The sequence below is a fragment of the Paramesorhizobium leguminum genome (genome assembly GCF_003217235.1).
Classification (GTDB): Bacteria; Pseudomonadota; Alphaproteobacteria; order Rhizobiales; family Rhizobiaceae; genus Paramesorhizobium; species Paramesorhizobium leguminum.
The window spans coordinates 1-57671 of record NZ_QJTF01000010.1 but is presented as its reverse complement, the minus strand read 5'-3'; the positions used below and the strand labels follow the sequence as shown (position 1 = coordinate 57671).

The following is a 57671-nucleotide window of genomic DNA, read 5'->3' as shown; positions in this document are numbered from 1 at the left end:
GCAGCCGCATCCGGCTGATGTCATGACTTCTTTCCGCAATGCCCTCACGGGCAACGCTTTTCGTCGCGTGTTCAGATTTTTAGGCGCCCACTGGCGGCGTCAACCCGCAAGGCTTGCCCTCATCATCGGCTCCATACTCATGGCAACCGTGGCTGATGTGCTGACCCCGCTTTACTCCGGCCATCTGGTCAATGCCGTGGCGCGTGGCGCGGCGACCGACGAAGTCGCCTGGAACGCGGCAATCACGGCGTTTCTGGTGCTGCTCGGTCTTTCGGGCGGAGCTACGATCCTGCGGCATGTCACCTTCACCGGCATCATCGACCTGACGCTCAAGATGATGTCGGAGATCGCCGCCGACTCATTTCATCGCGTGCAACGCTTCTCGACCGATTGGCACGCCAACAGCTTCGCTGGCTCGACCGTGCGCAAGATAACGCGTGGCATATGGGCGCTCGACCTTTTGAACGATACCGTCCTGGTGGCGCTCCTGCCCTCCGCCGTCATGCTGATCGGCACCACGCTGTTGCTTGGCTGGTACTGGCCGATGATGGGCCTTATCATCGGAATCGGCTCGGTCGCCTACATCGCGCTGACGGTCACGCTCTCGCTCAAATTCGTCGCTCCGGCGGCGAGCCTTGCCAATGCCTGGGATACGCGGCTGGGCGGCGCATTGGCCGATGCCATTTCGTGCAATGCCGTGGTGAAAGCCTTCGGCGCGGAAGCGCGTGAAGATACACGCCTTGCCAAGGTCGTGGAGAAATGGCGCAACCGCACCCGCCGCACCTGGATCCGCGGCACATTCAACGGGACGACGCAGGGCGTGACCTTGCTCGTCTTGCGCGCTGCAATCGTCGGCTTCGCGATTCTCCTATGGACCGCCGGCCGGGCGAACGCCGGCGATATCGCGTTCGTGCTGACTGCCTTCTTCGTGCTGCAGGGCTATCTGCGCGATGTCGGGATGCATGTGCGCAATCTGCAGCGTTCAGTCAACGAGATGGAGGAGCTGGTGGATATCCACGCCGAGCCCCTCGGCATCGAAGACCGCCCGGACGCGCTTCCTATCGCCATCGAGGAAGGGCGGATCGAGTTCGAAAACGTCACCTTCCTTTACGGTGGGCATTCAGTTCCGCTCTACCGGAATTTCTCGCTGTCGATCCCGGCGGGCCAGCGCGTCGGCCTGGTCGGGCATTCGGGATCGGGCAAGACGACCTTCGTCAAGCTGATCCAACGGCTGCATGATTTGACGGAGGGCCGTATCCTGATCGACGGGCAGGATATCAGCAAAGTCACACAGGCATCGCTACGGGCGCAGCTCGCCATCGTGCAGCAGGAGCCGATCCTGTTCCATCGTTCGCTGGCGGAGAACATCGCCTATGCGAGGCCGGGCGCGTCTACGCGCGATATCGAACGCGCCGCGACGCTTGCCAGCGCGCATGATTTCATCATGAGCCTGCCCAAGGGCTATGCGACGCTGGTGGGTGAGCGCGGCGTGAAGCTTTCCGGCGGCGAGCGCCAGCGCATCGCCATTGCCCGCGCCTTCCTGGCCGACGCGCCGATCCTCATCTTCGACGAGGCAACATCGAGCCTCGACTCGGAATCGGAGGTGCTGATCCAGCAGGCGATGGAGCGGCTGATGGTCGGGCGCACGACGCTGGTCATCGCGCACAGGCTCTCCACCGTGCGCTCACTCGACCGGCTGCTCGTTTTTGACTGCGGCCGGGTAATCGAAGAGGGCGACCATGCCGCGCTTATCCGGCGCGAAAACGGTGTCTACCGCCGCCTCTTCGAACGCCAGGCTCTGGAACTGACCAAGGGCTTCGTATAATAATCCGGGAAGGGCTCGCTGGCCCTTCCCCTCTTCACCTATATGGAGAGTGAGCGCACGGAGTTGATCAGCGGCGGCAGCGGATATCGCTGACAATAATCACCGGGTGTTCCGCCTCGGCCTGGACGATGCGGACCGCGCCCGTGCAGCGCCTGCGGGCGGGCGACGGGACCGGGGCGGAGAGCATGACCAGCGGATTTTTCACGGACAGCACCATTGGCTTGTCCATCCATGGCGGCCGGGCAGCCGCTATCGTCAGCGGCAACAGGAAGCCAAGCAAAAACAGACGGAAAGTCACGGCAACGCCTCAATCTTGGAATTATTTTCAGTATCGATAGTATAATTCGTATCTGTATCTCGCCTTAAAAACGATACTTAACAAAATCAATAGTACTTCGTCGTATATTCTTTATGAATACCCTTAGCGTATTCCGATGTAAATCTTAAGCATCCCCAAGTTGCAGCCCCTGCATCATAAACTGCACGGAGGCGTCGATGGCCTGTGTCGCGGCGGGCAGTTCGCGGGCCATCTGGATGAAGCCATGAATGACGCCCGGATGGAAATCGAGCCTATGCGCGACGCCGGTTTCGGCAAGCCTGCGGCTCAGGGTAAGCGTATCGTCGAGAAGCGGATCGAGACCACCGGCACCGAGATAAAGCGGCGGCAGGCCATCGAGATCGGCCTGAAGCGGCGCCGCGAGCGGACCGACGCTGGCCTTATCAAGATATTGCGCCCAGAACCAGCGCATGGATGGCAGGGAAAGGCCAAAGGAGCCGTCGCCAAAATGGGTGTAACTGTAGCTCCCGAAATCCAGGCCATAACAGCCGAAGAACAGCGCTGCGGTTCGAACTGGGCGCTGGCCTTTATCGCGCTGATCGAGCAGCGCACCGAGCACCAGATTGGCGCCGGCCGATTCCCCGGCAAGCGCGATGCGTCCGGCATCAAACCCCGCACCAAGCCCGCCTCCTGCGACAAAGCGAACGGCTGCGAGAACATCTTCCAGCGGCGCGGGAAACGGATGCTCCGGCGCAAGCCGGTAATCGATGCCCAGCACCGCGCAACCGTTCGCCGCCTTAGCCAGCCGGCGTAAGAGATCGTCATGCGTGTCGATCGAGCCGAGAACCCAGCCGCCGCCATGCACATAGATGATGACCGGCATCGCCTGGGTCCCGTCGCCGTCGCAATAAATCCGCGCGCGCAAAGGCCCAGCCGCTCCCGGCACTGAAAGATCACGAACGGTCCTGACCGCGATGGTGACAGGCGTGTTCCATTGTTCGTTCATCGCAGCAAAGCCGGCGCGGGCCTCGCGAAGGGAAATGGCCTCCAGACTGATTTCGGGCTTGGCCCTCATGCGGTGCAGAATTGGCGCCATGAAGGGATCGGGCTTCGGAAGAGGTTCGGTCATGGGCATGTTCCCGATGAATAATTAAATGTAAAACCATGCAACCGTCCGTTATGCGGCGAAAATAAGGCGCTCCCCAAGGATGTTACTTGGTGCGACCAAATATAAATAGCAGAAACCAGAGCTATAATATTTGTATTTCCACAATAAGATTTGCCACAATATGATTTGAATGATCGCCTGCTTCTTCCGCAACGCTCTGTCCCGCGACGGCATGGAGGATTTCCTTGAACGACGCCATCCACGCATTCTTCCTGACCTATGCGGCGCTTTTCCCTATCGTCAATCCACTCGGCACAGCACTGGTCTTTCTCGACATGACGGCCAAATGCTCGTCCCAGGTGCGCCACCAGATCGCCTGGCGCGTTGCCGTCAGTGGTTTCGTGCTGCTTGGTGTGTCGGTTCTCGCCGGGTCGCATATCCTGGGCTTCTTCGGCCTCAGCCTCCCGGCGGTGCGCATTGCGGGCGGCATCGTGATCTCCATCATGGGCTGGCGGCTTCTCGACAGCGGCGACAGTTCGCTGGAAGGCGATATCGAGAGCAGCAAGACCGACCAGGGCGCGCTCGCCAAGGCGTTCTATCCGATCACCATGCCGATGACATTCGGACCCGGCTCAATCGCCGTGGCGATTGCACTGGGTACCGAGCGGCCAAACATTTTGAACGATTTCAACCATGCCGCCATTCAGGACCTTGCCACATGCGTCGGGCTGCTTGCCATATGCGGCACAGTCTATCTGGCGTATAGCTACGCCGAGGTTCTGAAACGTGTGCTTGGGGAGAACGGAACCAAGGTCCTGATGCGTCTCGCGGCTTTCATCATCCTGTGCATCGGAATCCAGATGATCTGGATTGGCGTCGCCGATCTGCTCAATACCCGCTGATTGGAGAAGTTATCGTAGAAGCTTGCACTGGTCGCTGTAGCGGCGCGCCAGATCCCAGCGGGATTCATAGAGCTTGTGCCGCAGCAGGATCTGGTAAAAGACGTCGCACACCTCTTTCACCGGCCGCGGCGGCTCTCCAGCGATGGATGGCCAATGAAGCAGATCCCGGATGGCGATCGCTTCCTCCTGCAGCTCATGTTCAATGCGCGCGGCAATATCGGCTCCCGAAGACGGCGTTGCGGAAACAGCGATACGAAACCGAGGACCGAGAATGGAACGGAACAGGAAGAGCGTCCGTGGCGCATGAAAGCCGGACGTGACGATCAGGACGTTGCCGTCATGCATCCTGTTTTTCATCATGGCAAGACCGCTGAAAACCGCATTGCCGACCGTGTCGAGCGAATCCGGTTCCATGATCAGCCGATCCTCGGCGACGCCGTGCTGAACGAGATAATCGCGCATGGTCTGCGCCTCCAGCACAATGGTCCTTCCCCCGCCCGACAGGATGACAGAGGCATTGTTGAACCGCTGTATAATAGGCAAGGCATGGGCGAGCCTCTGGTCAAGCGCCGGCTGATTGGCGCCCAGGATCACGATAATATCGGGCGACCGGTAGGCGCTCTCATTGCCAAACCAGGGCTTGCGGATATGGTCCGCATAGAATGCGCGGATGGCGGAGAGGTTCTTGGTTGTATTATCCAGAGCCTCCTTTACGGCACGCTTTTCGCTGACCAACGTCTGGAGAGTCTGCAAGGAGCGCCGCTCCGCCGCCAATTGCACGTAGAGCGTTGACAGCGTGCCGTCGGATATTCGCCGCCGAAGCTCGTCCACGCCATAATCGCGCTTGGCCAAGGCATCCAGCCACTCGGACATGCTCAAGCGTTCCGCCGCGATGGCAGGCGCCTCCGTGGGCGGCCTCACCTCCTCCACTTCGGCGGCCCCGCCAGCAACAGCCAAGGAACCAAGCAATAAAATTCGCTGAATGCCACGCAGCAAAATGAGACTCCACGATTGTTGACGAGAAAAACTACAGTCCATCAATATTGCTCTCAAGTGGACATCTTGGCGCTATTTTCAAAGATGCGGCAATGCATATTACGTTGTTTAAGTTAAAGCGTACAAAATATCTAAAATGAATACTATGTATTAGTCGATAGCAAAATAGACAATACTCTTAATTGAGCCAATCCGTGGAACAATACCCACCTCACAAAGGCGAAAGTTTTAATCACAAAAAGGAGATTCTGAGGAAGACTTCTTGCACTCGACCGCCAAGTCGGCAATTTAGGTTGCGAAGTCAGAAGGCTCGACTTGAGGTAGCTTCACCAAAAGTAACAAAAACTTGAATTGTTTGGAACACTCATGGAAAAAACCCGGCATATGAAACGTGAAATCGGGCTGATCGGCCTGACATTCGTGGCGGTGAGCGGCGTCCTGGGGTCGGGCTGGCTGTTTGCCCCCCTTCTTGCAAGCCAACAGGCGGGACCTGCCTCCATCGTTGCATGGGCCATCGGCGGCGTGGCCATCCTCCTGATCGCGCTCACTTTTGCCGAAATTTCCGCCATGCTGCCGGTGCCAGGGGGAATTGCCCGGCTTCCGCAATTCAGCCATGGCAATGTGGTGGCGATGGCGATGGGGTGGAGCGCCTGGATCGGCTACAACACCACGGTTTCCGTCGAAGTGGCGGCGATGCTGCGCTATCTGGCGCCCCATATCAGCTGGATGAGCGGCAATCTCGACGATTGGCGAACGCTTAGCCTGGCAATCGCCCTTCTCGCCCTTTTCACGCTTATCAATGCCCTCGGCGTTCAGTTCTTCGCCAAGATCAATTCAACCATGACTTGGGCCAAGATCGCCATTCCGCTGATCATTACCGGCACGCTCCTATGGGCCCGCTTCGATCCAGCGAATTTCACCCAAGCCGGAGGCTTCTCGCCCTTTGGGCTGCACGGCATTTTCGCCGCCGTATCGACGGGCGGCATCATCTTTTCCTATATCGGCTTCCGCCATGCCATCGACATGGCCGGCGAGGTCCGCAATCCCGGACGCATGGTTCCTCTGGCGCTCGTCCTGTCGGTCATCATCTGCTTCATCGTCTATGCCGGCCTGCAGCTTGCCTTTATCGGCGCGATGCCGTCCTCCATGCTGACGTCCGGCTGGAATGGCATCATGATCAACGCCCGGCTCGGGCCGATCGACGCCATCGCAACCTCGGTGGGTATATTATGGCTTGTCGCGCTGCTCAATGTCGGCGCGGTCATCGGCCCCTTCGGAGGCGGCCTTGTGGCGGCGGGTTCCAATGGCCGCCTCGCCTATGCGCTGGCCAGAAACGGCTTTTTCCCGAAATTCCTTGCCGGCCTGTCCAAGCTCGATATTCCGCTGCCGGCGCTTCTCCTGAATTTCGTCATCAGCGCCCTGGTTCTCATGGTCTTTTCATTCAATGAGATCGTGCGTCTCAACGGCGCATCGATTGTCCTTTCCTTCATCGTAGGACCGATAGCCGTCGTGGCGTTGCGCGATCTTTTGCCCAATCAGCCGCGCCCCTTGCGCCTGCCGGCCGTGAAGCTGCTCGCCGCGGTGGCGTTCGTGGTATCGACGCTGATCATCTACTGGAGCGGATGGGATACGATCTGGCAACTGGGCGTGGTGCTGCTTCTGGGCCTTGTCCTTTTCATCATCCATGGACGCTGGCTCTCTCCCGGACCGCTCGACTTCCGCGAAGCGAGCTGGCTCATGCCTTACCTGGTGGGGATCGGGCTGTTCTCCTATTTCGGCACATTCGGCGGAACGGGCGTTCTACCCTTCGGCTGGGATATCGTTGTGATAACCGTTTTCTCGCTCGCCATCTTCGCATGGGCGATTGCCTGCCGCCTGCCGGCGGAACGATGTGTCGCGCAAATCCGCAATCTCAAGGCGGTCATCCCAGATCTCGAACCGGACGACAGCTCATTGGTGTGAGATTGGGGTATGAGATTGGCGGCACAAGATCGGAGGGATGGGATTTTGCAATGCACCAGATACATTGCTGCCATGCACTATTGTGCATTCTCATTTCCGGCGATTGGTTTATTTTGATTTTCAACGATAGAGCTTCGCAAGGGTTTACCTCCTCCCAAACCCAAGCGATTTAAGGCTGGCGCCTCCTCCTCCCAAGCTGGCCTTAACCTAACACACCCGCCGCACCTCCTCCCGCGGCGGGTGTTGTTGTTTTCAGCTCTCGCTAAAAATTCCTCACCTGCACCAAAAATCCCTGCTGTTCGGCCAATAAAAAGGCCCGCTGCGGGAGGAGGATGCAGCGGGCCATATTTTTGAACACGGCAGGGAGGAGGCGCCATGCTCAGTATTGAGTTCAGGGAGGAGCCAAATTTGAACCCAACGACTCGCGTATAGCATAGATGACGCCGACCATCGAAGAGATTATGTACATTATGGTTATTCGACTGTTTATGTTACATAAAAGTCGCAAATTACTTAAAGTAAAACCAAACTATATTTTGATTTCTCATTTCCGCCTTTGCAAATAATCTCCGAACGAAATCACATGACCTGGCATGGACTGCAGAGATGCCCCGCCCCTCCTGAAAACATCAGGCGAGGCGCCGCAGATGCCCTTGGGAAATCAAGGTCTCGACCAGCCGCCGTTCGGCGGTGAAAGGGTGCAATTCCCAGCCAACATGATCGAAGCCAGTCAGCATCACGTCATCTTCCCGTTTCGCGAAACCTGAGAGAACGGCGGCGATCACCACCATGCCGCTCGACGGCACAACATAGGGTGCCGGCGAAAAGCGAGCCAGATCGCGGTCGAGTTGCTCATGCACATGCGCCGGAAGAACGCGGTGAAGCCGGCCAGTCATTTCCGCATAAGCCGCGAAATCACGCGTATAATCGTCGCAGAAGTCACCCAGATCAGGATAGGCTTCGATCAACCCGGCGCGCATTTTGCTGAATTTTTCAGCTGACCGCACGCTCCATATCTCTTTGGCCCGGCACACCGCCGCGTTGGTCTTCCAGCCGCCTTCAAGCATCGAGCGCGCCGGACGGCCTGTATTGCAGACGGCGACGATATCGGTCTTGCTGCCGCTTGGGCCAACCGAACGGCAATCGTTAAAGCGGATCACGGTATCGGCCGCATCGATTTTCGCCGCGGCGCCTTCCGGCACGCTGCCATTGCCGACGATCATGATGGTACGGCGAGACATGAATTATTTCCCGGATGGCGGGAGGAGCTTTTCAAGTTCCGCGGTGCGGTCGGTCGTCCTTTGCGTCATGCAGGAAATTATCAGCAAGGGCTGCATGGTCCCCCCATCCGCCGCCATCCCGCTGACGGCGCATTCCCGGTCACGGCTGCGGACCCAGGCGCGTTGCGCCTGAAGGAGCGCTTGCCTGTCCTTTGCCTGCATTGTCGCCCTGACCTGCTTGTAGACCGTGTTGAGCTGGGCATCGGCCAACCAATATTGGCGGGACGCGCATTTATCCATCGCAGCCTGCGTTATCGCATTGCTGCAATCGATGCTTGCGTCCTGCGCCGGCACCGGCAGAGCGGAAAGAACAAGGAGAATGGCGGCAAGCGACATTCGGATCATTGCACTTAGGCCTCTTTCTTCCACACGCCCACATAAAATTGCGGCATCAGCCGTAAAGGAAGCGATAATCGCGATATTTAAACCCTGCCGCCATTGGAAACGAGGCGCATGGTCGCCTCTCCCCGGCCCGGCACTACGATCATCTGCTTCACTTTGCCTTGCTTGAATGCATTGAGGAAGCGGTCATAATCCTCGAAAGCGACGCAGCCATGCGATTCCTCACGCCCGCCGCGCAAAAGATAGCTGTGGGTGAGAAACCCATCACGGCCATATTTGTTCTTCCCATCGACGGGCAACATGCGGATCGCCTCGACGCCGTGGAAGCGGCTTTCCCGCATCCTGAGATTATAGGTATGCGGCGGGGTCGGGCCGTTCATCTTGACATGCGCGTATCGCGGATTGTCCGCCATCTTGCCAATGCCTGAATGCGCTTCGAGTACGCTGCCGTCGGGCATATAGACCTTGGCCGCGCTGATATCATAAACCGCGATGCCGTTTCCCGCCTTGGGCCGGTTGCCGAACAGATCACGGAACGTCTGGCCAAGGCCACCACTCCCCTTCTGCGGAGCGTTCGGGCGCGCATAGGCGATGAGCTGCGGCTTCGCGGTTTCGCGATCCTCGTCACCGGATGCCGGCGGTACGGCGGCCCTGGCAAGCGCCTTGGCGCCTTCGAGAGCGGGTTTGCGGATCTCGCCAAGCGGGCGAAGCTGCGGTAGCGGAATATTGTCCGGAAGTTCCGCCTCCGCCTGCTCCAAATCATCAGTGGCCTCCGTCGCGGATGGACTGTCTTTCCCTGATGGCGCCAACAAGGCCGACAATGCCGCTCGCGCCGCGCTGTTTGAAGGGCGTCCGGCATAGGCGAGCAATATCTGAGGTTTATCCGGGTGAGCCATGGACCGCGACCCGAACCGGTCCAACGCCGGCGCGCCGGCCATCCGCATGGAATCGGCCTGCTTTATCGGGCGCCCGGTCTTTTCGTCATCGACGACCGGGTTCATCATGGCAATGGCGGTTTCAGCCTCGGCGAGCAGCTTTTTCGCCATACTGCCCCGTGCCTGCTGATCCAATGGCTGTGTGCGCATTTTCTTCACCGAAGAAAGCTGTGGCTTGGGGAGATAATGGCTCGAACCGGTAATCGGGTTGCTCACCGCCATCATGCCAATGACCGACCAAAGCGTCGCGCCAGCAAAAGCGGCGCTGCCGGAAGCGATCAAGAGCGGGCGCACCACGCGGCCCAAGGAGTGAGGCAGGGACTGACAACGAACGACTTTACGCACCAAACGCACACACAAGCCCGATCCATCCCGCAAGGGTGATTAGCCGCATGATCAATTCCGAAAAGTCTGCAACTCTGCGGGACCATGCTCTAAACCGGCGAACAATCGCCGTTGCGGGATATCCGGGCTCCTCCATCTTGACCGAAGTTATGAGAAAAGATGGGCAAATATGGTTAATTTTTGCTTTGCGGGCGCAGAAAATATCCTTGGCCAAGGGTACGTGCGGGAAATGGCCTATTTTGGGCTCCGCGGTGGAGAGCCGTCCTTGTAAAAAAGTGCAAAATGGTCGCGGCGCTTCTGGAAAGGAAAATGCTCACAAACCGCCGCGCCTGTCGGTATAAAATTATGGAACGGTGGTGAGGGTTTGGCGAAGCTTCGTCACCTCGGCTGCCTCGACCGGTGCTGCCGCATTGCCCCAGCTGTTGCGCACATAGGTCAGGAGCGAGGCAATTTCTTCATCGCTGAGCCGCCATGCGAAGGAGGGCATGGCCGGCGCCGTCGGAGCGGCGGCCGTGGCCACTCCTTGCGATCCGGCGAGCACGACGCGAATGAGCGTCGTCGGGTTCGCCGATTGAACAACGGCGTTCCCTGCCAGCGCCGGGAAGAGATGTTGCGCCCCCTCCCCCGTTTCCTGATGGCAAGCGCTGCATGTATCCTGGTAGATCGCCTTGCCCGCCACCATGCGCTTGTCGTCCGCCGCGACGGGCACAAGAGCCGTGGCGCTATCAGACGGCAAATCCTTCAAATAGGTAGCAATCGCCATCAGATCCTGATCTTGAAGCTTTGACGTGGAATTGGTGATGGCTTCCGCCATCGGGCCCGAAGCCACCGTATGCCTGTTCACGCCGGTCTTGAGATATTGAACGATATCCGCCAGCGACCAGCCGCCAAGCCCTTTGCGCATGGAGCTGGTGAGATCAGGGGCGAACCAGCTCTGAAGCGTCGCCCCTTGCAGGAAATCATTGTTCCTGTCTCCGCCCAGCGGCGTTTTCGGCGTATGGCAGGTGCCGCAATGGCCAAGCCCCTCGACCAGATAGGCGCCACGGTTCCACTGGGCCGATTTATCTGGATCCGGCTTGAATTCGCCCGGCGTGAAATGGAGCGCGTTCCACGCCCTCATATTCTCACGAATATTGTATGGGAAACGAAGCTGGTTCAGATCAAGATGGTTGGTCACCGGCTGTAGCGTATTGAGAAAGGCGCGGATGGCGATGATATCGTCGCGGCTCACCTTTGTGTAGGCGGGATAAGGCATCGCCGGATAGAGATGACCACGCGGCGAAATTCCTTGCTGCAAGGCCTGCACGAACTGGTCGTCCGTCCAGGCGCCGATGCCGGTTGCCCGGTCCGGCGTGATGTTCGGCGAGACCAGCTTGCCGAACGGGGTATCGATCGGAAGGCCGCCGGCATAGGGTTTGCCGCCCGGCGCCGTATGGCAGGCGACGCAATCGCCAATCGTCGCGAGATAGCGCCCGCGCTCGATCTGCTCGAAGGACTGGCTATCCGTCGCCACCTGCCCCCTCGCGTTAAGGCTTGCACCGAGAATGGCCGCCATCACAAGCGGCAAAAGCGCGAATATTGGTTTCATGCCGGCACCAGCGGACCTTCGTTCTTCAAATAGAGGGTGCGGATGGCATCCGCGGCTTTATATGCCAGCGCGCCGACCGTGCCGGTCGGATTGTAGCCGGAATTCTGCGGAAAGGCGGACGCACCGACGACGAAGACATTCGGCACATCCCAGCTCTGCAGATATTTGTTGACGACGCTCGTCGAGGGGTCACTACCCATGATCGCGCCGCCGATATTGTGCGTGGTCTGATAGGGAACGATGCTGTACGGCTTTGCCGGATAATGCGGCACGATCTGGCGCGGGTTCATGATCTTTCCGATCTCTACCGCTTTGTCGACCGCATAATGGATCATGCGGATGTCGTTATCGGGAAAATCGAACGTCATGCGCAGGAGCGGACGGCCCAGGCGATCCTTGTAGGTCGGGTCTAGGTCCAGGTAATTGCCGCGCACGGCATAGCTTCCGCCCTGCGCGCTGATATAGAGACTGCTCAGATAATTGTCGGTTGTGGCCTTCTTCCATGTCGCGCCCCAGCGCGGGGTGCCGGGCGGGGTCGGGCGCGTCAGGATGGGGCGCGCATTGGTCCCATTGGCCATGACGACGGCGCCGCCGGCGAAACCGAGACCGGAATGATCGAAGTTATCGCCGTTGAAATTGTCGATGCATTGCCCCATGGCGCCGGTTGAGATGAAAGGGTTGAAGTTCTTGTTATCAAAGAACAATTCTACTCCTCCCATGGTCTGGTAGGCGTAATTGCGCCCGACCGTGCCGCTCGCCGTTTTCGGGTCGTAGGGCTTGCCGATCTTGGACACGAGCAGCAGATGCACATTGAAGAGAATGAAGGCGCAAACGAGCACGAGGTCGCCCGGCTGCTCCCATTCCTGCCCCTGCGCGTCGACATAGGTGACGCCCGTGGCGCGTTTGCCGGACCTGTCCAGATTGATCCTGACCACTTCGGATTCCGTGCGGCACTCGAAATTGGATTTGCGCATCAGCACCGGTAGAATGGTCGTCTGCGGGCTTGCCTTGCTGTAATTGGCGCAGCCGAAGCGTTCGCAAAACCCGCAATAGCTGCACGCACCCATCTGCACGCCGAGCGGATTTGTATAGCTGCGCGACGCATTGGACGCCGGTTGCGGGAAGGGATGAAAACCGGCCTCGCGGGCGGCTTCGGCAAACAAGGTTGGCCCATAGGCCATATCGAGCGGGGGCAGCGGATAATCGCGAGAGCGCGGCCCCTCGAAAGGATTGCCGCCTTGCTGAATCTTGCCGGCGATGTTGCCCGCCTTGCCGGAAGCGGCGGTGAGATATTCGAATTTGTCGTAATAGGGCTCCACCTCCTCATAGGTGACGCCCCAATCCTGGATCGTCAGTTCTTGAGGGATGAATTTTGCCCCATAGCGTTCCGTGAGATGGCTGCGGCAGCGAAAATCGCTGGGCAGGAAGCGCCAGTTCTGCCCGTTCCAGTGTACCCCCGCGCCGCCGACGCCATTGCCGGGCAGGAAGGAGCCGAACTCGCGAACCGGCAGCGCTTCCTGACCGGCATTGTTGCGAAATGTCAGCGTGCTCTGCGCGGGTCTCAGAAAAAGCTCTTTTCTGATCGCATAGCGCAATTCATCCTGCATATAGCCGGCATTGAAATCGGTCGCGGTATTGCGCCAGGGGCCGCGCTCGATGGCGACGACATCCAGCCCCTCGTCCGTCAACTCATTGGCGAGAATCGATCCGGTCCAGCCGAGCCCGATGATGACGGCATCCTTGCGGGGAAGTTTCGTGGCCATTCCCGCTCACCCCTTCCCGCCCCAATCAGCACGGCCCATGATGCTGACGGGGGGAAGCGGATAGCGCTCATTGTGCCGGGTGACGAAGTCGCGATAATCATAGCGCGCGCCGGGAAAGCCGATCATCTTCCAGCTCGCCATATCCTTGTTGCCGCCATAAATCGGATCGGCGAAGAACCCTTCCATCGCGTTCTGCAGGACAAGCTCGAAAAAAGCCTTGCCATCGGAGCCACCCAGATTGACGCTCCCCTGCTCCAGCCCTTGCAGAGCCTCGTCCTGCTCTTGCGCGCCAAGTTCCACGAAGCTCTTCCCTGCATGTGTATTGCGGCAATATTCGTTGAGAAGCGCAAGACCGGCGCGGTAGCGCTCCGTCGGCAGAACCGGCGATTGCAGCCCCTGCTGCGGCGTTCCCTTGGTGAAAGGTCCCTTCATATAAAGCCGCTCCGCGCTGCCGAAAAAGCCGGCAAGCTGGCGATCGATGAAAACGGCGCAACCGGCATCCTTGCCGCCGACGCTCAAGTCGTCGGCAGGTATGAGCCGGTCGACGATGGCTTCAACCGTTACCGCCTCGTCATGCGTGAAGAACAGCCACGGCCCCGGACGGACCGCCGTCGGCGGATTGGCCGCGAAAGGACTCCATGGCAGACGCCCGGAAATGGAGCGTGCCAGAGCATCCGGCGTCGAAGCGAAAAGAACGGTCACGGCGGTGGACCCAAGGAATTGCCGCCGGCTCAGGCTGGAATCAAAAGTCTTCATCATCGGCTTCCCCCGATTGGAGTGGCTGACGGAAACTACAAGACGAATCAAGCAAAACTCAATATATTAAATAAATATTTATGTGTATTTCTCCGTTGATGACTATAGTATTGCGGTGATACACTCATTACTAGGCGTAGATTATTAAAGGACACAGCCCATTTATAGAGGCTTATTGCAATTGTTATTGGTTCAGTGTCAGTCCAATTCGGGACGGAAAAACGGCAGGGGTAGAATTGTCACGTTCATATCCTCGGGCGCCGGAGCATCTCTCGCAGTCCGCAAACCCGTAAAATTCATTACAAATCTTTAATAACGCCATTCATTCAGGGTTCACCTGGCTCAGCCAAATATTGCCCATGCGCCGGTTGGATGGCGTTTGAGCATGGCCCCAAAGGCCACGCATCTGAAATAGGTAAAAGGAGTTCAATAGATGAAAGCGCTTTCAGTATATATCGTGCTTGCCACCTCCGTTGTGTTTGCAGCGCCGGCTCTCGCGCAGGATAACAATGAGCCGGACGCCGGCGACGCGAAGGTCGAAATGACTGATCAGACCCGCAAACATACCAACAACGAGCCTGTCGATCTCGCGAAATTTTCCAGGCTGGGCGAACTGAAATCCGCCGACAGCAACGGTGATGGAACCCTCTCCCATGAGGAACTCGAAGCGCTCGCCATGAAGCGCATGGCGGCGCGCGCCGCCGACCGGATGCAGCGCCGCCTTGATAGCAATGGCGATGGCAAGGTCACGCTCGAGGAGGTGGAAAAGCAGCGGGCAAAGGAATTCGCGGCGCTCGATCGCAATGACGACGGCAAGCTTAGCCGCAAGGAGATGCGCGCAGGCAAACGCCCCCACCATGGCCAGCATCACGGCAAGCGCCCCATGAAGGAAATGCACTGACAAAAAGCAGCAAAGGACGCTGTTGGCCCGGGCTCGCTGCCCGGGTTTTTTTATTGTCTCGCCTCAAGTCATCATCCAGCGGTTAGACTGCCGTCTAATTCCTGATTACCAACGCAATTTCAATGGCTTGGATGATTTTCGGAAAAAGATTGGCGGTTCCGGCGGCCGCCGCGTTCGTGTTAACCCTTTATTAACCTAAAACTTCTTGCGGCCTCACGAGAATCGGACATAATGACGGCACTAGAGCGAAAATCGCTCGAATGCCGTTACTTCAAGGTTCCGATACATGAATTTTTCCGCTCCACAGCAAAAAGCGCCGTTTGACGATCTCATTCTGTCCCAGGGACGGGAGATATCCAAGCGGCTCAATCAGCTGCGCCTGGAGACATTTCCGCCCAATGCCTCGAAGAATCTGCGCCAGTTTTCACTTGCCGAGGCAGCGTACTTCCTGGGCGTATCGACCAGCAACCTGAAAAAGCTGCACCTGGAAGGGAAGGGTGTGGAACCTCACATCCATGCCGGCGGACGGCGCACCTATTCAGCGGAGCAGATCATGGAGCTTCGCCATTATCTCGACCGCAACGGCCGCGCGGATGTAAAGAAATATGTCCCGCACCGCAGAAATGGTGAGAAACTGCAAGTCGTGGCAGTCGTCAACTTCAAGGGCGGCTCCGGCAAGACCACGACCGCCGCACATCTGGCGCAGCATCTGGCCCTCACCGGTCATCGCGTCCTCGCCATCGATCTCGATCCGCAGGCATCGCTCTCCGCTCTCCACGGCATTCAGCCGGAACTGGATAAATATCCGTCGCTCTATGAGGCGATCCGCTATGACGAAGAGCGCAAGCCCATCGTCGACGTGATCCGCCCTACCAATTTCCCCGGGCTCGATATCATCCCGGCATCTCTGGAATTACAGGAGTACGAATACGACACACCGCTGGCCATGCAGGATCGGAGCTCCACCGAAGGAAAGACCTTCTGGAACCGCATCGAGGCGGCGCTTCGATCGGTCGATGACCGCTACGATATCGTGGTCGTCGATTGCCCGCCACAGCTTGGCTATCTGACGCTGACCGCACTTGCCGCGGCAACGTCGGTTCTGATCACCGTCCATCCACAGATGCTCGACCTCATGTCAATGTCGCAGTTTCTGCTGATGCTCGGCGATATTCTGAAAACCATCCGCAGGGCAGGGGCCGCCGTCGATCTCGACTGGTTCCGCTATCTCATCACACGGTATGAGCCGATGGATGTTCCCCAGGCGCAGATGGTCGGTTTCATGCAGTCCATGCTCGCCAAGCAAATGCTGAAGACCCCGATGCTTAAATCCACCGCGGTTTCCGATGCCGGCCTGACCAAGCAGACGCTCTACGAGGTCGATAAATCCGCAATGACCCGAACAACCTACGAGCGCGCGATGGAATCGCTGGAGGCCGTCAATTCGGAAATTCGCGAACTTATCCATCAGGCGTGGGGCAGAACCAGATAGACCGCCGTCTAATCATGGGATTTTTGATGAAGAAACAGATGGATAGGCAGAAAAAGAGACGATAGCGAAATGGCCAGGAAGAATATTTTCAACAATCTGATGCACGCGGAGCCGGATGAGCCTGTCCAGGATGCCGGGCAGGAGTCCGCCGTCCGGAAATTCGGCGCGGCGAAGTCCATCTCTTCCTCGATCGACGAGCTTGCCCGGCAAGCTTCGAGACTGACCGAAGGCGAGACGATTGTTGAAATCAAACCGGATCTGATCGACGGCTCATTCGTTGCGGACCGCATGAAGGCCGACGACGAGGCCTATCAGGAACTCCTGAGCGCTATCAGGGAGAGGGGGCAGGACACACCCGTGCTGATTCGCCCGCATCCCGAGCACAATGGCCGCTATATGATCGTCTTCGGTCACCGGCGCCTCCGCGTCGCCAGGGAGCTTGGCCGCCCGGTCCGCGCCATCATCAAGGCGCTTGCCGATATCGATCACATCATCGCGCAGGGGCAGGAGAACGCCGCTCGCGCCAATCTGACATTCATCGAGCGTGTTCTATTCGCCGAGCGGCTCGAGCAGCTCGGTTACGGGCGCGAGACCATTCAATCCGCGCTATCGGTGGATTACCAGACGCTGAGCAAGATGCTGACCATTCCGAAGGCAATTCCAGCGGAAATCATCGAAGCAATCGGTCCGGCAAAGGGCGTCGGACGTGACCGCTGGCTCGATTTGCGCAAACTCATCGAACGCCCGGCGAATACCGGGGCCGCTTTAGCCATCGTCACCAGCCCTGAGTTCGCGGAAGCTGAACAGGAACAGCGGTTCGACCTGCTGTTCGGCCGTTTAAGCGGCGCGGGCAAAAAGCCTGTCAGGAAGGCGATTCAGCCTCGCCCGGCACGGGCATGGTCGGCTGCGGACAATCGGGTGACCGGCGACATCCGAAATACCGGTAAAGCGTTCAATCTGGCGCTGAAAGCACGGGATGCCAGCCGGTTCGGTGAATATCTGGCGACAAATCTCGATCGCTTTTACGAAGAATTCCGGCAATCGGATACGAATAAGAAAATAGGAGACTAACCCGCAAAAGAAAAAGGCCCCCAGCGACGCAGTCGTGGAAGCCCTTCTCAGATGTAAGCAGTCAGAGAATCTCATTTCCACGAATCACTGTCAAGAGTCTTAGACGCGCGATCTCGGAAAGTTGCATAACTTTTCGGATAAGGTCGTGCGACTAAAACAAAGTTATAGCGTCATCTGGCGAGCGGATTTCTTTTGCCTTGAAGAAGGTGAAGGAAAATGGAGATAGACAACATAACGACGCCTTTCGGGCGGCGATCGATGACGCTTGCCATGTTGACAAGTCAGATCAATGCGCATGAAGCGCTTGAGGGCAAAGCGATCAATAAATGGCAAGTGTGCCGCTGGCTTTGCGCGGGAAAGGCGGCCATCGGCATTTCCGACCGCTCACTGGCCGTTCTGGACGCGCTTGTGAGTTTTTATCCCGAGACCAACCTTTCGAAAGAGCACAGCCTGGTCGTCTTTCCATCGAATGCACAGCTTACCTCGCGAGCCCACGGCATGGCTGACGCGACGCTGCGCCGGCATATCGCTGCGCTGATCGAATGCGGCCTGATCCTCCGGCGCGACAGCCCGAACGGCAAGCGATATGCGCGCCGGGGGAGGGGAGGGGAGATTGGCGAGGCTTTCGGCTTCTCATTGGCGCCGTTGCTTGCCCGGGCCGGCGAGTTCGAACGGATCGCGGAACAGGTTCATGCCGAAGCCCAGGCGCTACGCCATGCACGGCAGCAAATCACGCTCCACCGCCGTGACATCCAGAAACTGATCGAGGCGGCCGCACAGGAAGGCATTTCCGGCCATTGGGACGTGCTGTGGAAGCGCTTCAGGGGCATCGTCGAGGCAATCCCCCGGCGCGCTGAACGGGCAGAGCTGGAACGGATCGCGGCTGAACTTCAGGAACTGCGGTGCGCCATCACCAAACTGCTGCAAACGCACGTGAATCAACAAAACATAAGCGGCAGTGAATCCCAAAATGAGCGGCAGCAATCTAATTCAAACACAGAAACCTACATTGAATCTGAATCTGGCATGGAAAAGGATTTGAAGGAAAATCCGGTAGAAAATCGCCAGATTGCAAAATCATCCTATCCGATCGAGCTCATACTGCGAGCTTGCCCGGAAATCGGTGATTACGCACCGCACCGCATCGATAGTTGGCGCGACCTGGCGACGACGGCGGCGCAGGTCAAAAACTATCTCGGCATTTCAGCCCCGGTCTATGAGGAAGCCATGCTGAATCTCGGTCCCGAAAACACTGCCGCCGCCATCGCATGCATTCTGCAGCGAGCCTCGCACATCAAATCTCCCGGCGGATATCTGCGTGTTCTGGCCCGCAAGGGGAGGGCTGGGGAGTTCACCGTCGGGCCGATGATCAGGGCCGCTTTGAAGGCAAACGGAACAGCGGCGCGGGTGATTGAATGAAAGAGGAAAATTTTCTCCGACAGGCGCGGCGGTTGGTCTATGAAATATGGTGTAAAAGCGCCGTTAGGAAGCCGGCAGGTCTAAACAATCTTAGGACCTCCATGCGCTTTTTTGTGACGGTTCTGTTCCTGCCCATCATCATATTGGGAAGCGCCCACGCGGGGAACAGCCAACACATCGCCCTCGATACGTCCAGCGGGAAGGTCCAGGTAGAAGGTTTTGCCGGTAATACAAAGCAGCGCCCGGCTGTGCTTATTTTGAGCGGCAGCAAGGGCTTTAACGCATCCGTCTATGACGAAATTGCACGAACCTTCCATGTGGCGGGCCTCGACACATATCTTGTTCACGTACTTTCCCCAACCGATCAAGACGCCATCCTGAGCGCGGGCAGCGCATCCACCCGCATTGATTACTACGCAAAGCGGCGGCCTGACTGGATTGCGGCGGTTCGTGGTGTGATTTCCTATTTCAACCGCCAGCCGCGCTATGCCGGCCGTGTGGGTCTGCTCGGCATATCGTTCGGTGCGCAGACAGCCATCGTCGCGTCATCAGGTCAATCGGACATAGGCGCATTGGTGCTTGTCGATGGAGGCCTCCCGAACGGCTATTCCCAGCCGATACAATCATTGCCGCCGACCCATCTGATCTGGGGCAGCGCGGATCGCGTTTTTCCTCTCAACGCCGGAAAGAAATTGCGCGATTTGGCGCAAAGCACCGGCTCACCGGCGAGCCTTGCCATTTTCGAGGGCGGTACGCATGATTTCTTTTTGAAATCAGGGACATCACAGGCGCGCGCCGCGCATGAAAACGCGGCTCGCTTCCTGGCCGCACAATTGTCACGATAATCCTGGGGTTGACGCCTATCCCTGCCCGACATTCCCAGTCAACGCCTCCGCAAGGTGCAATTCCGTGCGGCTCTGCTCCAATATCTGCAGGAGGTTATCGGCGGGTTTCGCATCGGTGACGATCATATCCGCCTCTCTAACAGAACCGAGACGCACCAGCGCCCGCCGGCCAAACTTGCTGGAGTCGATGGCGAGAATCACGCGGCCTGCTTGCTGCATCGCCGCGCGAACGGCTGCAACTTCCGCATAATCATCATCGCCGATATCGCCCTCGTCATCGATGCCGCTAACCGAAATAATGACGTAATCGAACTTGAAGGCGCTGATGAATTCCGGGCTGTTCTGGCTGAATACGCCGGCATCCACCTGCCGGACAAAGCCGCCCGGCACGGCGATGGTGAAATCCGTGGCTTCGCTCAAGGTGGTCGCCACGCGGAGACTGTAGGTGACGACGCGCAGGCCCTTTCGCGCCACGAGCGCACGCGCTACCGCCTCGCAGGTTGTTCCGGTGTCGATGAAAATGGAGGCATTGTCGGGCAGGAGCTCGGCCACACGCTTACCGATTGCTTCCTTGCGCTCGGCATTGACGATCCGTCGCTGGCGGTAAACCACCGGATCGAGCGGTATCGAGGCGACAGCGCCCCCATGCAGGCGGCGGACCTTGCCCTGGCGTTCCAGCGCCATGATATCGCGACGCGCGGTCTGTGTCGTCACCGAAAAGCGGCTGGCGATCTCTTCCAGCGAGATATAGTGGTTTTGCGCGAGGTAACGAACGAGGTAGGCTTGGCGACGGCCCTTCTTGCCGTCTTCATCCTCGTTCAGGTCATCGATATGCATGTGTCAGGCCCCATTTAAATCCTGCGAACAGCAATCGACATAGCGTCACAGATAAATGACACGCCCTTCGATTCGCCCGCTTTCCCTGGGGATTTCTAGAACATGATGCGGGAAAGTTAATAGGCGCTCCGGGAAAGATTACGCGCGGAAATAGAAAAAGCGGCCCGGCATTCCTGCCGGACCGCTCTGAAAGCCAAGATGGAAACCGGTGTTGCTTACGCCGCAGCCTGTTCCCGCTTGTTGTAGCGGATCGACGACCAGAGCGAGATGCCGATCAGCGCCGCGCCGCCAAGGCCGGTGATGACTTCCGGGATGTGGATCAGCGTCTGGAAATACATGACGACCGAAAGGATCAGGATCGCGTAGAAGGCGCCATGCTCCAGATAGCGGTATTCGGCGAGCGTCCCTTTTTCCACCAGCATGACCGTCATGGAGCGCACATACATCGCGCCGATGCCGAGGCCGATGGCGATGATGAAGAGGTTCTGCGTCAGCGCGAAGGCGCCGATGACACCGTCGAAGGAGAAGCTGGCATCGAGAACTTCCAGATAAAGGAAGGCGCCGAGCCCGCCCTTGGCCGCCGCGCTCATCGTTTCTTCGGATGCATCGAGCAGGCCGCCGACGACCTCGACACAGAGGAAGGTCAGCAGGCCATAAATGCTCGCGTAGACGAAGGTGTCGGTCTCTTCCGCCGGAAGGAGCCTGGAGAAGCCGAGAATGAGCGCAAGCACGAAGGCGACCTCGATGCCCTTGATGGTGGCAAAGCGGGCCATTTTGCTCTCGAGCCATTGGATCCAGTGCACGTCCTTTTCCTGGTCGAAGAAATAGGTGAGGCCGACCATCATCAGGAATGTGCCACCGAAGGCGGCGATCGGCAGATGCGCCTCGTTCATGATGCGGGCATATTCCTCCGGCCTGGTGGCGGCCAGCTTGATTGCCTCAATCGGCCCGATGCCTGCGGCGATGACGACGATCAGGAGCGGAAAGACGATCCGCATGCCGAAGACGGCGATGACGATGCCCCAGGTCAGGAAGCGATGCTGCCAGACCGGCGTCATGTCCTTGAGCTTGTTGGCGTTGACGATGGCATTATCGAAGGAGAGTGAGATTTCGAGCACCGCGAGTACGGCGCAGATAAAGAAAGCCGCGCCCACGCCTGCAAGCGTTCCGCTCGACTGCCATCCGAGCCAGGCGCCAAGCACCAGGCCCACGGCGGTGACGATGAAAGCCCATTTGAAATAATGAAGGATCATGAACGGCCCTCCCCAAAAGTTATCGCGCGTGAGAGGGCGCATGCATCGAGCATGAGACAAGTTTTCATATTTGCTAATCCGCCGGCCTGATTTTGCTGGCGGTACCGACATCACGAGAGCGCCGTAAACTCTCGCCAGAGGGGCCCGGCACCAATACTCATCCCGCGGTCCGATGCCTCTGCATAATTCCTTAAATCCGGGATCGATTTAAGGAAAAATCATGCAGCATTTCAAAGTGCCAGAGCGTCGTTTGCGTGTCCAATTGGACGCGGCGCTCTAGAGGGCGGGGTGCGTTTTTACTTAGTGCGGTTCTTGTCCCGGCGCAATAGGATGAACCGCTCTATAGGCTGTTCAACATATGCCACGAACTCCCGCGTACGAAGGGAGGCGGCCAGCCATTGCCAGCCGCCTGTCCTGATTGCGTTCGCCCTGATTACTGGGCGGGCTTTGCCGCCGGAGCAGGAGCCGGAGCGGGCGTCGTTCCGGTGCCCGGTGTCTTCGAGGCCGGCTCATCCTCGGTAATCGAACGCGAGGTGATCGCATCATCCGCCTTTATCAGGGTCAGATTGGCTTCATAATAGTTCTTGTTGTCGAGGTCGCTGAGCGCCGTGGCGACGACCTTGGCAAGAACGGGAAGCTTCGCATCAGTCTCGGTGACCGAAACATTGACGTTGGCAAGCTTCAATTCTTCAACGGCTTCCTGCGTCTTGCCACTGCCCAAATGCTTGTTGGCATTCTCGAGGTGCTTCGCATTCTCGGGCGTCATCGTGTAGTCATCATTGATGCCGACAGCGAAATCGATCGGAACCTGCCCCGATTTTACGGCGTCGATCTCGTCTTTCGGGCTGTTTGCCTGGGTCAGCTTATCCGCCAGGCTGGCGGTGTTGCCTTGAGCCTTCTCGATGTTTTGCCTGACCGCCGTCAGAATGGTCTTCGCCTCGTCGGGCTTGCCCTGGAAAATCGCCAGCCGCGCGAGAGCGATTCCGCGAACGGCGGCATAGCCTTCCTCGGAGACGGCATCCAGCTTCTTCATCGCGGCGAGCTGCTTGGGGGAGAGCTTGCCGGCATCGGCTGGCTTGGCTGCAGCATCCTTATTTTGCGTCTGGGCCGGATTTTCCGTTTGAGCAAAACCCTGCGCCACGGGAGCGGCAAACAGGAATGTCGCGGACAGAAGATAAACAGAAATTTTTCTCAGTTTCATGTGACAACTCCGTTTTGAATTTAGTAAATGTTCTTTTCTCTCACAAAAAAACTGATGTAAATCATGGTTCTGGCCGCATAGTTAATCCTCCATGCTGCAGTTATTATTGCGAAATTACTTGGAAGGAGGCTATTTTATGGAAAACGTATACTGTTCTCATTTTCAGCTCTCCCAAGACTTGGGTGGGAAATGGAGCTATTCGAAGCCAGGCCATAACCCCCGCCAAAGGGCAAAATGTGCGAAGCGCACTTATGGTTCCATGATTGGTTCCACGAACGCTGCGCTTCGGTGACGGTAGAGGCTCCCGAAAAAGGGCGGTTTTGTCGCTCCGATATGGAAAAATTCGGGCCGTCTGGTGTCAGGCGCGCACGGAACTTCCTGCCACGCATGCCTTCCGGCAATGGCGTTGGGAGGGCGGTCAAGGTTAACCAGACGGGCCGGAAAACGATATTTTGGATGCGAAACTAATTTGGATGTATCGTAAACTATTATTGAAGGCTCTAATGCTTAATTCTGGTTTCGATCCTTGAAAATTCCAAGCGGAGCATGAGTTGACCGGCAGGCATAATTCATTTTACTTCGCCGCCGCCATCGGATTCCTCGTGCTGGTGGCCAGCGTGATGTTCGCGCCACATATCGCCTATGCGGCCACGGTCGATGTGTTTTTCATCATCTACCTGGCGTTAACATTGTCAAAAATGCTGAAATTGACGCCCGAACGGCTTAAGGGCCGTATAGCGCGGTTCGATGAGCCGGTCTGGCTCATCTTCGCCATCACCTTCGGCGCGGTCGTCGTCGCCGTCGGCTCGCTTTTCGTGCTCATCAATTCCCCCCGGCGTTTCGACCCGCTCGAACTCGGCCTGACGCTTGCCGCCGTACCGCTCGGCTGGCTGGCGCTGCACATGATGGCGGCGGTCCATTACGGGCATGTGTATTGGCGCGAGGCCGGCACGGGGAATGGCGGCAAAAGGCGTCAACATGCCGGCGGTCTCGCCTTTCAGGGCGACAAGGAGCCGGGCGGTCTCGAATTCATGTATTTCGCCTATGTGATCGGCATGGCGACGGAAACATCGGATACGGCCATCACAACCAGCGAGATGCGGCGGACCAATCTGATCCACGGCATCGTCTCCTATTTCTTCAACATGGTGCTCGTCGCCGCCGCCGTTAATGTTGCCGTTTCGCTTGGGCAATAACGCATGATCCCGAAAAGTTGCAGACTTTTCGGGTGAGATCATGCGGCTGAAGATGGCATGGGGCCGTCACTTTCACCGGGCACCAGTTCCATCGGCCAGATCAGCGCCACTTTTTCTCGTGGATACTGGCTGGCAAATGCCGGCAAAGTTGCAAGCAGGGCTTCGGCCAGTTTGATGCCGAGATCGCGTAGCGAAATGCGGAAACAGGTCAGCGTCGGCGACAGGAACCGGCTCTGGGTGCTCTCCCTGAAGCCGATGACAGCAATATCACGTCCCGGCTGAATCCCCGCCTCATGGAGACGCCGGTAAAGGCCGATCGCCATGTTCTCATTGACGAGGATGATTGCTGTCGGCATCGGGTTTTGTGCCAGAAGCGCGCACGCCACCTGATAGCCGCCCTCTTCATTGCCATTGGCGGGGAGAACAAGCTCCGGATCGAAAGCGATGCCGTGGTCCGCCAGCGCGCGCCTGTAGCCGTCGAGAAAGAGATAACCGAGATTGATATCGCTCGCCGGCGTGCCGATGGCTATTCGCCGATGTCCGAACCCGGCGAGACGCTGAACCGCCTGTGACGCGACCCCTTCGAAATCAAGGTCGATCCAGGGATAATCTCCCTTGGTGGCACTGCGTCCGAGCGCGACGAAGGGGATTTTGCGTTCGAGCAGAAAATCGATGCGTGGATCGCTGCGCGCCGTTGCGGAAATGATCAGGCCATCGACGAAGCGGCGCGCGACTACGCGGTTGAGATAGGACGCCGGATCTTCGTCCGTCCCGCACAGGAGCGCGACGAGATCGAGGTGATGACGCCGGAAAACCGACTGCACGCCTTCGAAGACAGGCATGAAGAAACTGCCGCCGTTATCGACGGTCTCGATGGTCGATTCGATCATGAAGCCGATCGTGTTCGTCGTTCCCTGGCGAAGGCTGCGGCCGGACTGGTTCGGCACATAGCCAAGCTGCTTGGCGGCCTCCAGCACGCGTTCGCGCGTCTCGGGATTGACGTCCGCCTTGCCGTTCAGCGCGCGCGAGACGGTTCCGATGGAAATATCCAGATGGCGGGCAAGGTCCCGGATGCTCACGGTTTTTTTCCCTTAGAGCCGTTCTTGTTTTGATGGAATCGTTTGCGTTGCCCCTCACCCTTACCCTCTCCCCGTGAAGAACGGGGAGAGGGGGCATCAACGTTGCCACTTCTTCCTTCTCCCCGTTTCTTTTACGGGGAGAAGGTGCCGGCAGGCGGATGAGGGGCGTTCCAGTTACATCAGCGTTTCCATCTGAAAAAGAAGGATTGACAAAAACATATCGCTATAATGAAATCGTAAACGTTTACGGAAGGCATTTGCAATCGTTTTGAGCATGATCCCGAAAAGTTGGAGACTTTTCGGACAAGAGTCATGTCCGTCTAATGATGCTTTCCTGGGAGGAGAGGAAAATGCAGCGCGCCGTTTTAGTCGGCTGCGGAGCCATGAGCAAAGCATGGTTCGAGGCAGCCCGGACCATTGGCGATATCGACATCGTCGGCATCGTCGATCTTGCCACTGACAGGGCGGAGGCGCGCGCCAGGGAATTCGGCCTCGATGGGGCGATGATTTCCGACGATCTTGCCGCCGTGCTGGCGAAAACCGGGCCCGATCTTCTCTTCGATATCGCCATCCCCAAGGCCCGCCATGCCATCGTTTCCGCCGGGCTCGATGCCGGTTGCCATGTGCTGTCAGAAAAGCCGATGGCGGAAACGCTGGATGAGGCGCGCGATCTGATCCAGCGGGCGCAGAGGGCGGGGCGTATTCATGCGGTAGTCCAGAATCGGCGTTACGTCCCGCAAATCCGGCGCATTGCGCGGCTCATCCGTTCGGGCGCCATCGGCGAGGTGACCAGCCTGCATTGCGATTTCTTCCTCGCCCCGCATTTCGGTGGGTTTCGCGAAGAGATGCGGCATGTGCTTTTCCACGACATGGCGATCCACACCTTCGACGCAGCGCGTCTGTTTGCCGGGGATACGGCAAGCGCCGTCTATGCGCGGGAGTGGGAGCCGGTGAATTCCTGGTATGCCCAAGGCTCGTCCGCCGCGGCGATCTTCGAATTTTCCAACGGGGCGATCTTCACCTATCGCGGCAGCTGGTGCGCCGACGGGTTGCGGACGAGCTGGGAAAGCGCCTGGCGCATCGTCGGTAGCAAGGGGTCGATCGTCTGGGATGGGCATGACCAAATACAGGCCGAAGCCGTCACCTCCGGCAAAGACGGCCTGTTCTCCGAGGTGGCCGCCGTCGAGATCCCTCCCCTCGATGCTTCCGACCGCGTGGGCGGTCACCTCGGAGTTTTCAAGGATTTCATCGCCGCGACACGCGGCGGCCCGGCGCCTGAAACGGCGGGCGCGGAGAATATCAAAAGCCTCGCAATGGTGTTCGGCGCAATCGACAGCGCGGAAGCCGGACGGCGCGTGGAAATTACGATTTAAGGAGTTCCAGAAATTGAGCGATCCGGCAAAGTCCATACGCATCGGCACGATGATCAAGGCCAACGCGCCCGATCCCGCCGCCTATGTGAAAAGCATCCTGCCCCATGGTTTCGAAAGCATCGAGCCGTTTTTCTGGCAGGTGATGAACAAGGATCTGCCGGCGCTGGCATCGCAATTGAAAGAGGCGATTGGTGACACTGGCGTCACCATCTCGACGCTCGGCATGTTCGGCAATCCGCTCGAGGATACCGAGATCGACCGGGAAACACGACAAGGCTGGGAGGCGCTGATCGATCATGCGCATCTTTTCGGCGCAACCACGATTGCCGGGTTTACCGGTCGCATTCGCGGCAAGCCGATCGAGGAGAGCCTGCCGCAATTCCGCAAGGTCTGGAGCGAGCTTGCCAAGCGCGCCGCCGACAAGGGTGTCAGGCTCGCCTTCGAGAATTGCGCCATGGATGGCAACTGGGCGAGCGGCGACTGGAACATCGCGCATAACCCGGATGCCTGGGAGATGATGTTCAACGAGGTTCCCGCCGACAATCTGGGTCTGGAGTGGGAGCCTTGCCACCAGATGGTGTATCTGATCGACCCCCTGCCGCAAATCCGCAAATGGGCGGCCAAGATTTTCCATGTCCACGGCAAGGACGCGACCATTCGCTGGGATGTGATCCGCGAGCATGGAATCTTCGGCAAGGAGAAATTCGTCTTCATGCGCTCGCCCGGCTTCGGCGATACCAACTGGACGGATGTGATCTCCGAACTGCGCCTCGCGGGATGGTCGGGCTCGATCGATATCGAGGGCTGGCACGATCCGGTCTATCGCGGCGATCTGGAGATGACCGGGCAGGTCCATGCGCTCAATTATCTGAAGACATGCCGTGGCGGAGATTTCGTCGCCAATCCGTGAATGGATGGCCCCTCACCCTTACCCTCTCCCCGTGAAGAACGGGGAGAGGGGGACATAAACGTTTAGCCTTCCTCTTTCTGCCATGTGCAGGGGGAGAAGGAAGAAGTGATGACGCTGACGTCTCCCTCTCCCCGCGCGCGGGGAGAGGGTAAGGGTGAGGGGCGGTGCAGCGAGGAAATTGGGAGAGAAACAAGCACTTTGCCTTGAATTTCAGGAGGAGGAGATAGCATGAAACGCATCGCACAATGGCTGGCAGGCGCGGCGGTATTATTATCCGCAGTGACCGCCAAAGCCGAGCCGGTAACGCTGGAAATCTGGACCATCGACCGAACGGACCAGTACATCTACCTGTTGAAGGACGAGTTCGAGAAGGCACACCCGGATATCAAGCTCAACCTCAAGACCATCCAGTTCCGCGACATGGTCAACGACCTTGCGCGGGCGGCGGCGACGGGGGAGGGGCCTGACGTCACCTATATCGACAACCCGGAAGTGGCGCTCTTCGCCTCGCGCGGGCTGTTGCTCGACCTGACGCCGATGATCGCGGAATCGAAAATCGTCAAGAAGGAGGATATCTTTCCCGGTCCGCTCGCCTCGGTCACCTGGGATGGCAAGATCTACGGTCTTCCGCGCGGCGCCAACACCATCGCTCTTTATTATAATGCCGATATGTTCAAGGCTGGGGGACTCGACCCGGACAAGCCGCCGCGCACATGGGATGAACTCTACGAGGCGGCAAAGAAGCTCAACGATCCGGCCAAAAATGTCTATGGCCTCGCCTTTTCCGCCGTCGCCACGGAGGAGGGCACGTTCCAGTTCCTGCCCTGGCTGCAGATGACCGGCGGCGACTATAACAAGGTCGATACCGAGGGCGGCGTCAAGGTGCTGGAATTCTGGGGCAAGCTCATCGATGAGAAGCTGGCCTCGTCCGACTCTCTGGTCCGGGGCCAATATGAATCCACCGGCACCTTCAATGCCGGTAACGCGGCCATGGCCATTTCCGGCCCCTGGGAAATGCCGCGCATGGCCAAGGAAGCAAAGTTTGAATACCGCGCGGCCATGCTCCCTATTCCACAGGAAGGCGCGCCGCGAGCATCGGCGCTTGGAGAGGGCGACAATGTGATCCTCGCCAACTCGAAGCACCCGAAGGAGGCCTTCATCCTGCTCGAATGGCTCCATTCGAAAATGCCTGAAGTCTGGAACCGCTTCGGCTTCCTGCCTGCCGCGAAGGTGCAGGTGGACAAGCCGCAATGGCCGGAAATCTACGCCGTCTTCGAGGAGAGCATGAAATACGCCCGCAACCGCGGCCCGCATCCGGAATGGCCGAAGATTTCGAAGGCGATCTACACGGCGATCCAGTCATCTCTGACGCACCAGAGCGATCCGAAGACGGCGCTCGGCGTGGCGCAGAAGCAGATCGATGGGGTGTTGGGGAGGTAGCAAGCCATTGGAAAACGCTTGCGGGGCATCTCACCCCCCTCTGGCTTGCCAGCCATCTCCCCCTCAAGGGGGGAGATTAGGCCTTCATCGAGGGCGGCTCCAATCGCAGGTGTTGCAGATGACGGTGAGAGCGCAATGTCAGCCGATCTCCCCCCTTGAGGGGGAGATGCCTGGCAAGGCAGAGGGGGGTGAGAACACAAATGATTCCATCAAACGGGAATCGCACTTGAATACCGCAAGGGAGGAGGGACCCACATGCAAAGCATCATCCGAACGGTCCGGGACGGCAGCGGGTTCGATATCCTGCTTCTCGCGCTCGCCCTCGTCTACCTCGTGGCCTTTTCCGCCTTCCCCATCATCTACAACATCATCATGTCGCTGCAGACGGTCGATCTGTTCACGCTCGCCTCGTTCAACCGCCCGTTCGTCGGCCTGAAGAACTATTACGATATCCTGTCGCAGCCGGTCGCGCCGCTCATCTTGTGGAATACGGTGAAGTTCGTCGTGCTCTCCATCGTATTCCAGCTATCGATAGGCTTTGGGCTGGCGCTGTTCTTTCATCAAGATTTTCCCGGCGCCACATATTTGCGCGGCCTGTTCCTCGCCGGATGGATCATGCCCGCGCTGGTCGTCGGCGCCATCTGGAAATGGCTGCTCGCCGGCGATTTCGGCGTGTTCAATTATATATTGATGTCATCAGGCATTACCGATGACCGCATCTTCTGGCTTTCGAACCCCGATGTCGCGCTCTATGCCGTCATCATCGCCAATGTCTGGCTGGGCATTCCATTCAACATGCTCCTCCTCTCGGTGGGCCTCGCCGGTATCCCGCGCGATGTCTACGAGGCGGCGGAACTGGATGGAGCGGGGCCGTTTACCCGGTTCCGGTCGATCACGCTGCCGCTGATGCGGGCGCAGCTTGGCGCTGTCATCTCGCTCGGCATCATCTTCACCTTGCAGCAATTCGACCTGATCGCGGCGCTGACGCAAGGCGGCCCGGCGGATAGTTCGAACGTCGCGCAATACTGGTCGTGGCAGCTGTCCTTCCAGACCTATGAAATATCGCTCGGCAGCGCGGTTTCGGTGTTGATGATCCTGTTCGTCATCGTGGTCGCCGCCGTCTATGTCCGTCCCACCCGCCACGAACACAGCTATTGAGGAGAAAGCCGGTGAAACGCACTATTCTTCTCATGATCGGCCTCGTTATCACGGCGGTCTATCTCTTCCCGCTCTACTGGATGTACCTGACCGCCTTCAAGGACGGCACGGAGATCTTCCACTATCCGCCAAGCTTCTGGCCCGCCAATCCGCAATGGAATTTCCTGGCTGTGTGGAAGGAGCGGGATATGGGCCGGTATATCTGGAACTCGCTCGTCATCGCCATCGGCGTCACCTTTCTCGTGACCCTGCTCGGCACGGGCTGCGCCTATGTGCTGGCGCGGGTGCGCAATATCTGGATGGACATGGCGCTGTTCGCCATCCTGATGATGCAGGTGCTGCCGTCCTCGCTGATGGTGACGCCGATCTTCGTGGCGTTCAACCAGATCGGCCTTCTGGCGAGCCCGCGCTTCGCGGTCATCCTGGCGCAAACGGCGAAGATGCTGCCGCTCTATATCGTGCTCTGCCGCGCCACTTTCGTGCAGGTCCCGCGCGAGCTGGAGGATGCGGCGCTGGTTGACGGCTCGTCACGCATCGGCGCTTTCTTCAACATCATGCTGCCGCTGGCGAAGAACGGCATTCTCGTCACCTCCGTGCTGATCTTCCTGCAATCCTTCGGCGAATATGTCTATGCGCGCTCGCTGATCTCAAAGAATGAGTTACAGACGGCGACGGTCGGCCTGCAGACCTTCATGGGGCCGAACGCCAATGACTGGAACGGCATCATGATCTACGCCGCGATCTATGTGACGCCCATCCTTTTGGTTTTCATGCTGCTGCAACGGCGCATCGTCAGCGGCCTCACCGCCGGCGCGCTGAAATGAGGGATAATCCCATGCTCCAGATCGAGATCGACCGCCTGAACAAGCATTATGCAGGGTTCCACGCGCTGAAGGATATCGACATCGCCATCCGGCAAGGCTCGTTCGTGGCACTTGTCGGGCCGTCCGGCTGCGGCAAGTCGACCTTGCTGCGGACCTTGGCTGGATTGGAAAAGACCAGTTCGGGCGATATCCGCATCGCCGGGCAAAGCGTCATCGGCAAGCCGCCGCGCGAGCGCGATGTGGCCATGGTGTTCCAATCCTATGCGCTCTATCCGCACATGGATGTCGAGCACAACATGAACTATTCGATGCGCCTGAAACGCCGGCCCAAGCCGGAGATCGCAGAACGCACGCGGGCGGCGGCGGAGACGCTGGGCTTAAGCGGTCTCCTCGACCGGCTGCCGAAAGCCCTGTCCGGCGGGCAACGACAACGCGTCGCCATGGGACGCGCCATCGTGCGAAACCCCAAGGTGTTCCTGTTCGACGAGCCGCTCTCCAACCTCGACGCGGCGCTGCGCGTCCATATGCGCAGCGAGATTCGCAAGCTGCACGAGCGGCTGCAGGCCACCTCTGTTTACGTCACCCATGATCAGGTGGAGGCCATGACCATGGCCGACCATATCGTGGTCATGCGGGCAGGGGTGGTGGAGCAGCAGGGCAGCCCGCTCGATCTTTACGACAAGCCCGCCAACAAATTCGTCGCCGGCTTCATCGGATCGCCCGCCATGAATTTCATTCCCGTCGTGGTCGGGCCTGACGGGCATACGCTTGCAATAGACGGCAGTGATGCATTGGTGCTCGATCGCAAGCTCGTTCCCGGTACGCGCTTGTGGGCAGGGCTGCGGCCCGAGCATTTGTCGTTCGCACCAGTCAGCGATGGTCTCACCATGGAAGCGGTCGTCGAAAGCGTCGAATCCACGGGCAGCATGACGTTCGTCACCGCAAGCGTTGGATCGCAGCATTTGGTGGTGGCGCATGGCGGAAGGCCCGGCGTGGAAAAAGGCGCCGCCGCCAGTCTCCATATTTCGCTTAAGAACGTCCATCTATTCGACCGCGAAACGGAACTTGCCGTTTCGGCCTGATATCCAGATAAAGTGTGCATAAAATACATATAGGATTTTTGTTAAATCAGCGATTAATATATCGCCTGCATCACATAGTTTTGCTTTGCGTTGCTAAATTTTTTCAGGCGAAAAACTTCTGGATTTGCTCAACTCCATTGGAGAGACCGCGATGTCCAGGAAGAAAGTCGCCGACATCATTGTCGATACGCTCGCTCAGGCTGGCGTGAAGCGCTGTTATGGCGTCGTGGGCGATACGCTCAATTACATCACCGACGCCATAAGGCGCAGCGATATAGATTGGGTGCATGTGCGGCACGAGGAGGCGGGAGCATTTGCGGCGGGGGCTGAGGCGTCGTTGACCGGGCAACTCACCGCCTGTGCCGGCGCCTGCGGTCCGGGCAGCCTGCATTTCATCAACGGCATCTACGAGGCCCACCGCAATCGCGCGCCTGTCGTGCTCATCGCGACGCAGATTGCCACGGGGCAGATAGGCATGGATTTCCCCCAGGAGGTCGATCTTCAAACCATCTACAAGACCTGCAGCTATTTCTGCTGTTACATCCATTCGCCGGAGCAGGCGCGGCGGGTCACCGCGCTGGCGGCGCAGGCGGCGATCAACAAACGCGGCGTTGCTGTGATTATCGTTTCAGGCGACATGTCGAACATGGAGGTGGAGGATCGGCTCGATTTCCGGCCCCACCACCCGCAGCCGGTCATCCGTCCCTCCAATGCCGAATTGCAGGCCGCCGCCGATCTCATCAATGCCGGCAAGGGAGTCGCGATCTATGCGGGCGCGGGCTGTGAGGGCGCGGGGCCGCTTGTCGTGGCCTTGGCGGACAAGATCAAGGCGCCGGTCGCACACACGTCCCGCGCGAAGGATTTCATCGAGCCGGACAATCCCTACAATATGGGGATGACCGGTGTGTTCGGCGTGGAATCAGGTTTCCACGCGCTGTTGGCCTGCGACACCCTGCTGCTGCTTGGCACGGACTTCGCCTGGCCGCAATTTTATCCCGGACGCGCAAAGATCATTCAGCTCGATTGCGACGCGACGCATCTGGGCCGCCGCCATCCGATAGACCTTGGCCTGGTGGGCGATGTGCGCGAGACTATCGAAGCGCTGCTGTCTCTGCTGACGGCGCGCGAGGAAAATAAATTCCTCGATCGTTGCCGGGCGTATCAGGAACGAACGTTGCAGAATCTGGCGAAGCAGGAGCGCGCGGGCCGTCGCGGCATTATCCATCCGCAGCATCTGGTGAAAACGATCGACCAGCTTGCCGGCGACGATGCCGCCGTTACGGCGGACGCCGGCGGCCCCCTGGTCTGGATGCTGCGTCATTTCAGCATCAACGGGCGGCGGCGTACGCTGACCAGCCTGCTGCACGCCACCATGGCAAATGCGATGCCGCAGGCGATCGGCATCCAGAAGGCGTATCCTGACCGGCAGGTGATCGCGCTTTGCGGCGATGGCGGCCTGGCGATGCTGATGGGCGATTTGCTGACGCTGGTGCAGGAAAAGTTGCCGGTCAAGATCGCCGTTTTCAACAATGAGTCGCTTGGCTTCGTCGAACTGGAACAGAAGGTCGAAGGGCTACTCGACGCGTTCACAGGCCTGACAAATCCGGATTTCGGCAAGGTGGCGGAAGCGATCGGCTTCTATGGCCGCCGCGTCGAGCATACGGATGAGTTGCAGGATGCGGTAACGGACTGGCTGGCGCAGCCGGGCCCGGCGCTGCTTGACGTCAAGGTCAATCGCTTCGAACTGGTAATGCCGCCCGACGTCCAGTTCGCCCAGGTGCTGCATACCGGCCTCTATTCGGTGAAAGCCATTCTCACCGGACGGGGCGACGATGTTCTGGATCTGGTCCGCAGCAATTTTACTGACTAGCGCTGCTGCTGCATCCCCAATTGGCTTGGACAATCGTCACAAAACCAAGATAGTTCTGCCTCGAAGCAATGGGTAGGACAACATGGACGACGCGGCACTGGCGGAAAGCAATCCTGGGCGAGGCGCGCGCGCGGCGGAAGTCTTTATCGCTTTTCTAAAACTGGGGCTGACCTCCTTCGGCGGTCCGATCGCGCATCTGGGCTATTTTCGCGATGAACTGGTGGTGCGCCGCCGCTGGATAGACGAAAAGGGCTATGCCGATCTCGTCGCGTTGTGCCAGTTCCTGCCCGGCCCTGCATCGAGCCAGACAGGCTTCGCGCTCGGCCTTCTGCGCGGCGGTCCGCTTGGCGCCCTTGCGGCTTTTGTCGGTTTTACCCTTCCTTCGGCGATTTTGCTGGTCCTCTTCGCCCTCGGCGCGGATCTGTTCGGCGGCCCGATCGGTGCGGGTGCGATTCATGGGCTGAAGGTCGTTGCCGTCGCCATCGTGGCGCAAGCGGTCTTCGGCATGGCGAAAACTCTTTGTCCGGATAAAACCCGCGCCAGTATCGCGCTTGCTGCCGTGCTTCTTGCGGTACTCGTTGCGGGATCGCTCGGGCAGGTAGAGGCAATTGCCATGGGGGCGCTTGCGGGGCTGTGGCTATGCCGCGTTCCCGATGAAGCAATTGCCGGACATCTGCGCTTTCCCGTCTCGCGTGCCGTAGGCGCGCTGTCGCTTGTTACGTTCTTCGTCCTGCTTATCGGCTTGCCGTTCCTTGCATTTTCGCAGGGGCTAGGCGTTTTCGATGCTTTCTATCGCGCCGGATCGCTGGTGTTCGGCGGCGGCCACGTCGTCCTGCCGCTGCTTGAAACGGAAATCGTGCGCTCCGGCTGGGTGTCGGAGAGCCGGTTCCTCGCCGGCTATGGCGCGGCGCAAGCCGTGCCGGGGCCGCTCTTCACCTTCGCCGCCTATCTTGGCGCCATCCTGAATCCGGGGCCGAACGGCCTGCTTGGTGCGGCTATCGCGCTCACCGCGATCTTCCTGCCGGGCTTTCTTCTGCTCATCGGCGTCATCCCGTTCTGGGATGCGTTGCGCTCGCGGGCGAGCGCAAAGGCGCTGATGCGCGGGGCCAATGCAGCGGTCGTCGGCATTCTCGGCGCCGCCCTTTACGATCCCGTCTGGACCAGCGCGATCACCGGACCATATGAATTCGCGCTCGCGCTCACATGCTTCGTCCTGCTCATGGTCTGGAAATGCCCGCCATGGATTGTCGTGCTCGTCGGCGCGATAGGCGGTATCCTGATTGGCTTGTGACCCGAACGCGGTTGAAGTATAAGCACTATTGTGCAGCCGGCGCCCAGCGAAGTGGCCTATAAAATGATCATAACATTATCGACTATACCACCGCGTTTCGGCAGCGTGGGAAAAACGCTTGTTTCTATTCTGAATCAGAAACTTGCCGTAGATCAGATTATTCTTTACATCCCCCAGCGTTATCGGCGCTTTCCCGAATGGACGGGTGAACTTCCATCTGTGCCATTAGGTGTTTTGATCCGGCGAACGCCCGACGATCTTGGGCCGGCGACGAAAATTCTCCCCGCGATCAGGGAATTCGCGGGGCGCGATGTCGATATTCTCTTTTGCGATGACGATGTGGTCTATGATGCTTCGTGGTCGCACAGATTCGCTACGGTTCGCAAAACCATGCCTGACGTCTGTATCGCGGAAGCGGGAAAAGACCTGCCCGACATAAATATTGCCAGCCGCCCGCGCGATCGCCTGCCGCGGATGGGAGCTGATACGCACAATTGGCGGTTCCGGCTTTCATCGATGCTCAAGCACCGTCAAAGGCGGGCGTCAAAATATTCCGGCAGCGGATATTGCGATGTGTTTCTCGGTGTCAGCGGAGTGATGGTCAAGTCCGCCTTTTTTTCTGAGTCCGTCTTCGAAATACCGAACATCTTGTGGACTGTGGACGACTACTGGCTCTCCGGCCATCTGGAGGCGAATGGAATTCCAATCTGGCTCAATGCCGACGCCCCGCGCCGGTTCGACCGGCCCAACCGGCGTGTCGCCGCGTTGATGGCACTGGTTCACGAAGACCATGACCGGCATGCGGCGAACCAGGCCTGCGTGGATTATTATCGGCGCACCTACGGTATCTGGCAGCCGTCGGCGGAATTATTGTCTGCCTGAAACACCGGCGAGCGGTCGGTTCCGCTCGCCGGTTTGCTCCCTTTTAAGCCGATGCCGTGGCTACTGTGCTCCGCGCGCGTACGCCAACCCCGATCATCAGCGCCGCCGCGAGAAGGATGCCGCCGCCTGCCGTGAAGACGCCGGTGGCTCCGCCCGCGTCGAACAGGGCGCCGCCGAGCGCGGCTCCCATCGCGATGGCGAGCTGTATGGCGGCGACGAAGAGACCGCCGCCGGTTTCAGCCTCGTCGGGGATGGTGCGGGTGATCCAGGTCGACCAGGCGACCGGCACGGCGCCGAAGGCAAGACCCCAGAGGGCGACCATGGCCGCGTGGGCGAGCGGAGTGCTGCCCGAGACAGCGAGGCCTAGCCCGAGAATGCCCATCGTCAAGGGCATGAGCAGCAGCGTGAGGCGCAGGTTCCGCTCAAGCATTATGCCACCCAGATAGGTGCCGAGGAAATTGGCGATGCCGAAGCCCAGCAGGATGGCGGAGATGGAGGCGATGCCGACTCCCGTCACCGTCTCAAGGAACGGGCGGATATAGGTGAACAAGGCAAAATGCCCGGTAAAGACCAGCGCGATGGCGATCATGCCAAGGCCGACGCCCGGACGTTTCAACACATCGATAAGGGTGCGAAGGCGCGCGATGCCGGTGGGGGCAAGCGAGGGAAGCGCGGCGAACTGGACAACGAGCGTGACAAGTCCGAGACCCGCCGCGATCAGAAAGACACCGCGCCAGCCCAGAATGTCGCCGAGATAGCTGCCGACCGGAGCGGCAAGCACCGTGGCGGCGGAAACACCGCTGAAAAGGATGGATAGCGCGCGCGGAATGAGCGCATCGGGAACAAGCCGCATGGTGATAGCCGCCGCCATGGTCCAGAATCCGCCCAGCGCAATGCCGAGAAGTACGCGGCCGGCAATCAGAAACGGCAGGCTAGGGGCGTAGGCCACCAGCAGGTTGGATACGATCAGCATGACCGAAAAACCCATGAGCAGGTGACGCCGGTTGATTCGCCGGGTGGTGGCGGCAATCAGAAGGCTGGTTATCAGCGCGACGATTGCGGTTGCCGTCACGGCTTGCCCGGCGGCGCCTTCCGTAATACGGAGTTCGGCGGCCATCGGTGTCAGGAGACTCGCGGGCAGGAATTCCGCCGTGACCAAACCGAAGACGCCAAGCGTCATCGAGATGACCGCCCCCCAGGCGGGTGTTTCCCGTGCCGCCTCCTGTGCTGATCGTGGTGTTACTACTGAGCCGTCCATTTGTTGTCCTTCCGGAATTTGTGCGTTGCAGCACAATAGGATGGACAGGACGGACGATCTATGCCAATAAATCCGGAATGCTTGATCATACGTCCGAAAATCGATCTGTCTCGCGCGTACAATCGCAGCTAACTCCACCAAGCGATCTGGTGAGCGAACTGCTTTTGGGGATGCGGCTCAATGGGCTGAACTACCGGCGCATACAGATGACGCCGCCCTTCGGCATTGGGATCGGCACCGTCGAAGGGCGGGCGCAATTTCATTTCGTGGCGCGTGGCCCGGTAATTCTGCGTACCGCCGATGGAAGCGAGCAGAGGCTCGAAACGCATGACGCCGTGCTCCTGCCTCGCGGCGGGCGGCACGAGCTTTTGTCGGCGCCGGATCTGCCAAGCCGCGATATCGTCACCTATGAGGCGGTTCCGCTTTGCGAGACGGTCGGCGCGATCAAATCCTGCTGCGAGACGACCTGTCGCTCGCAAGATGCGCTGATCTTCAGCGGCTGCATGGATTTCGATCTGGGGGCCATGCAGCCACTGGTGGCGGTGATGCCTGAGATGATGCATGTCGGCACCTTGCTTGGCCGGGAGCCGGAAATTTTGCCGATGCTGGAGGCAATGGAGCGCGAGGCGCGCATGGAGCGGGCGGGCTATGCCGGCATATTGGCGCGGCTTGCCGATGTGGTTTCCGCATCCATCGTCCGGGGCTGGGTGGAATGCGGCTGCGGCGACGCGACCGGATGGGTGAATGCGTTGCGCGATCCCAAGCTTGGCCGGGTCATCGCGGCGCTGCATCGCGAGCCAGGCCGCGACTGGACGGTCGCTGAACTGGCCGCCGAGATGGGAAGCTCCCGCTCGGTCTTCGCCGAGCGTTTTCTTGAAATGACCGGCATGTCGCCGGTGCGTTATCTGACGGAGCTGCGAATGCGACTTGCCGCGCAATGGATCGGACGCGAAAAGCTGCCCATCGAAAGCGTGGCGCATCGTCTGGGATATGGCTCGCAGGCGGCTTTCAGCCGGGCCTTCAAGCGCGTGATCGGGCAAGCGCCGGGCGCTGTTCGCGCGGCATTGAATCCGGCGGAGCAGCATTCATGACCGGCAAAGAAATCGCCATCATCGGCGGGGGGCCTGCCGGACTGATGGCTGCGGAAACATTGTCCGCGCTCGGGCACAGCGTGACGGTGTATGACGCGATGCCGACGGTCGGTCGCAAGTTTTTGCTGGCGGGGAAATCCGGCCTCAATATCACCCATGCCGAGAATCACGCCCGCTTTCTGACGCGCTTCGGCGCGGCCTCGGATCGCTTGCGCGCCGCCTTGGATGGCTTCACGCCTGAAGATATCCAGGCTTGGGCGGCGGGGCTCGGCATCGAAACCTTCACCGGGTCGTCGGGCCGGGTTTTTCCGAAGATGATGAAGGCCTCGCCGCTCCTGCGGGCGTGGCTCAAGCGGCTTGAAGGGCAGGGCGTCAAAGTTCTCATGCGCCACCGCTTCGAGGGTTTTGACGAGGGTAGCCTGGTTTTCAAAACGCCTGATGGCGTGAAGACCGTGACGAGCGACGCTGTGCTGCTTGCCCTAGGCGGCGCGAGCTGGCCCAGACTTGGATCGGACGGCGCCTGGGCGCCTTGGCTGAAGGAAAGGGACGTCGAGATCAATGATCTTCGCCCCGCCAATTGCGGCTTCGATATCGGCTGGAGCGAAAATTTTGGGGAGCGCTTTGCCGGCGCTCCGGTAAAATCCGTTACCGCCGTCTCGGATGCGGGATCGTTTCGGGGCGAGTTCGTCATCACGCGCAATGGCGTCGAGGGTGGCCTCGTCTATATGCACGCGGCAGCTTTAAGGGACCGGCTCGATCAAGATGGCAGCGCCGTGCTCGAACTCGATCTTGCGCCGGGCCGGACGGTGGAACGGCTGGCGCGCGATCTTGCCCGGCAGGATGCCAAGGCCAGCTTCTCCACCCGCCTGCGCAAGGGCGCGGGTCTGGAAGGCGTCAAGGCCGCATTGGTGCGGGAAATCATGCCGCAGGCCGCCACGGCCGGGCCCGAACAGCTTGCGCGCGCCATAAAGTCATTGCCGCTTGCCGTTCTCAGGCCCCGCCCCATTGGGGAAGCCATCTCCTCGGCGGGAGGCATCTCCTTGGAAAGCATCGATGAGAGTTACATGCTCAAGGCGCTACCCGGCGTATTTGCCGCCGGTGAGATGCTGGATTGGGAAGCACCGACCGGTGGCTATCTCCTGAGCGCCTGTCTCGCCACGGGCAAGGCCGCGGCGAGGGGCCTCCATGCGTGGCTTGGGTCATCCACCCATTGACCGAACCATGGCGACCGCTTCCAGCCACGAGAATCCGTTCACTGTCCGGTTGATTTTCGGATAGGCGAGCGACCGTTCGTCGCAGCACGGTGGCCCTTTCCTTCGCGGGAAAGATGGGCATCAATGCCTGTAGACGATGTTTCCACAGTTCATTGAAACAACTCGGCATCCGGAAAGGCTTTTCTACCATGGTGTGGCAACGCCGGTCTTTCGACGGAAGTGTCGATCTGCTATTGCTCAAATTCTTATTTAAGCGCGTTACGGCAACTGGCGAAGATCGATCTTAAGGGGCGTTGAAATGGAGACGGCGAACGGCAACCGGGTTATGCGGATAATCGGCTGGGGTGGAAAGAAGCCATCGGCCGCAGCGATAGAGGAAGAAAACGACCTCGGCGTGCTGCTTGATTCGGTGCAGCAGGTCTCGCTTGCGCTCCAGGAAGAATATGAACGCAGCCTTGCCAAGATGGGCCGGGACGTGTCGCAGTTGGCCACTCAAGTGGCGACCTTGCATCCCATGGTTTCCCGGCTCAAGGACGAACATTCGATCGATGACAAGCGCAACCGGATACTGGAGTCCGAACAGGCGCGGCTCAAGGAACAGGTCAGCAAGGCTCTGGCGGAACTCGAGCATTACCGGTCCCTCAGCACGAAACTGCGCGAGCAGGTAGACGCGGCATCCGAGCGCGAATCGAACGACAAGAATGCCATCAAGACTTTGAAGATCGACCTGGAGAAGGCGCTTGCCGATATTCAGGAAAGGGATGGCGATCTTACCTACGAAAAGCGCAAGCGGAGCGAGATCGAACACGACAGGGAGACGATGCGCTCACGTCTCGCCAAGCTCGAAGCCGAATATTTCCAGGCGAAGAGGGCGATCGCCAAGGTACTCAACGATCATGGCGTGGTGAAAGGCAATCTTGCCACGCGTGAACTGGAACTCGAGCGCGCGCTGGAGGATGGCACGATCGAACGAACCGCCCGCGCCCAGGCCGAGGCACTGCTGGCGCGCAGCCGGCACGAGCTGGAAGAGGCGCAGCGCGAAAACCGCGGCAAAGAGAAGGAACTTCGCCGCCTTATCGAGCAGTACGAAACGGAAATCCAGACCCTGCGCGCCAAGAAGACCAATGCCGAGAATGCCGAAATGGCGCTACGCGGCAAGGTCGTGCTGGTGCAGCGGCTTCTCGTGAACCAGCGGGCGAAGACGGACAAGGCGTATGAGCATATCGGCCATCTCCAGGAATCGATCCGCAAGCTGATGTCGGACGAGGCATCGAGGACGATCAATCTCGAGTGGGAGCCGGATGAAGGCGAGATTTTGCCTGAAGAAGCAGTTGGCCCGGAGTTGAAGGAGCCGAAGGACGAAGCGTCGGAAACCGTTCCGGCCAATCAGGTCGTTCGGCTTCCCGTCAGAGATCGGAACAGCTGATAGTGAGGCAGAACGCGCAAGACCCTGGATCGATCGGTTCGGGCAGGGCGCCCCGCGACGCAAGATATGCCCTGTCCATGCGGACATAAGGTTTATGGCTGGCCCGGTCTTGCGCGAGACTATTCGATGAGAGAGCTGGAATAGTCTTGGCGGCCTGCTTCGGATTGAGCACCGATGGCCGGCCCGGATGGTCATAATTCTGCCTCTCGCGGGCTGTTTTCTGGAAGCATGAAACCGGTCCTGTCAGGTGCGATCGCTTTCCTGATCCTGTGCGCGCCGGCTGCAGGCGCGCCGGCGAATTTTCTCTATATGGGATCAGGCGACCTCGAAAAATCGTCGGCGCTCCTGCAACGCCCGGATATCGATGGCGTGCAGGTCGTCTATAGCTGGAAGTCGCTGGAACCGGCCAAGGGCCAGTATGATTTCTCAAGCATCGAGCAGGACCTTGCCGCCGCCGATGCCGCGCACAAAAAACTCTTCATCCAGATTCAGGACCGGTTCTTTTCGCCCGAAGCGAGAAACGTGCCGGATTATCTCCTGACAGACCCGCAATATGGCGGCGCCCTTGTTGCACAAGTCGATAATCCCGGTGAGAGCAAGCCGGTTGGCCACGGCTGGGTGGCGATGCAGTGGAACCCTTCCGTGCGCGTGCGTTATCAAGCGCTCCTCAAGGCTCTGGCTGAAAAGTTCGATGGCAAGGTTTTCGGTGTGAATCTGCCTGAAACGGCCGCCGATGTTGACCAGAAGCACGATAAGTCCGGTTTTAGCTGCGACGCTTACTTCGATGCCGAGATGCAGAACCTGAAAGTGGCGCGGGCGGCCTTCGGCAAATCGCATGTCGTCCAGTATGTGAACTTCTGGCCATGCGAATGGGATAACGATCACGACTATATGGGGCGGCTGTTCAAATATGCGGCTTCGCACAGGATTGGCCTCGGCGGCCCTGATATCGTGCCGTTCAACAAGGCGCAAATGAAGAATTCCTATCCGTTCTTCCACCGCTATAAAAGCAAGCTCGATCTGGTGGCCTTGGCCGTCCAGGAGGCGACGCTGACCTACAAAAACCCGGCGACCGGCAAGCCTTTTACCAGGCAGGAATTCGCCCGCTTCGCGTCCGATTATCTGGGAGCAGATATTATTTTTTGGAGTGCCGAGACGCCCTGGCTAAGAAATAGCTAGCCGCGAGGCGGCAGATGCAACGCATTCGGCCCGATATTGAGGCCGATCTCCAGGCTGGCGGCGATGCGGTGGGCGCGGTCGATGAAGAAGGCGGCGGCCTGGCCTTCGCAAGTCTCGGCCACGGTTGTCTCGAACAGCGCCAGCCAATGCTGGAAATGCGCGTGTTCGAGGTCGAGACCATGGTGCACCGCATGCGGCCTGCCGCTGTAGCGGCCGGTTGTCAGCGCGACCGATGACCAGAAATCCACCATCTTGGCGAGATGAGCGTCCCAGCGCTCGCCGATCCGCGCATCGAAAATCGGCCCCAGGAGGGCATCCTTGCGGACGCGGGCGTAGAAGCTATGAACCAGCCTTTCGACAAGCGTTTCCGACATTTCCGTGGGCAGGCTATCAGGCATCGGGTTTCCCTTGAGGTTCACTTCTTTTCTTTACGTCCGCCGGCTTGCCTTGTCGAGCCAACCGCTGGATTTCCGACGGTGCATCTCTTAAGGTGTGCCATCGGATAAAAAGGGTGGACCAATGGGCTTGTCGGATATTTTCGCGCGCATCGTGGCGGCTGTCGGGGAGGTGGCAATCTACCTCCGGCATGGGAAGGACGGACCAAAGGTTCAGGCTTTCGGCAATACGCCGGCCATTCCGCCCGCCAAGCCGCAGGGCATCCCCACGCTGAAAATGCCGACCGCCAAAGGCTGGGCGGAAGACGAGACTCCGGTCGCCGCCCCGGGGCTGAAGGTGAACGCCTTCGCGCGCGGCCTGAAGCATCCGCGCTGGATCCATGTACTACCCAATGGCGATGTATTGACGGCGGAGGCGCTGAGCACACCGGGGGGCATCAAGTCGGTTTTCGACTATGCGCAATATACCACCATGAAGCGCGCCGGCGCGGTGGGCGAAAGCGCAAACCGTATCACGCTGTTGCGTGACGCAGACGGTGATGGCGTGGCCGAAACGCGCGACGTGTTTCTCGGCGGCCAGAACCAGCCTTTCGGCATGGCACTGCTGGGCGATATTTTCTATGTCGGCAATACCGATGGCGTGGTGGCGTTTCCATACAAGACGGGTGAGACCCGCATCGATGCGGCGGGCAAGAAGCTCAACGATTTGAAGCCCGGCGGTCACTGGACACGCAGCCTGCTGGCGAGCCCGGATGGCAAGAAGCTTTACATCGGCGTCGGTTCGCTCAGCAATATTGGCGATGAAGGCATGGAAGCGGAGGAGGGCCGGGCGGCGATTCACGAGCTGGACGTTGAGACAGGCATAACCCGCATCTTCGCCTCCGGCTTGCGCAACCCCGTCGGCACCGCGTGGGAGCCAACGACCGGCACGCTCTGGACAGTGGTCAACGAACGCGACGGCCTGGGCGACGAGACGCCACCCGATTATCTCACCTCGGTGCAAGACGGCGGCTTTTACGGCTGGCCCTATTGCTATTGGGGGCAGATCGTGGACGACCGCGTACCGCAGGACCCGGCCATGGTCGCCAAGGCGATCAAGCCTGATTTCGCGCTGGGTGGACACACCGCCTCGCTCGGCCTTTGCTGGATGCCGGCCGGCACACTGCCCGGTTTCCCTGATGGCATGGTCATCGGCCAGCATGGCTCCTGGAACCGCAGCAAACTGAGCGGCTACCGGGTGGTGTTCGTGCCGTTCGAGAATGGCCGCCCCGCCGGACCCGCGCGGGATATCCTGACCGGCTTCCTTTCCGAGGACGAGAAGGAATCCCATGGCCGCCCGGTCGGCGTCGCCATCGGCCCGGATGGCTCGCTGCTTGTCGCCGACGATGTGGGCGATGTGATCTGGCGGGTGACGGGAAAATAGTGAGATAGGGAATAGGGAATAGGGAATAGGGAATGGGGAAATAGAAGCTCCCTACTCCCTACTCCCTACTCCCTACTCCCTACTCCCTTTCTTCACCAACAACCCCTCCAGCAAAAATCGGGTGGCCTCGACCGCCTTCTTCGATGTCGTTTCAGGATCCGGCGCATTGGCGATCCACAGGGCGGCGTTCAGCGTCGCGCCATTGATCAGCTGCGCCATCGCTTCCGGGTCGGCCGCCACGATTGTTCCTTCTTGGGCGAAATTTCGCAGGCTCCCGGTCATGGAGCGGATGCAGGCGTTCTGGGTCGGCCATGCCGTGGGATCGCCTAGAACCGCCGGCCCGTCGCGCAGCACGATGCGCTGGATTTCCGGCTCCAGCGCCATCTCGATATAGGCGATGCACTCATCGACAAAGCCCTGCCAAGGGGTGGCGGCTTTTGCCGAGACGATCTTTAGCCGATCATTCATCTCCGCGTCGATTTCGCCAATAACCGCCTGCAGCAAGCCCTTTTTGTCACCGAAATGATGGTAGAGTGCGCCGCGCGTCAGCCCGGCGGCAGCGGTGAAATCATCCATCGATGCTTCCGCATAGCCTTTCGAGCCGAAGGCCGCGCGGGCCGCTGAAACAAGCTTGGCCCGCGTCTCCGCGATCATCTCGCTGCGAGGTTTATGTGCCATCGCCATCCTTTCCCATACGCAGCGTATATTCTCGATTGACATACGTCACGTATGCAATTACCTAGTTTACATACGCTTCGTATATCAGAGGCGCCCAACCGGAATCAAGGACTGCTGCAATGTCCAATCCCTATAGTGAAATTTTTAAAGCACCCGGATCCAAGGCCTTCGCCTCGGCGGGGTTCCTCGCCCGCCTGCCGCTTGCGATGGTCACCATGGGGACGGTGGCCATGCTGTCGCAAACCCATGGTGAATACTGGCTGGCCGGCGCCGTTTCCGCCACCTTCGCGCTGACCAATGCCATCGTGTCGCCGCAGATATCGAGGCTGGTGGATCGCTATGGCCAGAGCCGCGTGCTGGCGCCGGTGACGGCAATCTCCGTAGCGGCGTTCGCGGGGCTTATTCTCACCACGCATTATGGCTGGCGCAACGAGCTGCTGTTCCTCTTCGCCTTCATTGCAGGCCTGATGCCGAGTATGCCCGCCATGGTGCGGGCGCGCTGGTCCGCGCTCTACCGGGATACACCGAAGCTCCACACGGCCTTTGCATTCGAATCCGTCCTCGACGAGGCGATCTATATGTTGGGCTCGGTGTTTGCCATCGGCCTCAGCGTCGCGCTCTTCCCGGAGGCGGGGCCGCTGCTGGCAACGATATTCCTCGCTGTCGGTACGGCGCTCTTCGTGGCGCAGAAATCGACGGAACCGCCGGTTCATCCCGTAGAGACAAGGGGCGGGCGCTCGGCCATAAGGCTCGGCGCCGTGCAGGTGCTGACGCTCACGCTCATCGCCATAGGCGCGATGTTCGGCACGGCGGAAGTCACCGTCATCGCCTATTCCGAAGCGTTGGGCCACAAGGGCGCCGCGAGCTTCATCCTTGCCGGATATGCGGGCGGATCGCTGCTCGTCGGGCTGGTCTTCGGCACGCTCAAGCTATCCATACCCCTCTCGCGCCAGTTCCTGTTCGCCATCGGCGTTGCGATGCTGACAGCCTTGCCGCTCCTGACGATCGGCAGCATCTGGAGCATGGCGCTGCTGCTGTTTCTCGCCGGCGCGTCGATTTCGCCCACCTTCATCACCGCTTTCGGCCTGATCGAACGCCTGGTGCCGTCGTCGCAGCTGACGGAGGGAATCACCTGGGCGATGACCGGCATTGGTATCGGCATGGCCATCGGCTCGTTTGCTTCCGGCTATGTCATCGACGCCTATGGCGCCCGGAATGGGTTCTGGATTTCCGTGGCGGCGAGCGGCGTCGCCCTGACGGTCGCGCTGATGGGGTACCGAACACTCCAGCGCCCGGCGAGAACGACCGCGCCTGAAACGGCCTTCGCATAACGCCGCGCCGATACCGGGAATACAGGAAATTCCCACGTGCTCCCTGGCGCGTGGGAATTTCCTCTACGGCGTCTTGGACAGGTACTGCCGGAACCGGCTTTTCTGTAGTTCCGCGTGCGCATCCTTGGGGCTGAGCGCGGCAAGACGGCCAAGGACGCCGAGCGCCGCCACAAGCAGCTGGCGTTCGACATCCTGAAATGTCGCGTTCCCGGTCAGGTCCGTTGCAAGCTCGATCGTGGCGGTAGGGCCGAATTCATTGCCATCATGGGCGGAAAGCTGCAGCCGGACCGAGCCGCTCACCGTCGTGCCGTCATAACCCTCATGCTGCTGCAATCCGGTAATCTGCACGTCGGTAATCAAGCGCTTGCTGTAATCCATGCGAACATCCCTCCTCAATCCCAGAGCCCCCCTCGAGCTTGATCGAACAAATCGAATCTCCCGCCATTATAGGCATCGCGGATAAGATTGGGAAACGGCTCATCCCCTGAAAGCCGCTTATTCCCTTGTTCAAATGTTGCTAAAATGTTGCCCAAATGTTGCATTGTATACATTTCTGCACCACTGCCCACAAAATCGGCCCATAATGCCCAATTTTTTGCCTGTTTTTAATTGATGCGAATGTACTCAAATGTTCAATATAGCTGGCAAATCAGTTTGCCGGCGGCTTTCTGGTGCTTCATGCGGGCAAATAACGGGGCGGGTCATTATTAAGTGACGACGGCAGATCACATACTGGATATCGACCGCCAGGAGGCGCCGGGCGACGATCTTCCGATCTCGCCCGACTGCGCGGAGGATGTATCTTCCGCGAAACCCAAGACCGGGCTTTCACGCTATAATGCGAAGAAAGTGCAGGCCTTCATGCGCGAGAACCTTGCGCGAAAGCTGACCGTGGCTGATTTCGCCGAGATTTGCGAGCTTTCGCCCAGCCATTTCATCAGCGCCTTCACCGAGACCTTCGGACAGGCGCCATACGGCTATCTCCTCAACATGCGCCTCGCCCATGCCGAAAGGCTGCTCACCCAGCGCGACATGCCAATCGCCGAAGTGGCCTATCGCAGCGGCTTTTCCAGCCAGAGCCATCTGACGTCGGCCATGAAAAAGCTGAGGGGCGCGACGCCGTCTCTGATCCGCAACCGGAAATAGGCCGGCGGCTCTTTACTCCTGGGTCCACGGATTGACGATGTCGGCTCCGGTGTCGGCAAAGTCACGAACATTGCGCGTGACGATCACGAGATCATGCACGATCGCCGTTGCCGCGATCAAGCCGTCTGTGTCGCCGCGCGGACGCATGGCCGCTATACGCCCCCACTCGATCGAAATATGATCCGTCACAGGCAGAATGCGTTCGGCATGCCGGTGACGGAGCCGGCGCAGCCATTCCGCAAGATGACCAGCGGCAACAGGATCGGATTTCTGCTTCAGGGCGATCCCCCGCATGATCTCGCCAAGGGTGAGGGTGCTGAGATGAATGGTTTGCGGATCTGCGGCTTTTAGCCAGTTGACAGCCTCGGGCGTTCCGCGTCTCGCTTCCGAGATGACATTTGTGTCGACCAGATACATCAGAAGATGTTCCCGCGGCTCGGAAGCTTCGCCCGCGCATCGATGGATGCCGCCAACTCGTCGTCCCATGCCGGGCCGGCAAGCAAGTCCTCGATGATATCAGGACGATTGCCGATGAGGGCATCATAGTCAGCCGCAGACAACACCACCGCCGCGCGCTCGCCCCTCAAGGTAACAACCTGCGGTCCTTCATTGCGCGCCTTCTGCACAACCTTGGAAAAATGATTCTTCGCGTCCTGCAGGTGCCATTCCATTGGGGTTTCTCCATAAATAGCTAGCCAAGCTAGTTGAATATGAGACCCGTGGGTTGCCGTGTCAAGCTGGAGGGAGCTTTTAGAGCCTCAGAACTAGAGCGGTTCTTGTTTTAATGGAATCGCCGAGCGCCCTCGTGGTTCGAGGCTCATTCCGCTTCGCTCCATTCACACCTCACCATGAGGGCTACTGCGGCGTTGCGGTCCCTTCACCCTCATGGTGAGGTGCGGAGCGAAGCGAAGCCTCGAACCATGGGGGTGAAGGGCGCACAGCTGTTTCCGTGTAAAATACTCTAGCTTGAAACAGCGCCCCTCTCGCCGTCATTCTCAGTCCTCGGGTTAAGCCTGAGGATGTCCCGGAGAATCTACCGTAGCCTAATTTGTCAGGCCTCAACTGAAACGCTGAGAAGGGAGGCCGCATAGTCCCCTGCCGTCATTCTCGGGCTTGTCCCGAGAATCTGCCATAAGAAGAAGATAAGCGATTACCGTCCTGACAGATTAATCCACGGTAGATTCTCGGGACAAGCCCGAGAATGACGGCGAGAGGGGGCGCTGGCGCCCATCGCCGTTATTAACCTTTTTCTAACCCTCGCGCTCATTCCAAGCTTCTTTTTCAGTTATCGCTTATGGAAACCGTAGGATGTTGAAATACACATCTTCGCGACTCTGTCTTCCCTCCCGGTGATATTATCCGGTGATCCATATGCCCTGGTCGGCATTTGAAGCGGCAGCGAATGACAAGCGGCGGCTTCGAAGGCGACATGAAAAAGGCGGCGGTCACCGGGTGGTTTCGCATCCGAGGGACCGACCATGCTTCATACCGCCATCCTGTCAGCGCGCCAATTCGCCGGCTATCTTTCCGGAGCCGCGAAATTGCGCGACCGGCTTCCAGCCGCGCTTGCGATTGCAGTGACCGCGACGGCGGGGCTGTGGAGCGGCGATGTTCAGGCGCAGGTGACGGGAAATCTGGCGCTCACCAATGTCGCTGTCCCGACCGGCAAGTATCCCCCTCCGGCGCATCGGCAGCTTTCGGGCGGTGGTGCCGCCTTGTGGACCGGCGGCGCGCGCGCCTTCCCGTCCGAGCCGAACGGTTCTGGCGGGGACGGTGTGCAGACCTATCGCGGCGTCGCGGCAAAAGTGCAGGCGCCGCCGTCGGCTTGTACCAACGGTACGGCGACCGTCACCGTTTCCGTGCGGGTGACAAACAATGGGACGGCGGCGGGGGTCGGCTATTCCGGAAGGCTTTCCCTCTTCAGCGACAACGGCGTCACCGAGATTGTAACGGACCCGACCCTCGATCATCCGGTAGGCACGTCGGTGAGGCTGACGGTTACGGGTACCGTTCCTGCCGCCGATGTCGCCGCCGGCAGATTGGTCGCCGGCCTCTGGCTGGAGACGTTTCACACCGGTCCAAAAGGCTGGACTGCCGACCAGTTCCGCGCGACCTACGCTTACGCGAACTGCGAAGCAGACCTTTCCATCACCAAGACCGATGGCGTCACCACCTACACGCCGGGGATGGACACATCCTACGCCATCGTCGTTTCCAACAATGGCCCCAATGACGTAACCGGCGCTGAGATCAGCGATCCGCTCCCCACCGGCGTCACATCGGCCAACTGGACCTGCGGCAATGCCACCGGAGGCGCTGTTTGCGGCGCGCCGAGCGGCACGGGCGCGATAAACACCACGGCGAACCTGCCTTCCGGCAGCTCCGTCACCTATCGGATGAGCACGGGCATCTCCGCGACCTTCAGCGGTTCGCTCACCAATACGGCGCGGGTAGCCGCGCCCGCTGGCGTGACCGACACCAACACTGCCAACAACGCCGCCAGCGATACCGACACGCGCGCAGCGCCGCCCGTTTCCGGCGCCTGCTCGCCTATCCCCAATTCGGGCGGCGCGTTCGGTCCGCTTGGCGCCACCGTCTCGGTAGCGCGAACCGGGACCTGGAATACGGCCTCCCCCTGGTCAACGATGGGCGGAAATTATTCGATAACCTGGACCTTCTCTGAAGCGGTCCCGGCAAACTGGATTCAGTTTGACGTCCATGATGTCGGCGGCGGTGCCTCCTATCCGAGCACGCTGCCTTCGATCAGGGTCTCGCTGGGCACGGGTGGCACGGCGACCACGGCTGACTTTTCTCTCATCGCCGGCTACCAGGCCGGTATGAACGACCTGACCTACGCCGCCTCCACGGGCGCTTTTGGTTATGTTCGTGCGGCCAATCAATGGAAGGCGGCTGGCGGGCTGCGGGGAAATTCGGCCGATACGGTCAAATCCATCACGATAACCGCCACCAATATCGAGGCCGGCGATCATATCGCCCACGCGCTTGCTGCTCGTCCATCCTGCGTGACCATGCGGAAGCTCACTCAGGGCGGCACCGGCGCTTTCAACTTCAACATGGCCAATGTCGTGCAGGCGAGCGGCGCCGCCGCCCCGAGCACCACGCTCACCACGACAACCGCCGGCACCGCCGTTTCCTCGACTGGCTATTACGCCCGTCCCGGCACCGCCATGACCTTGAGCGAAGTTGTCCCTGCGGGCTGGAGCCTCGCCAATGCCGTCTGTACGGACCGCAATGCGGGCGCAACCGGAAACCCGACCGTCATCGGCAGCCTCGCTTCGCCAACGCTGACCATTCCGGCGGCGAATGTGCGCCCGCAATCCGATATTCTCTGCGTCTTCACCAATTCGGCCGCGACCGATCTTTCCATCACCAAGGATGACGGGCAGGCGGAATACTCGCCCGGGACGGACGTCACCTACACTATGGTCGTCACCAACAAGGGTCCCACCGCCGTTACCGGCGCGCGCATCACCGATCCGCTGCCGGCGGGCATAACGGCTTCCGCCTGGACCTGCGGGGCTGCCGCTGGCGGCGGCGTTTGCAGCGCGGCCAGCGGATCGGGCGCGATGGATACCACGGCGGATCTGCCTGTCGGCGCATCGGTGACCTATGCGGTGACGATGAGCATCCCGGTCGATTTCACCGGCGATCTCGTCAACACGGCCGCCGTCGCCTTGCCGGCTGATATGGCCGACCTTGACCCCTCCAACAACAGCGCCACCGACACCGACAAGCTTGGCGACCCAAAGGTGACGGTCAAGAAGGCGCTGATCGGCGAGAACATCACCGCCAACAATGTGGCCGAACCGGGCGAGGTGCTCACCTACAAGGTCACGATCACCCATACGAGCGGCCCGGCCTTCAGGGAATTCGATTTCATCGAGAACATCCCCAACGGCGCAAGCATGACCCGCGTCAGCGGCGCGGATGGCTTCACCGCGCCGGTCGCGGGCGCATCCACCGTGCAGCTGACCGTGCCGGAAGTGCCTGTCGGCGGCGTGGCCGAGGTCGAAATCGACCTGACGGTGGCAGCGCCCATTCCGCTCGGCATTTCGCAGATCAAGAATGTCGTCAGTGGTGGTGACGTGCCGGCGAATTGCGTGGAATGCGAGGTGACGACGCCCGTCCCGCCCTATACGCCCAATTTCCCCGAGACGGTTTCCTGCTCTACGCCCGGCGCCTATTTCAACACCGGCTTCAACGGCACCGGCGGCGTGAAGCGGTCCGGCTATGACAATTACTGGCAGGTGGCTGTCGGAAGCCGGACCGGCAACTATGGCGCGGCGGCGATCGTGACCAATCCGCCCGCGGGCCCCAATGGCTGGGCCATTTCTCCCTATAACAATGCGGCCTGGGTTTCGGTCGCCTCGAACGCAGCCAACCCCGCCGGCGTAACCGACTTCTTCTACAGATACCAGTTCAACCTCGACCCGGCGGTAGATCCGAAGTCTCTCGCCCTGCAAATGAGCTATTATGCCGATGACACTGTGGCGCAGGTTTGGGTCAATGGCGTAGCGCAGAACATTTCGGCCTCTCCGGCTTACAAGATCGGCCAGGAAGCCAAGGGCATTCTCAACAAGGGCTGGAAGACCGGCCTCAACGTGATCACCATCGACGTCAAGAATGGCGGCGGCCCGGGCGGCTTCATGGCGCAAATTACCTCGGCGGCCATCTGCCAGCCGAAGCTGACGCTGCGCAAGGAAGTCATCAACGACCAGAAGGGCACTTTGACGCCTGCGGACTTCATGCTGAGCGCCACTGGCAAGGCTCCGCTCACGAACGTCATCCAGGGGGCGATGGGGAATGCGGCGGTCACCAACGCCCCGGTTCCTCCGGGCACCTATACGCTCGCCGAGGTCAACCAGCCCGGCTACATCGCAAGCGCCTACAGCTGCTCCATCGATGGCCGCGCGGCGCAGATTCTCGACAAGGCCGAGCTGGCGCTCGTCAACGGCCAGAACGCGATCTGCACCATCGTCAATGACGACCAGGACCCCAAGCTGAAAATCGAAAAGACCGGCACGCTCAACGACAAGGATTTCGACGGTTATGTCGATAAGGGCGAGACGATCAGCTATTCGTTCCTCGTCGAGAATATCGGCAATGTGCCGCTGACCGGCGTGACCGTGAACGACGATCTCCTTGCCCGCGCGAGCATCTCGGTGACGCCGGGACCCCAGACGCTGCAACCCGGCGGCAAGGCGACCTTTACCGCCACATACACGGCTGTGCAGGCCGATATCGAGGGTGGTCAGGTCACGAACACGGCCACCGCCACCGGCACGCCGCCCGTAGGCGATCCTGTCGTCAGCGAGCCCGACACGGAAGTCGTGCCGCCGGACGCAAGGCCCGTCGTCGAGGTCAAGAAGGAACTGATCGGCGAGAATATCACCGTCAACAATATCGCCGAGCCCGGCGAAGTGCTCACCTACAAGGTGACGCTCACCCATGTGAGCGGCGCGGCCTTCAGGGAATTCGATTTCATCGAAAACATCCCCAACGGCGCAACCATGACCCGCGTCGAGGGCGCGGGTGGTTTCACCGATCCGGTGGCGGGCGCATCCACCGTGCAACTGACCGTGCCGGAGGTGCCGGCGGGCGGCGTGGCCGAGGTCGAAATCGACCTGACGGTGGCCGCGCCCATTCCGCTCGGCGTCTCGCAGATCCGCAATCTCATCAGCGGCGGCGATGTGCCGGCGGATTGCACCAATTGTTCGGTGACGACGCCGATACCACCCTACACGCCGGTTTCACCTCCCACCATTTCCTGCTCGACCGAAGGCGCCTATTTCAACACCGCCTATAATGGCCGCGGCGGCTTTAAGCCAAGCGGCACGGACGACTATTGGGAAGTCGCGACGACAACCACGAATGTGCCGGGTGCGCCGCCCGCCGGCCTGAGGTGGGGCAGGGCAACGGTCGCATCCACCCCGCCGGCCGGTTACATCAAATCGCCTTTCGGCAATGCGAACTGGATTTCGCATAGCGCCACCACCATGCATGTTCCCAATAACGTCAGTAACGACATCTTCTATCGCTTCCGCTTCAATCTCGATCCGGCGGTCGATCCGAAGAGCCTCGATCTGAAAATGAGCTATTACGCGGATAATTCCGTCTTCCAGGTCTGGGTGAACGGCGCCGCGCAGAACATCCGCTCGAACTTTGGAACGGCGGACCCGTATTTCTATGCCGGCTTTTACGCAACCGGCGTTGCCGCCGGCTCTATGAACGGCGCATGGAAGGTCGGGGCGAACGAGATCATCGTTCACGTCAAGTCGGGAGCGCCTGCCCAGGCTTTCATGGGCCAGATCAGCGCCGGCGCCATCTGCCAGCCGAAGCTGACGCTGCGCAAGGAAGTCATCAACGACAATGGCGGCACCGCCACCCCTGTTGATTTCCCCCTCAGCGCCGCGGGCAAGGCTCCGCTCACCACTGTCATCCAGGGGGCGATGGGCGCTCCCGCGATCACCAACGCCCCGGTTCCCGAAGGCACCTATACGCTCGCCGAGACCACACGGCCCGATTATGTGCCGAGCCTTTACAGCTGCTCCATCGATGGCGGCGCGGCGCAGATTCTGGACAAGGCGGAGCTGGCGCTCGTCAATGGCCAGAACGCGATCTGCACGATCTACAATGACGACCAGGACCCCAAGCTGACGATCAAGAAGACCGGCGCGCTGAACGACAAGGACGGCGACGGCCTGCTCGATCTGGGCGAGACGATCGCCTACACCTTCGAGGTGAAGAACACCGGCAACGTGACGCTGACCGGCGTGACGGTCAACGATCCCCTGGTGAAGGTCACGGAGGCCCCGCAAACGCTCGCGCCCGGCGGAATCTTCATCTTCCATGGCACCTATACGCCTGACCAGGCCGATATCGACGCCGGCCAGGTGGAAAACACCGCGACCGCCACCGGCACGCCGCCTGCGGGCGACCCGATCGAAAGCGACCACTCGACCGAGATCATCCCGCCCGATGTCCGGCCCAGCCTGAAGATCGTGAAGACGGGCAAGCTGAACGATACCGACGGCGATAAGTTGCTCGATCCGGGTGAGACGATCACCTATTCGTTCGAGGTGGAGAACGACGGCGAGGTGACGCTGGATGGCGTGACGGTCGACGATTCGAAGCTGGCTGCGAAGGGCATCGGGGTGACGCCGGGACCGCAGAAGCTTGCGCCTGGCGACAAGATCACCTTCACCGCGACCGCGGAGTATGAACCATCACAGGCCGAGCTCGATGCCGGCCAGGTGGAGAATGTGGCGACGGCCACCGGCAAGACGCCCAAGGGTGCGGATGTGGTGAGCCCGGAGGACCCCGAGATGGTTCCCCCGGACCTGACGCCCGGCCTCGAGATCGAGAAGACGGGAAAGCTGAACGACAAGGACGCCGACGGCAAGCTCGATTCGGACGAGACCATCACCTATACGTTCCTGGTCAGGAACACCGGCAATGTGACGCTGGCGAACGTCACCGTCGACGATCCGATGCTGGCGGCGCGCGGCATGACCATGACGCCGGAACCGCAGACGCTTGCGCCCAACGCTGAAATCACCTTCACCGCGACCCCGGATTATGTGCCCACCCAGGCAGACATCGACGCCGGCCAGGTGAAGAACGTCGCCACGGCCTCCGGCGTGACGCCGGGCGGGGTTGATTTCGTCAGCGAGCCTGATGACGAGACCGTGCCGCCGGACCTCATGCCCGGCCTGACCATCGTGAAGACGCCTCAGCTGAACGATGCCGACGGTGACGGCCTGCTCGATTTGAACGAGACGGTCACCTATTCATTCCTCGTCACCAACACCGGCAAGGTGACGCTCTCGGGCGTGACCGTGAACGACCCGATGCTGGCCGCAGCCAATGTCGCGATTTCCCCGGAACCGCAGACCCTCGCCCCCGGCGGCAAATTCACCTTCACCTCGGCGATTTATACCCCTGATCAGGCGGATATAGACGCAGGCTTCGTCAAGAACACTGCCACCGCCACCGGCACGCCGCCCACGGGCGACCCGGTTGTCAGCGATCCCTCTGAGGCAACGGTCAATGCCGATGTGACGGCGGCGCTGACGCTGGTGAAGTCGGCGGCGGTGAGCGGAGACGATGCGCTCTACAGCCTCGGCGAGACGGTGACCTACAGCTTCACGGTCAAGAACGCCGGCAAGGTGACGCTGTCTGATGTGACGGTCAACGACCCGATGATCGCCGCCAAGGGCATGGTGCTGGCCCCGGCCTCGTATCCGAGCGTGCTGCCGGGCGAGACGGTCAGCTTCACCGCGACCTATCAGCCCGTGCAGGCCGATATCGACGCCGGGCGGATCGACAACGTCGCCACGGCGAGCGCCAAGACGCCCGATAATAGCGATGCGGTGAGCGAGCCTTCGGCGGCGACGATCAATGCCGATGTGACGGCAGCGCTGACGCTGGTGAAGTCGGCGGCGGTGAGCGGAGATGATGCGCTCTACAGCCTCGGCGAGACGGTGACCTATAGCTTCACGGTGAAGAACGCCGGCAAGGTGACGCTGTCTGATGTGACGGTCAACGACCCGATGATCGCCGCCAAGGGCATGGTGCTGACCCCGGCCTCGTATCCGAGCGTGCTGCCGGGCGAGACGGTCAGCTTCACCGCGACCTATCAGCCCGACCAGGCCGACATCGACGCCGGGCGGATCGACAACGTCGCCACGGCGAGCGCCAAGACGCCCGATAATAGCGATGCGGTGAGCGAGCCTTCGGCGGCGACGATCAATGCCGACGTGACGGCCTCGCTGACGCTGGTGAAGTCGGCGGCGGTGGATGGCGACGATGCGCTCTACAGCCTCGGCGAGACGGTGACCTACAGCTTCACGGTGAAGAACGAAGGCAAGGTGACGCTGTCTGATGTGACGGTCAACGACCCGATGATCGCCGCCAAGGGCATGGTGCTGACCCCGGCCAACTACCCGGCGGTACTGCCGGGCGAGACGGTCAGCTTCACCGCGACCTATCAGCCCGACCAGGCCGACATCGACGCCGGGCGGATCGACAACGTCGCCACCGCCTCGGCCAAGACGCCCGATAATAGCGATGCGGTGAGCGAGCCTTCGGCGGCGACGATCAATGCCGATGTGACGGCGGCGCTGACGCTCCAGAAGTCGGCGGCGGTGAGCGGAGATGATGCGCTCTACAGCCTCGGCGAGACGGTGACCTATAGCTTCACGGTGAAGAACGCCGGCAAGGTGACGCTGTCTGATGTGACGGTCAACGACCCGATGATCGCCGCCAAGGGCATGGTGCTGACCCCGGCCAACTACCCGAGCGTGCTGCCGGGCGAGACGGTCAGCTTCACCGCGACCTATCAGCCCGTGCAGGCCGATATCGACGCCGGGCGGATCGACAACGTCGCCACCGCCTCGGCCAAGACGCCCGATAATAGCGATGCGGTGAGCGAGCCTTCGGCGGCGAGCGTCAATGCCGATGTGACGGCAGCGCTGACGCTCCAGAAGTCGGCGGCGGTGAGCGGAGACGATGCGCTCTACAGCCTCGGCGAGACGGTGACCTATAGCTTCACGGTCAGGAACGCGGGCAAGGTGACGCTGTCTGATGTGACGGTCAACGACCCGATGATCGCCGCCAAGGGCATGGTGCTGACCCCGGCCTCGTATCCGGCGGTGCTGCCGGGCGAGACGGTCAGCTTCACCGCGACCTACCAGCCCGATCAGGCCGACATCGACGCCGGGCGGATCGACAACGTCGCCACCGCCTCGGCCAAGACGCCCGATAACGGCGATGCGGTCAGCGAGCCTTCGGCGGCGAGCGTCGAGGCGGACGTGACGGCCTCGCTGACGCTCCAGAAGTCGGCGGCGGTGAGCGGAGATGATGCGCTCTACAGCCTCGGCGAGACGGTGACCTATAGCTTCACGGTCAAGAACGCGGGCAAGGTGACGCTGTCTGATGTGACGGTCAACGACCCGATGATCGCCGCCAAGGGCATGGTGCTGACCCCGGCCTCGTATCCGAGCGTGCTGCCGGGCGAGACGGTCAGCTTCACCGCGACCTACCAGCCCGACCAGGCCGACATCGACGCCGGGCGGATCGACAACGTCGCCACCGCCTCGGCCAAGACGCCCGATAATAGCGATGCGGTGAGCGAGCCTTCGGCGGCGACGATCAATGCCGACGTGACGGCAGCGCTGACGCTCCAGAAGTCGGCGGCGGTGGATGGCGCTGATGCGCTCTACAGCCTCGGCGAGACGGTGACCTACAGCTTCACGGTCAAGAACGCCGGCAAGGTGACGCTGTCTGATGTGACGGTCAACGACCC

General features: G+C 60.0%; 46 protein-coding genes. 27 read left to right on the top strand and 19 right to left on the bottom strand.

What is annotated here, in order from left to right; all coding sequences use genetic code 11:
* The first annotated feature begins 22 nt into the window (after positions 1–22).
* A complete protein-coding gene (locus C7477_RS10045; protein ID WP_110751787.1) occupies positions 23–1825 on the top strand; it encodes an ABC transporter ATP-binding protein in 1803 nt (600 codons plus the stop codon).
* A 67-nt stretch (positions 1826–1892) separates the two neighbouring features.
* Here C7477_RS10045 and C7477_RS10040 read toward each other — a convergent pair whose 3' ends face one another.
* Both C7477_RS10040 and C7477_RS10035 read right to left on the bottom strand, forming a co-directional pair.
* Complete coding sequence (locus tag C7477_RS10040; RefSeq protein ID WP_110751659.1) at positions 1893–2123, bottom strand: hypothetical protein; 231 nt, start codon at positions 2121–2123, stop codon at positions 1893–1895.
* A gap of 145 nt (positions 2124–2268) precedes the next feature.
* Positions 2269–3231: an alpha/beta hydrolase gene (locus tag C7477_RS10035; RefSeq protein WP_181418390.1), complete on the bottom strand. Its 963-nt coding sequence runs from the start codon at positions 3229–3231 to the stop codon at positions 2269–2271.
* A 224-nt stretch (positions 3232–3455) separates the two neighbouring features.
* On the opposite strand from C7477_RS10035, the gene C7477_RS10030 reads away from it, so the two are divergent.
* Positions 3456–4112, top strand: coding sequence for a MarC family protein (locus tag C7477_RS10030; RefSeq protein ID WP_181418389.1), 657 nt, complete (start codon positions 3456–3458; stop codon positions 4110–4112).
* A gap of 9 nt (positions 4113–4121) precedes the next feature.
* On the opposite strand, the gene C7477_RS10025 is transcribed toward C7477_RS10030, so the two are convergent.
* A complete protein-coding gene (locus tag C7477_RS10025) occupies positions 4122–4985 on the bottom strand; it encodes a YdcF family protein (protein ID WP_181418388.1) in 864 nt (287 codons plus the stop codon).
* A 507-nt stretch (positions 4986–5492) separates the two neighbouring features.
* On the opposite strand from C7477_RS10025, the gene C7477_RS10020 reads away from it, so the two are divergent.
* A complete protein-coding gene (locus tag C7477_RS10020; RefSeq protein ID WP_110751785.1) occupies positions 5493–7070 on the top strand; it encodes an APC family permease in 1578 nt (525 codons plus the stop codon).
* 629 nt (positions 7071–7699) lie between these two features.
* Here the strand turns inward: C7477_RS10020 and C7477_RS10015 are convergent.
* From C7477_RS10015 to C7477_RS19430, 3 genes are all read right to left on the bottom strand, one after another.
* On the bottom strand, positions 7700–8311 hold the full coding sequence (locus C7477_RS10015) for a glycosyltransferase family 29 protein (RefSeq protein WP_110751652.1): 612 nt from the start codon (positions 8309–8311) through the stop codon (positions 7700–7702).
* A gap of 3 nt (positions 8312–8314) precedes the next feature.
* Positions 8315–8695 carry a lysozyme inhibitor LprI family protein gene (locus C7477_RS10010; protein WP_110751650.1) on the bottom strand — a complete coding sequence of 127 codons (381 nt, stop codon included), beginning with the start codon at positions 8693–8695 and terminating at the stop codon, positions 8315–8317.
* A 77-nt stretch (positions 8696–8772) separates the two neighbouring features.
* Positions 8773–9972: a DUF2778 domain-containing protein gene (locus tag C7477_RS19430; RefSeq protein ID WP_342633271.1), complete on the bottom strand. Its 1200-nt coding sequence runs from the start codon at positions 9970–9972 to the stop codon at positions 8773–8775.
* 47 nt (positions 9973–10019) lie between these two features.
* Between C7477_RS19430 and C7477_RS18750 the strand changes: the two genes are divergently transcribed.
* Positions 10020–10313, top strand: a complete 294-nt coding sequence (locus C7477_RS18750; protein WP_146226087.1) for a hypothetical protein — start codon at positions 10020–10022, stop codon at positions 10311–10313.
* A 2-nt stretch (positions 10314–10315) separates the two neighbouring features.
* Here C7477_RS18750 and C7477_RS10000 read toward each other — a convergent pair whose 3' ends face one another.
* The 3 genes from C7477_RS10000 to C7477_RS09990 are packed head-to-tail and all read right to left on the bottom strand — an operon-like array spanning position 10316 to position 14082.
* Entirely contained in the window at positions 10316–11560 is a 1245-nt protein-coding gene (locus C7477_RS10000) for a c-type cytochrome (RefSeq protein WP_245411797.1), read from the bottom strand.
* Positions 11557–13323 (bottom strand): GMC family oxidoreductase, encoded by a 1767-nt coding sequence (locus C7477_RS09995; protein WP_110751648.1) that lies wholly within the window; start codon positions 13321–13323, stop codon positions 11557–11559. Before C7477_RS09995 ends, C7477_RS10000 begins: the two co-directional genes overlap by 4 nt.
* Before the next feature lie 6 nt (positions 13324–13329).
* The gene (locus C7477_RS09990) at positions 13330–14082 is read right to left on the bottom strand and encodes a gluconate 2-dehydrogenase subunit 3 family protein (RefSeq protein ID WP_110751646.1); all 753 of its coding nucleotides are present in this window, start codon (positions 14080–14082) and stop codon (positions 13330–13332) included.
* Between the two features lie 430 nt (positions 14083–14512).
* Between C7477_RS09990 and C7477_RS09985 the strand changes: the two genes are divergently transcribed.
* The 5 genes from C7477_RS09985 to C7477_RS09965 all read left to right on the top strand — a co-directional run bounded on the left by C7477_RS09985 (position 14513) and on the right by C7477_RS09965 (position 19807).
* Complete coding sequence (locus tag C7477_RS09985) at positions 14513–14980, top strand: EF-hand domain-containing protein (RefSeq protein ID WP_110751644.1); 468 nt, start codon at positions 14513–14515, stop codon at positions 14978–14980.
* A 286-nt stretch (positions 14981–15266) separates the two neighbouring features.
* Positions 15267–16472 (top strand): plasmid partitioning protein RepA, encoded by a 1206-nt coding sequence (repA, locus tag C7477_RS09980; protein WP_110751642.1) that lies wholly within the window; start codon positions 15267–15269, stop codon positions 16470–16472.
* Positions 16473–16541: 69 nt separating this feature from the next.
* Positions 16542–17543 (top strand): plasmid partitioning protein RepB, encoded by a 1002-nt coding sequence (gene repB / locus C7477_RS09975; protein WP_110751640.1) that lies wholly within the window; start codon positions 16542–16544, stop codon positions 17541–17543.
* A 216-nt stretch (positions 17544–17759) separates the two neighbouring features.
* Complete coding sequence (gene repC / locus C7477_RS09970; RefSeq protein WP_110751638.1) at positions 17760–18962, top strand: plasmid replication protein RepC; 1203 nt, start codon at positions 17760–17762, stop codon at positions 18960–18962.
* Positions 18963–19063: 101 nt separating this feature from the next.
* Entirely contained in the window at positions 19064–19807 is a 744-nt protein-coding gene (locus tag C7477_RS09965; RefSeq protein ID WP_110751636.1) for a dienelactone hydrolase family protein, read from the top strand.
* 15 nt (positions 19808–19822) lie between these two features.
* Here C7477_RS09965 and C7477_RS09960 read toward each other — a convergent pair whose 3' ends face one another.
* From C7477_RS09960 to C7477_RS09945, 3 genes are all read right to left on the bottom strand, one after another.
* Positions 19823–20644: a DeoR/GlpR family DNA-binding transcription regulator gene (locus tag C7477_RS09960; RefSeq protein ID WP_110751634.1), complete on the bottom strand. Its 822-nt coding sequence runs from the start codon at positions 20642–20644 to the stop codon at positions 19823–19825.
* A 215-nt stretch (positions 20645–20859) separates the two neighbouring features.
* Entirely contained in the window at positions 20860–21897 is a 1038-nt protein-coding gene (locus C7477_RS09955) for a DUF475 domain-containing protein (protein WP_110751632.1), read from the bottom strand.
* A 433-nt stretch (positions 21898–22330) separates the two neighbouring features.
* Positions 22331–23098 carry a YfdX family protein gene (locus C7477_RS09945; RefSeq protein WP_110751630.1) on the bottom strand — a complete coding sequence of 256 codons (768 nt, stop codon included), beginning with the start codon at positions 23096–23098 and terminating at the stop codon, positions 22331–22333.
* A 551-nt stretch (positions 23099–23649) separates the two neighbouring features.
* Here C7477_RS09945 and C7477_RS09940 point away from each other — a divergent pair.
* Positions 23650–24294, top strand: coding sequence for a DUF1345 domain-containing protein (locus C7477_RS09940; RefSeq protein WP_110751628.1), 645 nt, complete (start codon positions 23650–23652; stop codon positions 24292–24294).
* A gap of 38 nt (positions 24295–24332) precedes the next feature.
* On the opposite strand, the gene C7477_RS09935 is transcribed toward C7477_RS09940, so the two are convergent.
* Positions 24333–25373: a LacI family DNA-binding transcriptional regulator gene (locus C7477_RS09935; RefSeq protein ID WP_110751626.1), complete on the bottom strand. Its 1041-nt coding sequence runs from the start codon at positions 25371–25373 to the stop codon at positions 24333–24335.
* A gap of 350 nt (positions 25374–25723) precedes the next feature.
* On the opposite strand from C7477_RS09935, the gene C7477_RS09930 reads away from it, so the two are divergent.
* The 9 genes from C7477_RS09930 (at position 25724) to C7477_RS09885 (ending at position 36203) form a co-directional block, all read left to right on the top strand.
* Positions 25724–26746 carry a Gfo/Idh/MocA family protein gene (locus tag C7477_RS09930; protein ID WP_110751779.1) on the top strand — a complete coding sequence of 341 codons (1023 nt, stop codon included), beginning with the start codon at positions 25724–25726 and terminating at the stop codon, positions 26744–26746.
* A gap of 13 nt (positions 26747–26759) precedes the next feature.
* Positions 26760–27656, top strand: coding sequence for a sugar phosphate isomerase/epimerase family protein (locus C7477_RS09925; RefSeq protein WP_110751624.1), 897 nt, complete (start codon positions 26760–26762; stop codon positions 27654–27656).
* A gap of 228 nt (positions 27657–27884) precedes the next feature.
* Positions 27885–29096, top strand: coding sequence for an ABC transporter substrate-binding protein (locus tag C7477_RS09920; protein WP_110751622.1), 1212 nt, complete (start codon positions 27885–27887; stop codon positions 29094–29096).
* Between the two features lie 255 nt (positions 29097–29351).
* The gene (locus C7477_RS09910) at positions 29352–30254 is read left to right on the top strand and encodes a carbohydrate ABC transporter permease (RefSeq protein WP_110751620.1); all 903 of its coding nucleotides are present in this window, start codon (positions 29352–29354) and stop codon (positions 30252–30254) included.
* Positions 30255–30286: 32 nt separating this feature from the next.
* Complete coding sequence (locus tag C7477_RS09905) at positions 30287–31078, top strand: carbohydrate ABC transporter permease (RefSeq protein WP_110751619.1); 792 nt, start codon at positions 30287–30289, stop codon at positions 31076–31078.
* An 11-nt stretch (positions 31079–31089) separates the two neighbouring features.
* A complete protein-coding gene (locus C7477_RS09900; protein WP_110751617.1) occupies positions 31090–32160 on the top strand; it encodes an ABC transporter ATP-binding protein in 1071 nt (356 codons plus the stop codon).
* Between the two features lie 151 nt (positions 32161–32311).
* Positions 32312–34030 carry a thiamine pyrophosphate-dependent enzyme gene (locus tag C7477_RS09895; RefSeq protein ID WP_110751615.1) on the top strand — a complete coding sequence of 573 codons (1719 nt, stop codon included), beginning with the start codon at positions 32312–32314 and terminating at the stop codon, positions 34028–34030.
* Positions 34031–34112: 82 nt separating this feature from the next.
* Positions 34113–35321, top strand: coding sequence for a chromate efflux transporter (chrA, locus tag C7477_RS09890; protein ID WP_110751613.1), 1209 nt, complete (start codon positions 34113–34115; stop codon positions 35319–35321).
* A gap of 51 nt (positions 35322–35372) precedes the next feature.
* Positions 35373–36203 carry a glycosyltransferase family 2 protein gene (locus tag C7477_RS09885; RefSeq protein ID WP_146226086.1) on the top strand — a complete coding sequence of 277 codons (831 nt, stop codon included), beginning with the start codon at positions 35373–35375 and terminating at the stop codon, positions 36201–36203.
* 43 nt (positions 36204–36246) lie between these two features.
* Here C7477_RS09885 and C7477_RS09880 read toward each other — a convergent pair whose 3' ends face one another.
* Complete coding sequence (locus tag C7477_RS09880; RefSeq protein WP_110751609.1) at positions 36247–37461, bottom strand: MFS transporter; 1215 nt, start codon at positions 37459–37461, stop codon at positions 36247–36249.
* Positions 37462–37610: 149 nt separating this feature from the next.
* Here C7477_RS09880 and C7477_RS09875 point away from each other — a divergent pair, with 149 nt between their 5' ends.
* From C7477_RS09875 to C7477_RS09860, 4 genes are all read left to right on the top strand, one after another.
* Positions 37611–38552 carry an AraC family transcriptional regulator gene (locus tag C7477_RS09875; protein WP_425373548.1) on the top strand — a complete coding sequence of 314 codons (942 nt, stop codon included), beginning with the start codon at positions 37611–37613 and terminating at the stop codon, positions 38550–38552.
* Positions 38549–39766, top strand: coding sequence for a TIGR03862 family flavoprotein (locus C7477_RS09870; RefSeq protein ID WP_110751605.1), 1218 nt, complete (start codon positions 38549–38551; stop codon positions 39764–39766). The genes C7477_RS09875 and C7477_RS09870 overlap by 4 nt, the downstream gene beginning before the upstream one ends.
* 298 nt (positions 39767–40064) lie before the next feature.
* Positions 40065–41192, top strand: a complete 1128-nt coding sequence (locus C7477_RS09865) for a coiled-coil domain-containing protein (protein ID WP_110751603.1) — start codon at positions 40065–40067, stop codon at positions 41190–41192.
* A gap of 228 nt (positions 41193–41420) precedes the next feature.
* A complete protein-coding gene (locus C7477_RS09860; protein ID WP_110751601.1) occupies positions 41421–42371 on the top strand; it encodes a hypothetical protein in 951 nt (316 codons plus the stop codon).
* Here the strand turns inward: C7477_RS09860 and C7477_RS09855 are convergent.
* Complete coding sequence (locus C7477_RS09855) at positions 42368–42769, bottom strand: group III truncated hemoglobin (RefSeq protein ID WP_110751599.1); 402 nt, start codon at positions 42767–42769, stop codon at positions 42368–42370. The two genes, C7477_RS09860 and C7477_RS09855, sit on opposite strands and share 4 nt — an antisense overlap.
* A 121-nt stretch (positions 42770–42890) precedes the next feature.
* On the opposite strand from C7477_RS09855, the gene C7477_RS09850 reads away from it, so the two are divergent.
* On the top strand, positions 42891–44189 hold the full coding sequence (locus tag C7477_RS09850; protein ID WP_110751597.1) for a PQQ-dependent sugar dehydrogenase: 1299 nt from the start codon (positions 42891–42893) through the stop codon (positions 44187–44189).
* 72 nt (positions 44190–44261) lie between these two features.
* Here the strand turns inward: C7477_RS09850 and C7477_RS09845 are convergent, their stop codons facing one another.
* On the bottom strand, positions 44262–44867 hold the full coding sequence (locus C7477_RS09845; RefSeq protein ID WP_110751777.1) for a TetR/AcrR family transcriptional regulator: 606 nt from the start codon (positions 44865–44867) through the stop codon (positions 44262–44264).
* A 119-nt stretch (positions 44868–44986) separates the two neighbouring features.
* Between C7477_RS09845 and C7477_RS09840 the strand changes: the two genes are divergently transcribed.
* Entirely contained in the window at positions 44987–46198 is a 1212-nt protein-coding gene (locus tag C7477_RS09840; RefSeq protein ID WP_110751595.1) for an MFS transporter, read from the top strand.
* A 63-nt stretch (positions 46199–46261) separates the two neighbouring features.
* Here C7477_RS09840 and C7477_RS09835 read toward each other — a convergent pair whose 3' ends face one another.
* On the bottom strand, positions 46262–46576 hold the full coding sequence (locus tag C7477_RS09835) for a hypothetical protein (RefSeq protein WP_110751593.1): 315 nt from the start codon (positions 46574–46576) through the stop codon (positions 46262–46264).
* Between the two features lie 333 nt (positions 46577–46909).
* Between C7477_RS09835 and C7477_RS09830 the strand changes: the two genes are divergently transcribed.
* Positions 46910–47344, top strand: a complete 435-nt coding sequence (locus tag C7477_RS09830) for a helix-turn-helix domain-containing protein (RefSeq protein ID WP_245411796.1) — start codon at positions 46910–46912, stop codon at positions 47342–47344.
* Positions 47345–47356: 12 nt separating this feature from the next.
* Here the strand turns inward: C7477_RS09830 and C7477_RS09825 are convergent, their stop codons facing one another.
* Positions 47357–47761 (bottom strand): type II toxin-antitoxin system VapC family toxin, encoded by a 405-nt coding sequence (locus tag C7477_RS09825; RefSeq protein ID WP_110751591.1) that lies wholly within the window; start codon positions 47759–47761, stop codon positions 47357–47359.
* Positions 47761–48015, bottom strand: coding sequence for a type II toxin-antitoxin system Phd/YefM family antitoxin (locus tag C7477_RS09820; protein WP_110751589.1), 255 nt, complete (start codon positions 48013–48015; stop codon positions 47761–47763). The genes C7477_RS09825 and C7477_RS09820 overlap by 1 nt, the downstream gene beginning before the upstream one ends.
* 807 nt (positions 48016–48822) lie before the next feature.
* On the opposite strand from C7477_RS09820, the gene C7477_RS09815 reads away from it, so the two are divergent.
* Positions 48823–57671, top strand: an 8849-nt coding sequence (locus C7477_RS09815; protein ID WP_110751587.1) for a DUF7507 domain-containing protein, incomplete at its 3' end; no start/stop codon positions are given.

Bases quoted from the DNA above. Each gene is read 5' to 3' on its own strand.
- C7477_RS10025 (WP_181418388.1), bottom strand. From the start codon at position 4,985: ATGTCCGAGTGGCTGGATGCCTTGGCCAAGCGCGATTATGGCGTGGAC.
- C7477_RS09870 (WP_110751605.1), top strand. From the start codon at position 38,549: ATGACCGGCAAAGAAATCGCCATCATCGGCGGGGGGCCTGCCGGACTG.
- C7477_RS09900 (WP_110751617.1), top strand. From the start codon at position 31,090: ATGCTCCAGATCGAGATCGACCGCCTGAACAAGCATTATGCAGGGTTC.
- C7477_RS09835 (WP_110751593.1), bottom strand. From the start codon at position 46,576: ATGGATTACAGCAAGCGCTTGATTACCGACGTGCAGATTACCGGATTG.
- C7477_RS09960 (WP_110751634.1), bottom strand. From the start codon at position 20,644: ATGCATATCGATGACCTGAACGAGGATGAAGACGGCAAGAAGGGCCGT.
- C7477_RS09985 (WP_110751644.1), top strand. From the start codon at position 14,513: ATGAAAGCGCTTTCAGTATATATCGTGCTTGCCACCTCCGTTGTGTTT.
- C7477_RS09820 (WP_110751589.1), bottom strand. From the start codon at position 48,015: ATGGAATGGCACCTGCAGGACGCGAAGAATCATTTTTCCAAGGTTGTG.
- C7477_RS18750 (WP_146226087.1), top strand. From the start codon at position 10,020: ATGATCAATTCCGAAAAGTCTGCAACTCTGCGGGACCATGCTCTAAAC.
- C7477_RS09825 (WP_110751591.1), bottom strand. From the start codon at position 47,761: ATGTATCTGGTCGACACAAATGTCATCTCGGAAGCGAGACGCGGAACG.
- C7477_RS09905 (WP_110751619.1), top strand. From the start codon at position 30,287: ATGATCGGCCTCGTTATCACGGCGGTCTATCTCTTCCCGCTCTACTGG.
- C7477_RS09850 (WP_110751597.1), top strand. From the start codon at position 42,891: ATGGGCTTGTCGGATATTTTCGCGCGCATCGTGGCGGCTGTCGGGGAG.
- C7477_RS09955 (WP_110751632.1), bottom strand. From the start codon at position 21,897: ATGATCCTTCATTATTTCAAATGGGCTTTCATCGTCACCGCCGTGGGC.
- chrA (WP_110751613.1), top strand. From the start codon at position 34,113: ATGGACGACGCGGCACTGGCGGAAAGCAATCCTGGGCGAGGCGCGCGC.
- repC (WP_110751638.1), top strand. From the start codon at position 17,760: ATGGAGATAGACAACATAACGACGCCTTTCGGGCGGCGATCGATGACG.
- C7477_RS10020 (WP_110751785.1), top strand. From the start codon at position 5,493: ATGAAACGTGAAATCGGGCTGATCGGCCTGACATTCGTGGCGGTGAGC.
- C7477_RS09920 (WP_110751622.1), top strand. From the start codon at position 27,885: ATGAAACGCATCGCACAATGGCTGGCAGGCGCGGCGGTATTATTATCC.
- C7477_RS10035 (WP_181418390.1), bottom strand. From the start codon at position 3,231: ATGACCGAACCTCTTCCGAAGCCCGATCCCTTCATGGCGCCAATTCTG.
- C7477_RS09910 (WP_110751620.1), top strand. From the start codon at position 29,352: ATGCAAAGCATCATCCGAACGGTCCGGGACGGCAGCGGGTTCGATATC.
- C7477_RS09995 (WP_110751648.1), bottom strand. From the start codon at position 13,323: ATGGCCACGAAACTTCCCCGCAAGGATGCCGTCATCATCGGGCTCGGC.
- C7477_RS09930 (WP_110751779.1), top strand. From the start codon at position 25,724: ATGCAGCGCGCCGTTTTAGTCGGCTGCGGAGCCATGAGCAAAGCATGG.
- C7477_RS09880 (WP_110751609.1), bottom strand. From the start codon at position 37,461: ATGGACGGCTCAGTAGTAACACCACGATCAGCACAGGAGGCGGCACGG.
- C7477_RS10045 (WP_110751787.1), top strand. From the start codon at position 23: ATGACTTCTTTCCGCAATGCCCTCACGGGCAACGCTTTTCGTCGCGTG.
- C7477_RS09845 (WP_110751777.1), bottom strand. From the start codon at position 44,867: ATGGCACATAAACCTCGCAGCGAGATGATCGCGGAGACGCGGGCCAAG.
- C7477_RS09840 (WP_110751595.1), top strand. From the start codon at position 44,987: ATGTCCAATCCCTATAGTGAAATTTTTAAAGCACCCGGATCCAAGGCC.
- C7477_RS10010 (WP_110751650.1), bottom strand. From the start codon at position 8,695: ATGATCCGAATGTCGCTTGCCGCCATTCTCCTTGTTCTTTCCGCTCTG.
- C7477_RS10015 (WP_110751652.1), bottom strand. From the start codon at position 8,311: ATGTCTCGCCGTACCATCATGATCGTCGGCAATGGCAGCGTGCCGGAA.
- C7477_RS09895 (WP_110751615.1), top strand. From the start codon at position 32,312: ATGTCCAGGAAGAAAGTCGCCGACATCATTGTCGATACGCTCGCTCAG.
- C7477_RS09965 (WP_110751636.1), top strand. From the start codon at position 19,064: ATGCGCTTTTTTGTGACGGTTCTGTTCCTGCCCATCATCATATTGGGA.
- C7477_RS09945 (WP_110751630.1), bottom strand. From the start codon at position 23,098: ATGAAACTGAGAAAAATTTCTGTTTATCTTCTGTCCGCGACATTCCTG.
- repA (WP_110751642.1), top strand. From the start codon at position 15,267: ATGAATTTTTCCGCTCCACAGCAAAAAGCGCCGTTTGACGATCTCATT.
- C7477_RS09860 (WP_110751601.1), top strand. From the start codon at position 41,421: ATGAAACCGGTCCTGTCAGGTGCGATCGCTTTCCTGATCCTGTGCGCG.
- C7477_RS09865 (WP_110751603.1), top strand. From the start codon at position 40,065: ATGGAGACGGCGAACGGCAACCGGGTTATGCGGATAATCGGCTGGGGT.
- repB (WP_110751640.1), top strand. From the start codon at position 16,542: ATGGCCAGGAAGAATATTTTCAACAATCTGATGCACGCGGAGCCGGAT.
- C7477_RS10000 (WP_245411797.1), bottom strand. From the start codon at position 11,560: ATGAAACCAATATTCGCGCTTTTGCCGCTTGTGATGGCGGCCATTCTC.
- C7477_RS09990 (WP_110751646.1), bottom strand. From the start codon at position 14,082: ATGATGAAGACTTTTGATTCCAGCCTGAGCCGGCGGCAATTCCTTGGG.
- C7477_RS09855 (WP_110751599.1), bottom strand. From the start codon at position 42,769: ATGCCTGATAGCCTGCCCACGGAAATGTCGGAAACGCTTGTCGAAAGG.